General features: G+C 55.3%; 50 protein-coding genes, 4 tRNA genes and 1 pseudogene. 35 read left to right on the top strand and 20 right to left on the bottom strand.

From position 1 onward, the window contains the following. Positions 1–80: 80 nt before the first annotated feature. The 6 genes and pseudogenes from ACOTYB_RS19950 to rfaD all read right to left on the bottom strand — a co-directional run. Positions 81–602: pseudogene (locus tag ACOTYB_RS19950) on the bottom strand (O-antigen ligase family protein); the annotation flags it as partial. Next, on the bottom strand, positions 590–1,489 hold the full coding sequence (locus ACOTYB_RS19945; protein WP_023315171.1) for a glycosyltransferase family 2 protein: 900 nt from the start codon (positions 1,487–1,489) through the stop codon (positions 590–592). The gene ACOTYB_RS19945 and the pseudogene ACOTYB_RS19950, both read right to left, overlap by 13 nt. A 5-nt stretch (positions 1,490–1,494) precedes the next feature. Next, the gene (locus tag ACOTYB_RS19940) at positions 1,495–2,604 is read right to left on the bottom strand and encodes a glycosyltransferase family 9 protein (RefSeq protein ID WP_022650153.1); all 1,110 of its coding nucleotides are present in this window, start codon (positions 2,602–2,604) and stop codon (positions 1,495–1,497) included. Positions 2,605–2,607: 3 nt separating this feature from the next. Then, positions 2,608–3,591, bottom strand: coding sequence for a lipopolysaccharide heptosyltransferase RfaC (gene rfaC / locus ACOTYB_RS19935; RefSeq protein WP_022646632.1), 984 nt, complete (start codon positions 3,589–3,591; stop codon positions 2,608–2,610). A 3-nt stretch (positions 3,592–3,594) separates the two neighbouring features. Then, the gene (gene rfaF / locus ACOTYB_RS19930; protein WP_003860863.1) at positions 3,595–4,641 is read right to left on the bottom strand and encodes an ADP-heptose--LPS heptosyltransferase RfaF; all 1,047 of its coding nucleotides are present in this window, start codon (positions 4,639–4,641) and stop codon (positions 3,595–3,597) included. A 2-nt stretch (positions 4,642–4,643) separates the two neighbouring features. After that, entirely contained in the window at positions 4,644–5,576 is a 933-nt protein-coding gene (gene rfaD, locus ACOTYB_RS19925) for an ADP-glyceromanno-heptose 6-epimerase (RefSeq protein WP_003860858.1), read from the bottom strand. A 213-nt stretch (positions 5,577–5,789) separates the two neighbouring features. On the opposite strand from rfaD, the gene kbl reads away from it, so the two are divergent. Further along, positions 5,790–6,986, top strand: coding sequence for a glycine C-acetyltransferase (gene kbl, locus ACOTYB_RS19920; RefSeq protein ID WP_023315172.1), 1,197 nt, complete (start codon positions 5,790–5,792; stop codon positions 6,984–6,986). 9 nt (positions 6,987–6,995) lie between these two features. Then, a complete protein-coding gene (tdh, locus tag ACOTYB_RS19915) occupies positions 6,996–8,024 on the top strand; it encodes an L-threonine 3-dehydrogenase (protein WP_017383610.1) in 1,029 nt (342 codons plus the stop codon). 27 nt (positions 8,025–8,051) lie between these two features. Here tdh and ACOTYB_RS19910 read toward each other — a convergent pair whose 3' ends face one another. Together ACOTYB_RS19910 and ACOTYB_RS19905 are read right to left on the bottom strand one after the other, a co-directional pair. Further along, entirely contained in the window at positions 8,052–8,966 is a 915-nt protein-coding gene (locus ACOTYB_RS19910; protein ID WP_045350347.1) for a hypothetical protein, read from the bottom strand. A 15-nt stretch (positions 8,967–8,981) separates the two neighbouring features. After that, on the bottom strand, positions 8,982–10,187 hold the full coding sequence (locus tag ACOTYB_RS19905; protein WP_023315174.1) for a glycosyltransferase: 1,206 nt from the start codon (positions 10,185–10,187) through the stop codon (positions 8,982–8,984). A 205-nt stretch (positions 10,188–10,392) separates the two neighbouring features. Here ACOTYB_RS19905 and ACOTYB_RS19900 point away from each other — a divergent pair, with 205 nt between their 5' ends. Next, the gene (locus ACOTYB_RS19900) at positions 10,393–11,193 is read left to right on the top strand and encodes a glycosyltransferase family 2 protein (RefSeq protein WP_104469555.1); all 801 of its coding nucleotides are present in this window, start codon (positions 10,393–10,395) and stop codon (positions 11,191–11,193) included. An 11-nt stretch (positions 11,194–11,204) separates the two neighbouring features. On the opposite strand, the gene ACOTYB_RS19895 is transcribed toward ACOTYB_RS19900, so the two are convergent. Genes ACOTYB_RS19895 through gpmM form a run of 3 tightly spaced genes read right to left on the bottom strand, consistent with a single transcriptional unit; the run spans position 11,205 to position 14,978 of the window. Beyond that, positions 11,205–12,137 (bottom strand): divergent polysaccharide deacetylase family protein, encoded by a 933-nt coding sequence (locus ACOTYB_RS19895; protein WP_032634365.1) that lies wholly within the window; start codon positions 12,135–12,137, stop codon positions 11,205–11,207. Between the two features lie 3 nt (positions 12,138–12,140). Beyond that, positions 12,141–13,400, bottom strand: a complete 1,260-nt coding sequence (gene envC / locus ACOTYB_RS19890) for a murein hydrolase activator EnvC (protein WP_026094345.1) — start codon at positions 13,398–13,400, stop codon at positions 12,141–12,143. A 33-nt stretch (positions 13,401–13,433) separates the two neighbouring features. After that, positions 13,434–14,978, bottom strand: coding sequence for a 2,3-bisphosphoglycerate-independent phosphoglycerate mutase (gpmM, locus tag ACOTYB_RS19885; protein ID WP_022650159.1), 1,545 nt, complete (start codon positions 14,976–14,978; stop codon positions 13,434–13,436). Between the two features lie 248 nt (positions 14,979–15,226). On the opposite strand from gpmM, the gene ACOTYB_RS19880 reads away from it, so the two are divergent. From ACOTYB_RS19880 to cysE, 5 genes are all read left to right on the top strand, one after another. After that, positions 15,227–15,658 carry a rhodanese-like domain-containing protein gene (locus tag ACOTYB_RS19880; RefSeq protein WP_003860840.1) on the top strand — a complete coding sequence of 144 codons (432 nt, stop codon included), beginning with the start codon at positions 15,227–15,229 and terminating at the stop codon, positions 15,656–15,658. 11 nt (positions 15,659–15,669) lie between these two features. Continuing rightward, a complete protein-coding gene (grxC, locus tag ACOTYB_RS19875; protein ID WP_003860837.1) occupies positions 15,670–15,921 on the top strand; it encodes a glutaredoxin 3 in 252 nt (83 codons plus the stop codon). A 31-nt stretch (positions 15,922–15,952) separates the two neighbouring features. Continuing rightward, positions 15,953–16,420, top strand: coding sequence for a protein-export chaperone SecB (gene secB, locus ACOTYB_RS19870; RefSeq protein ID WP_003860835.1), 468 nt, complete (start codon positions 15,953–15,955; stop codon positions 16,418–16,420). Then, the gene (gpsA, locus tag ACOTYB_RS19865; protein WP_006812398.1) at positions 16,420–17,439 is read left to right on the top strand and encodes an NAD(P)H-dependent glycerol-3-phosphate dehydrogenase; all 1,020 of its coding nucleotides are present in this window, start codon (positions 16,420–16,422) and stop codon (positions 17,437–17,439) included. The genes secB and gpsA overlap by 1 nt, the downstream gene beginning before the upstream one ends. A 75-nt stretch (positions 17,440–17,514) precedes the next feature. Beyond that, a complete protein-coding gene (gene cysE / locus ACOTYB_RS19860) occupies positions 17,515–18,336 on the top strand; it encodes a serine O-acetyltransferase (RefSeq protein WP_022646641.1) in 822 nt (273 codons plus the stop codon). A gap of 54 nt (positions 18,337–18,390) precedes the next feature. On the opposite strand, the gene ppiC is transcribed toward cysE, so the two are convergent. Then, the gene (gene ppiC, locus ACOTYB_RS19855; RefSeq protein WP_006812396.1) at positions 18,391–18,672 is read right to left on the bottom strand and encodes a peptidylprolyl isomerase PpiC; all 282 of its coding nucleotides are present in this window, start codon (positions 18,670–18,672) and stop codon (positions 18,391–18,393) included. Positions 18,673–18,757: 85 nt separating this feature from the next. Here ppiC and rep point away from each other — a divergent pair, with 85 nt between their 5' ends. Beyond that, positions 18,758–20,782, top strand: coding sequence for a DNA helicase Rep (rep, locus tag ACOTYB_RS19850; protein WP_220153488.1), 2,025 nt, complete (start codon positions 18,758–18,760; stop codon positions 20,780–20,782). A 51-nt stretch (positions 20,783–20,833) separates the two neighbouring features. On the opposite strand, the gene gppA is transcribed toward rep, so the two are convergent. Then, positions 20,834–22,318: a guanosine-5'-triphosphate,3'-diphosphate diphosphatase gene (gene gppA / locus ACOTYB_RS19845; RefSeq protein WP_003860828.1), complete on the bottom strand. Its 1,485-nt coding sequence runs from the start codon at positions 22,316–22,318 to the stop codon at positions 20,834–20,836. Positions 22,319–22,324: 6 nt separating this feature from the next. Beyond that, on the bottom strand, positions 22,325–23,593 hold the full coding sequence (gene rhlB / locus ACOTYB_RS19840) for an ATP-dependent RNA helicase RhlB (RefSeq protein ID WP_003860827.1): 1,269 nt from the start codon (positions 23,591–23,593) through the stop codon (positions 22,325–22,327). 144 nt (positions 23,594–23,737) lie between these two features. Here rhlB and trxA point away from each other — a divergent pair, with 144 nt between their 5' ends. From trxA to ACOTYB_RS19755, 17 genes are all read left to right on the top strand, one after another. Further along, positions 23,738–24,067: a thioredoxin TrxA gene (gene trxA / locus ACOTYB_RS19835; protein ID WP_006812392.1), complete on the top strand. Its 330-nt coding sequence runs from the start codon at positions 23,738–23,740 to the stop codon at positions 24,065–24,067. A gap of 341 nt (positions 24,068–24,408) precedes the next feature. Then, positions 24,409–25,668, top strand: coding sequence for a transcription termination factor Rho (gene rho, locus ACOTYB_RS19830; protein WP_001054528.1), 1,260 nt, complete (start codon positions 24,409–24,411; stop codon positions 25,666–25,668). Between the two features lie 242 nt (positions 25,669–25,910). Further along, the gene (gene wecA / locus ACOTYB_RS19825; protein WP_001050933.1) at positions 25,911–27,014 is read left to right on the top strand and encodes a UDP-N-acetylglucosamine--undecaprenyl-phosphate N-acetylglucosaminephosphotransferase; all 1,104 of its coding nucleotides are present in this window, start codon (positions 25,911–25,913) and stop codon (positions 27,012–27,014) included. A gap of 13 nt (positions 27,015–27,027) precedes the next feature. Beyond that, positions 27,028–28,074 carry an ECA polysaccharide chain length modulation protein gene (wzzE, locus tag ACOTYB_RS19820; protein WP_017383601.1) on the top strand — a complete coding sequence of 349 codons (1,047 nt, stop codon included), beginning with the start codon at positions 27,028–27,030 and terminating at the stop codon, positions 28,072–28,074. A gap of 56 nt (positions 28,075–28,130) precedes the next feature. Then, positions 28,131–29,261 carry a non-hydrolyzing UDP-N-acetylglucosamine 2-epimerase gene (gene wecB / locus ACOTYB_RS19815; RefSeq protein WP_032608211.1) on the top strand — a complete coding sequence of 377 codons (1,131 nt, stop codon included), beginning with the start codon at positions 28,131–28,133 and terminating at the stop codon, positions 29,259–29,261. Then, positions 29,258–30,520, top strand: a complete 1,263-nt coding sequence (gene wecC, locus ACOTYB_RS19810; protein WP_048209856.1) for a UDP-N-acetyl-D-mannosamine dehydrogenase — start codon at positions 29,258–29,260, stop codon at positions 30,518–30,520. Before wecB ends, wecC begins: the two co-directional genes overlap by 4 nt. Continuing rightward, positions 30,517–31,194 (top strand): dTDP-4-amino-4,6-dideoxy-D-galactose acyltransferase, encoded by a 678-nt coding sequence (gene rffC, locus ACOTYB_RS19805; protein WP_022650165.1) that lies wholly within the window; start codon positions 30,517–30,519, stop codon positions 31,192–31,194. The genes wecC and rffC overlap by 4 nt, the downstream gene beginning before the upstream one ends. A gap of 4 nt (positions 31,195–31,198) precedes the next feature. Continuing rightward, on the top strand, positions 31,199–32,329 hold the full coding sequence (gene rffA / locus ACOTYB_RS19800; RefSeq protein WP_022650166.1) for a dTDP-4-amino-4,6-dideoxygalactose transaminase: 1,131 nt from the start codon (positions 31,199–31,201) through the stop codon (positions 32,327–32,329). Position 32,330: 1 nt separating this feature from the next. Next, positions 32,331–33,581 carry a lipid III flippase WzxE gene (gene wzxE, locus ACOTYB_RS19795; RefSeq protein ID WP_220153489.1) on the top strand — a complete coding sequence of 417 codons (1,251 nt, stop codon included), beginning with the start codon at positions 32,331–32,333 and terminating at the stop codon, positions 33,579–33,581. Further along, positions 33,578–34,657, top strand: a complete 1,080-nt coding sequence (locus ACOTYB_RS19790) for a TDP-N-acetylfucosamine:lipid II N-acetylfucosaminyltransferase (RefSeq protein ID WP_022650167.1) — start codon at positions 33,578–33,580, stop codon at positions 34,655–34,657. The genes wzxE and ACOTYB_RS19790 overlap by 4 nt, the downstream gene beginning before the upstream one ends. Continuing rightward, positions 34,654–36,006, top strand: coding sequence for an ECA oligosaccharide polymerase (gene wzyE, locus ACOTYB_RS19785; RefSeq protein ID WP_023323983.1), 1,353 nt, complete (start codon positions 34,654–34,656; stop codon positions 36,004–36,006). Before ACOTYB_RS19790 ends, wzyE begins: the two co-directional genes overlap by 4 nt. A gap of 12 nt (positions 36,007–36,018) precedes the next feature. Then, positions 36,019–36,759 (top strand): lipopolysaccharide N-acetylmannosaminouronosyltransferase, encoded by a 741-nt coding sequence (wecG, locus tag ACOTYB_RS19780; protein WP_022646653.1) that lies wholly within the window; start codon positions 36,019–36,021, stop codon positions 36,757–36,759. A gap of 198 nt (positions 36,760–36,957) precedes the next feature. Beyond that, entirely contained in the window at positions 36,958–38,343 is a 1,386-nt protein-coding gene (gene thrP, locus ACOTYB_RS19775) for a bifunctional threonine/serine APC transporter ThrP (RefSeq protein ID WP_220153490.1), read from the top strand. 102 nt (positions 38,344–38,445) lie between these two features. Next, positions 38,446–38,522: transfer RNA gene (locus ACOTYB_RS19770), tRNA-Arg, on the top strand. A gap of 67 nt (positions 38,523–38,589) precedes the next feature. Then, a tRNA-His gene (locus ACOTYB_RS19765) sits at positions 38,590–38,665 on the top strand. Positions 38,666–38,686: 21 nt separating this feature from the next. Next, a tRNA-Leu gene (locus ACOTYB_RS19760) sits at positions 38,687–38,773 on the top strand. A gap of 44 nt (positions 38,774–38,817) precedes the next feature. Continuing rightward, positions 38,818–38,894: transfer RNA gene (locus ACOTYB_RS19755), tRNA-Pro, on the top strand. Positions 38,895–39,397: 503 nt separating this feature from the next. On the opposite strand, the gene ACOTYB_RS19750 is transcribed toward ACOTYB_RS19755, so the two are convergent. The 5 genes from ACOTYB_RS19750 to hemC all read right to left on the bottom strand — a co-directional run bounded on the left by ACOTYB_RS19750 (position 39,398) and on the right by hemC (position 44,871). Beyond that, on the bottom strand, positions 39,398–40,609 hold the full coding sequence (locus ACOTYB_RS19750; protein ID WP_220153491.1) for an MFS transporter: 1,212 nt from the start codon (positions 40,607–40,609) through the stop codon (positions 39,398–39,400). A 167-nt stretch (positions 40,610–40,776) separates the two neighbouring features. Beyond that, positions 40,777–41,976 carry a protoheme IX biogenesis protein HemY gene (gene hemY, locus ACOTYB_RS19745; protein WP_026080629.1) on the bottom strand — a complete coding sequence of 400 codons (1,200 nt, stop codon included), beginning with the start codon at positions 41,974–41,976 and terminating at the stop codon, positions 40,777–40,779. A 2-nt stretch (positions 41,977–41,978) separates the two neighbouring features. After that, the gene (gene hemX, locus ACOTYB_RS19740) at positions 41,979–43,172 is read right to left on the bottom strand and encodes a uroporphyrinogen-III C-methyltransferase (RefSeq protein ID WP_006812379.1); all 1,194 of its coding nucleotides are present in this window, start codon (positions 43,170–43,172) and stop codon (positions 41,979–41,981) included. Between the two features lie 20 nt (positions 43,173–43,192). Next, positions 43,193–43,933, bottom strand: coding sequence for a uroporphyrinogen-III synthase (gene hemD, locus ACOTYB_RS19735; RefSeq protein WP_003860818.1), 741 nt, complete (start codon positions 43,931–43,933; stop codon positions 43,193–43,195). Beyond that, positions 43,930–44,871 (bottom strand): hydroxymethylbilane synthase, encoded by a 942-nt coding sequence (gene hemC, locus ACOTYB_RS19730; protein WP_032628002.1) that lies wholly within the window; start codon positions 44,869–44,871, stop codon positions 43,930–43,932. The genes hemD and hemC overlap by 4 nt, the downstream gene beginning before the upstream one ends. 350 nt (positions 44,872–45,221) lie before the next feature. On the opposite strand from hemC, the gene cyaA reads away from it, so the two are divergent. After that, the gene (gene cyaA, locus ACOTYB_RS19725; protein WP_023315185.1) at positions 45,222–47,765 is read left to right on the top strand and encodes a class I adenylate cyclase; all 2,544 of its coding nucleotides are present in this window, start codon (positions 45,222–45,224) and stop codon (positions 47,763–47,765) included. 91 nt (positions 47,766–47,856) lie between these two features. Here the strand turns inward: cyaA and cyaY are convergent, their stop codons facing one another. Beyond that, positions 47,857–48,177 (bottom strand): iron donor protein CyaY, encoded by a 321-nt coding sequence (gene cyaY, locus ACOTYB_RS19720; RefSeq protein WP_003860816.1) that lies wholly within the window; start codon positions 48,175–48,177, stop codon positions 47,857–47,859. A 135-nt stretch (positions 48,178–48,312) separates the two neighbouring features. Between cyaY and lptM the strand changes: the two genes are divergently transcribed. The 8 genes from lptM to corA all read left to right on the top strand — a co-directional run bounded on the left by lptM (position 48,313) and on the right by corA (position 55,244). Continuing rightward, a complete protein-coding gene (gene lptM, locus ACOTYB_RS19715) occupies positions 48,313–48,516 on the top strand; it encodes an LPS translocon maturation chaperone LptM (protein ID WP_003860815.1) in 204 nt (67 codons plus the stop codon). A 35-nt stretch (positions 48,517–48,551) separates the two neighbouring features. Next, a complete protein-coding gene (gene dapF, locus ACOTYB_RS19710) occupies positions 48,552–49,376 on the top strand; it encodes a diaminopimelate epimerase (protein ID WP_022646661.1) in 825 nt (274 codons plus the stop codon). Continuing rightward, positions 49,373–50,080 carry a DUF484 domain-containing protein gene (locus ACOTYB_RS19705; RefSeq protein WP_003860814.1) on the top strand — a complete coding sequence of 236 codons (708 nt, stop codon included), beginning with the start codon at positions 49,373–49,375 and terminating at the stop codon, positions 50,078–50,080. The genes dapF and ACOTYB_RS19705 overlap by 4 nt, the downstream gene beginning before the upstream one ends. Further along, positions 50,077–50,979 carry a tyrosine recombinase XerC gene (gene xerC, locus ACOTYB_RS19700; RefSeq protein WP_022650173.1) on the top strand — a complete coding sequence of 301 codons (903 nt, stop codon included), beginning with the start codon at positions 50,077–50,079 and terminating at the stop codon, positions 50,977–50,979. The genes ACOTYB_RS19705 and xerC overlap by 4 nt, the downstream gene beginning before the upstream one ends. Continuing rightward, entirely contained in the window at positions 50,979–51,695 is a 717-nt protein-coding gene (gene yigB, locus ACOTYB_RS19695; protein WP_015570005.1) for a 5-amino-6-(5-phospho-D-ribitylamino)uracil phosphatase YigB, read from the top strand. The genes xerC and yigB overlap by 1 nt, the downstream gene beginning before the upstream one ends. Before the next feature lie 79 nt (positions 51,696–51,774). After that, positions 51,775–53,937 carry a DNA helicase II gene (gene uvrD / locus ACOTYB_RS19690; protein WP_017383586.1) on the top strand — a complete coding sequence of 721 codons (2,163 nt, stop codon included), beginning with the start codon at positions 51,775–51,777 and terminating at the stop codon, positions 53,935–53,937. Between the two features lie 149 nt (positions 53,938–54,086). Next, a complete protein-coding gene (gene ysgD / locus ACOTYB_RS19685) occupies positions 54,087–54,143 on the top strand; it encodes a YsgD/CorL family protein (protein ID WP_212743980.1) in 57 nt (18 codons plus the stop codon). A gap of 150 nt (positions 54,144–54,293) precedes the next feature. Beyond that, positions 54,294–55,244 (top strand): magnesium/cobalt transporter CorA, encoded by a 951-nt coding sequence (gene corA, locus ACOTYB_RS19680; RefSeq protein WP_003860807.1) that lies wholly within the window; start codon positions 54,294–54,296, stop codon positions 55,242–55,244. The last annotated feature ends 43 nt before the right edge of the window (positions 55,245–55,287 follow it).

Below are 55,287 nucleotides of genomic sequence, written 5' to 3'. Positions count from 1 at the left end.
TAGCGATCAGATGTCACCGACAGAATATGAAAACCAGTATTATCAACGGCTCGGAAGTGTCTAAATTATCCGTGGCGATTCAGACTGTATACGAAAGCCAGTGACAGGACAGAATAAACATAGGCTGAAACGGTGGCACGGTTAATTGCCATCTCAACGCGAGTCATACCTTGTGAGGCCTGCCACAAGCCATACCCTGTGGCGAGCACAAACCCTAAGGCCGTTGCGAAGAAGAAAAATTTCCTGAAGGTGTCCTTATCGATATAAAACTTAAAGCGGTCAATATAGAAAATCAGGACACTCGCTAAAATTAATTTTTTGCTGGCACCGAGATAGTCGCTGTAAAGGTTGAGTCCCTCGTTATGATACTCATAGAGTAAATACCAGCCGAGGTTAAGTAATCCAATCAGCAGAATGGGCAGCGCTATAGTAAAAGGTCGCAGAGTGATTTTTTTATATTCGAAAGCCAGGCCAATAATACTGACGTAAATAGCAATATAGAAAAACTCTCTTTGCTTCCCTGAACTGACTAAAGCCAGTATCAAAGAGATGAGGCTCAAAGCGATCGTCAGTTGATAGAGCCGTGGTTTTATTTTTTCCATAATGCCTCAATAACCCTTTTTTTATAGCTAAAACGAACATCGGTGGAGAGGAAAAAAGACAATGTATACATGGCCTTTACGCGTTGTTTCACGAGCTGCAATTGTTGGTCTGTAAGACAGGACCGATGGTTGCTGTAAATATCAAACCAGTGGCAATTGACGAGATGCTTGTAGCTTGACGGAAATGTTCTTTCCATCTGTAACGTGCATTCGACAAGCGTTGAAATTTTGCTGGCGTCCAGAGTGCTCGACAAACTGTCGCGACGCTTGATGTAATAATAATGCCCCTGGCGTTGATAGACTATTTTGTTCGATTGCATCAGCATTCCAGGGAAGACAGCGAAATCCTCATAACATAACATCGGAGGAATAGGGTTACTCTCGTACAGGCTACGATGAATAAACTGGCCAATGAGATGTGCCTGAAAGTCTTTATGGCGTAAGAAACGAGCGACTGCTTCATTTCGTGGCAATGGCACAGGATTAAATCCCTGCCAGTCTGAAGTCATTTTCCGGGGATCGCGAATCTCAAGCAAACGTGTCAGTAACATGTCCGGACGTTGCGCTTTTAGAAAGGTCATTGCGTCCCCGAGGCTGCCCGGCTTTAAGCAATCGTCACTGTCGAGCATCGTAATATACTCTCCCGATGCCAGCGCGACAGCGCTGTTTCGTACCCGGCCTACGTTACGAAAGTTCACGGTGCGCGTGATGATCTGAGGAAATTTCGGCGACCACTCTTCAATTATTGCCTGCGTGGCATCCTCAGAACTGTCATTGAAAATAATGACTTCAGTGTCCTGACCGATTGCTGCCAGCAGGCTTGAAAGCGTGGCGTGCAGCGTAGCTTCAGCGTTATGCGCAGCAATAATGACGCTTAAAAAAGCCATAAAAATTAGTTTCCTTGAGCGTCGGTAGCGCTAGCCAGTGAGCGGGCTTTGGGTAATGTACGGACAAACTGCTGAAGATCGTGTAACGCGGAGTCAGTGACAGAGAATAGCGCTTCCCGTTCTTGCGGGAAGTAATAGCGCGTTTCAAACACATAAGAACAAATGTTGTCGTCATTCCCGATCAGCATCACATTGCCAAGCGGACGCTGTTCGTAATGACAACACGGTCCAAACAGCAGGACCACCGGCACGCCGACGGCGTCTGCGATATAGACATTCCCCGAGTCAGACGCGATATAGCAGTCCATCTTTGAAATGGCCCAGGGAAGCTCTTCTAGCGAAATTTTGCCAATAAGATTAATAAAATTAGGGATTTCACCGTAAAGGCGGGTGATATCATCCATCCACGACTGTTCGTTTGGCGCGCCGAAGACATAAAACTCGCAGGGTAAATCAGCGAGTTGATCAACAATCCGCTTCCAGATAACCGGAGGGACGGTTTTGGCTTTATTGCCTGCCGCAATACTGATGCCGATGCGGATAACGTCAGGTTTATCAAGAATAGCCGGCCAGGTCGTCGGCTTGAAGAGCGGCTTTGTGGCGTGCTTGGGAGAGTCTTGCCATGTGAGCGAGCGGTCGGCCAGTTTCAGGTAGTTCGTCACCGAAAGCGTTTTTTTGCCATGCTCAACGGTACCGTCGGCCGCGAGATAGAAAATCCCGTGATACCACCTGCGCGTGTAAATGCTTAAAAATTGTTTGTTTTTGGCATTGCAGACGGCGGCAAAAAAGAGGTTCACGCTGTTGGGCTGTAGCAGGTAGACGTTGTCGTAGCGGTTCATGATCCTGCACGCGAAGCACAGTTTACGCCACAGGTTGCGCTTATGCTGCTCAATAAAATAGATCTGCTCGATAGTCTCATCATGCTTCGCCAGCGCGCCAACGCTGCGACTGATCAACACATCGCTTTTTTGCAGCCAGGCCAGAAGAGGCGTCGCATTAATAAAGTCACCGATTTTGGCTGTTTGAATAACAAGGTTCTTGCCCGTGTCCTTTCGAAACAGCTTCCGGATGAGTTTCACCGGAAAGAGTAAAATCAGCAGAAATACATAACTCATGGGTTAAATATCCCTGTTGGAAAGCCGATGGCTGCCCTGTAAAAATGAAAAAATAGCATCTGCGCTAATATCCTTCGTTTGTTGCGTAGGGCTGACCATCTGATGCTGGTTTTTACCGTAACCCCCGATCAACCCCGGATCGGTCGGGCCGAAAATCGTGATATTAGGTCGATCCAGTGCGGCGGTTAAATGGCTTAACCCTGTATCCACAGAAACGACGGCGTTTGCGCCCGCCAGCTGTGCGGCAACTTGCGCCAGCGTGAGTTTGGGTAACACCTCGACATGGGAAAAACCGGCTGCCAGACGCTCCGCACGCTGACGCTCATGTTCAGCGCCCCACGGGAGTTTAATATGGATACCGCAAGGTTGCATTAGTTCAATCAGCCTTCGCCAGTGCGTTTCCGGCCAGTGCTTATCGTCGCGCGTTGTGGCATGCAGGAACACCAGATACGGCTCGGCATGCTCCTCCGTCTCGCGCAAAAAATGCTGTGCAATAGCGTAGTCACCCTGGGCTTCAGGTTTTGCATAGCCCAGGCTTTTCGCGAACAGCTCGCGGGTGCGCTCCACGGCGTGCTGTTGTTTCGCAATATGGTGTCGACGGTTATAGAACAGGCTCGCCAGCGGTTCGCGGGCGGTTTGCCAGTCCATGCCGTGCTTTACGCCGTGCGCCAGACGCGTGACCAGCGCGGCGCTTTTCACCAGCCCCTGGGCGTCGACGATCGCGTCGTAACGCCGGGCCTGCACCGCTTCGCGGAAGGCTTTGCGTTCGGCTTTAATCGGTGCGGAGAACCACGCTTTGCGCCAGCGGCGAATGGCCACCGGGATCACGCGATCAACCGCTTCATGCCAGGTGGGGATCTGCGCGAAGCCTTCTTCCACCACCCAGTCAAAACGGATGCCGGGAATGGCCCGCATGGCGTCCGTCAGCGACGGCAGCGTATGCAGAACATCACCCATTGAGGAGGTTTTAACGATCAATACCCGCATCCGTTATCCTTCTTCGCTCAACAGCAATGCGTTGAGTTCTTCAAGGACGCGCTGCGGCGTGATGTCGATCAGGCTCTGATGATAGCCTTCTGCGGCATCGCCTTTACGCACCTTGTGGTAGCCGGTGATTAAACGGATCACGCGCGCCTTGTGCGACAGCGGCGGCGTGAAGTCCGGGCTGCTTGGGCCATACAGCGCAACCAGGGGACGATCCAGCGCGGCGGCGACGTGCATTAAACCGGAGTCGTTCGTCACCACGGCTTTACAGGCGGCAATCAAAATAACCGCCTGCTCGAGCTGCGTTTCCCCGGCCAGGTTTCGGCACCAGGCCTGTTGCTCGGTACTGAGCGTGGCGAGAATTTCATTGCCCGCCTCATGATCTTTCGCCGAGCCAAACAGCACAATCTGATAGCCTTCATCGATAAGCTGTTTCGCCAGCTCTGCATAGTGATAGTGCGGCCAGCGTTTTGCCGGACCAAACTCCGCGCCAGGGCAGAACCCAATCATCGGGCGTTCGGACGAAATGCCAAATGCGTTGCAGGTGTGGGATTTCTCCCCATCGCTTACCTGGAGCTGCGGCCACAGCAGCGGCTGCGGCAGATCTTTCGCGCTGCGCATCACGCCTTTGTCGTAGGCCAGCGCCACGTAGCGCTCGACCATCAGCGGCCAGGCCTCTTTATCCAGCACACGGGCATCGTTCAGCAGGCCGTAGCGCATTTCACCGCGCCAGCCGGTACGATGCGGGATGCCCGCAAAGAAGGGCACAAGGGCAGATTTGAAGGAGTTAGGCAGCACGTAGGCGCGGTCATAGCGTTTCTCGCGCAGGCTGTGGCCGAGTTTGCGGCGTTCACCGATTTCCAGCGCCCCGTGGCCGAGCGGCATCGGGATCGCCTCGTTCACTTCCGGCATACGCGATAACAGCGGACGGCACCATGCGGGTGCCATCACGTCGATTATCGCCTGGGGATAACGCGCCTTGAGCGTGCGATAGAGACTTTGCGACATCATCATGTCGCCCACCCATGACGGGCCGATCACCAGAATTTTCATACTTATGCGTCGCGGTTCAGCCAGGCCATATATTCCGTTACGCCTTCGGCAACGGTCTTGAACGGCTTGTCGTAGCCTGCGGCGCGCAGGTTAGTCAGGTCCGCCTGAGTGAATGCCTGGTAGCGGCCTTTCAGCTTATCCGGGAATGGAATGTACTCGATGCTGCCTTTCTTATGGTACGCCAGCGTCGCGTCTGCCACCGCCTGGAAGGATTCCGCGCGGCCGGTGCCCAGGTTGAAAATGCCGGACACGCCATTTTCCAGGAACCACAGGTTCACTGCCGCCACGTCGCCCACGTAGACGAAGTCACGCTTGAAGCCGTCGCTGCCTTCGAACAGTTTCGGGCTTTCGCCGTTATTTAACTGGGTGTTCAGGTGGAACGCCACGCTCGCCATGCTGCCTTTGTGGCCTTCGCGCGGCCCGTAGACGTTGAAGTAGCGGAAGCCGACAATTTGCGAGTTCGCTTCAGGCAGGATCTGACGCACGTACTCATCAAACAGGAATTTGGAGTAACCGTAGACGTTCAGCGGCTGCTCATATTCGCGGGATTCGATGAAATCTGAAGTGCGCCCACCGTAGGTTGCCGCGGAAGAGGCGTACAGGAACGGAATTTCACGCTCCAGGCAGTAGTGCAGGAGCTCTTTGGAGTACTGATAGTTGTTATCCATCATGTACTTGCCGTCCCACTCGGTGGTGGAGGAGCACGCACCTTCGTGGAAGATGGCTTCGATCTCGCCGAACTCTTCACCCGCCATAATCTGGATAAGGAAGTCTTCTTTATCCATGTAGTCAGCGATGTTCAGATCCACCAGGTTCACGAACTTGGTGCCGTCTTTCAGGTTGTCCACCACCAGAATGTCGGTGATGCCTTTGTCATTGAGGGCCTTAACAATATTGCTGCCGATAAAGCCCGCGCCGCCAGTAACGATGATCATAACTGTAACCTTTGAAGTATGAGTCGGGGAATATCCCGAACGCTAATCTCTTTATCATATCATCACAATGCTCAGGCTTCAGCCATTCACCGATATGCAGCAGGGGTACGCGTGATTTATGCTGCAAAAACGAGAAGAGATACTGCGTCATCTCGTCATGAACTATTGGTTTGGGTAATATGTGCCAAAATTTGCCGAGTCTGGAGAATTGCAATGCGTGGTGATTTTTACAAACAGTTAAACAGCGACCTCGAGACCGCACGTGCGGAAGGGTTGTTCAAAGAAGAGCGTATTATCACGTCTGCCCAGCAGGCGGACATCACCGTTGCCGACGGCAGCCATGTGATCAACTTTTGCGCGAACAACTACTTAGGTCTTGCGAATCACCCTGAGCTGATTGCCGCGGCGAAAAACGGCATGGACACCCACGGTTTCGGTATGGCCTCCGTTCGCTTTATCTGCGGTACCCAGGACAGCCACAAGCAGCTTGAGCAAAAGCTGGCGAACTTCCTCGGAATGGAAGACGCGATTCTGTACTCCTCCTGCTTCGACGCCAACGGCGGTCTGTTTGAAACCCTGCTCGGCGCAGAAGATGCGATTATCTCCGACGCCCTGAACCACGCCTCCATCATCGACGGTGTTCGCCTGTGTAAAGCGAAGCGTTTCCGCTACGCCAACAACGACATGGTTGAGCTGGAAGCCCGCCTGAAAGAGGCCCGTGAAGCCGGTGCCCGCCACGTGCTGATCGCCACCGACGGCGTGTTCTCCATGGATGGCGTGATCGCCAACCTGAAGGGCGTGTGCGATCTGGCGGATAAATACGACGCGCTGGTGATGGTGGATGACTCTCACGCGGTTGGCTTTGTCGGCGAAAACGGTCGCGGCTCCCACGAATACTGTGACGTAATGGGCCGCGTGGACATCATCACCGGTACTCTGGGCAAAGCGCTCGGCGGCGCGTCTGGCGGTTATACCGCTGCGCGTAAAGAGGTGGTTGAGTGGCTGCGACAGCGCTCCCGCCCGTACCTGTTCTCCAACTCCCTGGCGCCGGCGATTGTGGCTGCCTCTATTAAAGTGCTGGAGATGGTGGAATCCGGCGCTGAACTGCGCGAGCGTCTGTGGGCTAACGCCCGCCTGTTCCGTGAAAAAATGAGCGCAGCAGGGTTCACCCTGGCCGGTGCTGACCACGCGATCATTCCGGTGATGCTGGGTGACGCGGTTGTCGCACAGCAATTTGCTCGTGAGCTTCAGAAAGAAGGGATTTACGTGACCGGGTTCTTCTTCCCGGTGGTACCAAAAGGTCAGGCGCGTATCCGCACCCAGATGTCTGCGGCGCACTCGCCTGAACAAATTGAACGTGCGGTGGAAGCCTTTACCCGCATCGGCAAACAGCTGGGCGTAATTGCCTGAGGACGTGTGATGAAAGCGTTATCCAAACTGAAAGCGGAAGAAGGGATTTGGATGACCGACGTACCGGAGCCGGAAGTCGGTCATAACGATCTGCTGATCAAAATTCGTAAAACCGCCATCTGCGGTACTGACGTTCACATCTACAACTGGGACCAGTGGTCGCAAAAAACTATTCCCGTGCCAATGGTAGTCGGCCACGAATATGTCGGCGAAGTAGTCGGCATCGGCCAGGAAGTGAAAGGCTTCAACATTGGCGACCGCGTCTCCGGTGAAGGCCACATTACCTGTGGTCACTGCCGCAACTGTCGCGGTGGGCGTACCCACCTGTGCCGCAACACCGTCGGCGTGGGCGTGAACCGTCCGGGCTGCTTCGCGGAATACCTGGTGATCCCGGCGTTTAACGCGTTCAAAATCCCGGACAATATCTCTGACGATCTGGCCTCCATCTTCGACCCGTTCGGCAACGCGGTACATACGGCGCTCTCCTTCGACCTGGTGGGGGAAGACGTGCTGGTCTCCGGCGCAGGCCCCATCGGTATTATGGCGGCAGCCGTGGCGAAGCATGTGGGTGCGCGCAACGTGGTGATCACCGACGTGAACGAATACCGCCTGTCGCTGGCGCGCAAAATGGGTGTCACCCGCGCGGTGGATGTCTCGAAAGAGAGCCTGACCGACGTGATGGAAGAGCTGGGCATGACCGAAGGCTTTGACGTGGGTCTGGAGATGTCCGGCGCGCCACCCGCGTTCCGCACCATGCTCGACACCATGAACCACGGTGGTCGTATCGCGATGCTGGGTATTCCGCCGTCAGATATGTCCATCGACTGGAACAAAGTCATCTTCAAGGGGCTATTCATTAAGGGCATCTATGGCCGCGAGATGTTTGAGACCTGGTACAAGATGGCCGCGCTGATCCAGTCTGGTCTGGATCTGTCCCCGATTATCACTCACCGTTTCTCCATCGATGAGTTCCAGCAGGGCTTTGACGCAATGCGTTCCGGCCAGTCAGGGAAAGTGATCCTGAGCTGGGATAAATAATGAAAAAGGGGCCAGCGGCCCCTTTTTTTACTGATTCTTTTTCTCTTCGTCCGTCAGGTAACGCACCTTGCGGGTGTAGTCCTGACCTTTGAACAGCAGTTTGTTATCCGGCGATTCCAGATACTTCTGCCATTCGGAAAGCGGGAAACCACCGTGCGCGCCAATCACCTCTTTCGGCACAACGGCTTCCTGACCGCCGATCTTCTTGGAGACCGGCCAGTTCATCCAGTCGCCCAGGTTAACCGTTTTTACATCCAGCATGTCCAGCAGCGCAGCGAGCGGCAGCTGATCGGTCGGCGGCTGCGTATCGTCCATCAGCTCCCAGGTATCCTGGAACAGCGTCAGCCACAGCGGGCAGATACGGCGCCAGGTCTTTTTGGTGGCCGCAAGAAACGCGCCGTTAACGTGATCGACCAGATACGGGCGCACCGTTTCTTTGTAATAGGCCGGCACTTTCTCCGCTGGCGCACCGTCCAGCTTGGCAATCATTTTGCCCTGACGGAAGCTGGAGTAGATGTGCATATCCGCCATGTTGATCTCTGGCATTTTAAGCAGGTTGAGATCGGAGTCGATCATCAGCACGCCTTCACCGCGCGCCTGCAACGGAGCATTAAGCTTCACCAGACGACTGAGGTAGATCTGCTTATAGCGGTAGTCTTCTTCACGTTTTGGAAGCGTGAGGGTCACAACGCGGGTTTTTAGCGGCAGCTCGCCGAAAGCGGATTCAGGCTGATCGCTGACGATAACAATCTCGCTGACGTCGGTGGCGTAACGCTCTGCAAAGGTCGCTGATAATAACGCCTCTTCGACGAAATCCGCGCCCGTACACGGGATCACAATGGAATCAACCGCAACGAGATCGCGCGTGACCGGAAGGGAAGCGTACGGAATGTTATGACGCCCGGTAATGTGGCGGTAGCGAGCATTCAGGAATTTAAACATGTTCTTCTCGTTTGGTTATTGCGCGCCAAGAACGGCCTCGACACCGTTAACATAGCTTTCAATGGCATACATGTTGCAGACATTCTGGTGTGCGGCAGCGGCGAGCCGGGCGCGCAGAGCAGGATCCTGCCAGATATTATCCAGATGTTGAGCAAGTTGCGACACGTCGCTCCACGGAAACAGCAGGCCGGTCGACTCATGATCGATCAATTCTGCCGTGCCGGTCACTTTTGAACCAATCACTGGGATGTTCAGCAGCATTGCCTCCAGCACGACGCGCGGCAGACCTTCGCTCTTCGAGGCCAGAATAAACGCGTCAAAGGTAGCAAGGTAGTCAAAAGGCGTGTTCTGGAAACCGGTAAAAATCACGTGTTCAGCAATCCCCAGCGCGTCAGCCTGTGCCGTCAGCGCGCCGCGCTCAGCCCCTTCACCAACCAGCACCATCTTCCATTTTGCCTGCGGGTGCCTCTGGTTGAACTGGGCCAGCGCCTCCAGCGTGTGATGATTGGCCTTGCGAGGGATTAACGAGCCAACGCTGCCGAACACAAACGTGTCATCATCAATGTTCAGGCGCTGGCGCATCGCGCGTCGGTCGGGCAAAGGCTGGTGGATGTCGATGGCATTGTTGACCGTGGTACACAGCGCTGGCCGGACGCCATGCTGAAGTAGCACACGTTCAACGCCGTGCGAGACGGCGATGATTTTTGTGGCATGGGTATTCACCAGCTTCACCAGCGGCGGGGTTAGCACCGGTTCAATCCGGCAGTGCTGGATTATCCGCGCATGCAGGTTTGCGCCCGCCAGATACCCTTCTTCGTTAGAGCCTGGCTGGTTGTTCATATACAGCGTATCGAATCCACCTTCCCTGAAAATGGTCTCGATCTTGCTGACGTTGGGGCGAATGCGCCACAGGGTATCGATATGCCGCGTAAATGCTTTGCGCGCTGAACGCGAGAAAAACAGCAGACCACGTCCCGCTTCTTTCAGTAGTTTTGCCCATGCCGGTTGCTTACGTTGAGGGATAACGAGTAGAGGTATCCCAATGCTATTGAGCACCTGGCCTATCGTTTCACCTTCAGCACGACTATAATCACTGTAAAAACAACAAGTAATGTCGAATTTTTCGCGGTTGATTCGCTTCAGAAGCTCAAGCATACTGTTGGTACCTCCCCCCCATTCTTTGCCCGTGTCCAGGAGGAGGATTTTACGTTTTTGCGGCATGTCTGAATCCGTATGCTACCCTTCATCTGACCGCATTATAAAGAATTTGTTGAAATAAAATAGATTTTTTGTATTTCTTTGTCTTTTTATAAGAAAACGTTTTAAACACGCTTATTTTAAAAGTGTGATTTAAGACTTTAATCGCCTCTTCTCAATTAGATACTATTAGCGAAAATATTTATGTTGTTATTGAGAGAGTGAGAAAATGTTTAAAATAACGGTCTGCTTATTAACGTTTAACTCCGAAAGAACGTTGCACGATGTTATTCCTCCTCTTTTAAAAATAGCGGATGAATTCGTTGTAGTTGATTCCGGAAGTACAGACGCAACGATATATATTTGCCAGAGTTATGGATTGTCGGCCATATTCAAAAAATATAGCTGGCACGGCGAGCAGATGAACCATGCCGTATCCCATGCGCACAACGACTGGGTGCTGTGCATGGACAGCGACGAAATACTCGATCAAGAAACCGTTGATGCTATTTTAAAATTAAAAATGGGCGATGAACCCGAACCGGATATGGCGTGGCGGATATGTCGTCACTGGTTTGTTCTGGGAGAAAATGTCCGAACGATTTATCCCGTCTCATCACCGGATTATCCGGTGCGTCTTTTTAACCGTACGCAGTCGCGATTTAATAACCGGCCAGTAGACGATCAGGTCGAAGGTTTTCTCCATTCTGAACGTATTCCTGGCTATGTCAGACATGATACATTTTATTCACTGCATGAACTTTTCAATAAATTAAACGGATATACCACTCGCCTGGTTCAATATCAGACGATACGTCCCTCTCTTAGTCGCGGAGCGATCAGCGCTATCGGCGCATTTTTCAAATGGTATCTGTTTAGTGGTGCCTGGCGTCAGGGCAAAGTGGGTGTGGTGACAGGGTTTTATGCCACGGCGTACAGTTTTTTGAAGTATTTCAAGGCCTGGTATCAGGATCGAGAAAAGAAAGAGTCCGTTGCAAAAGAGCAGTCGGACTCTTATCTGGCAGAATAGGCGTTAGCCGATCAGGCTTTTTTTCCCCAACCCTGCCACTGTTGCTGGACGTATTTAACCAGCGTACTGCTGCTGATGCTTTCGCCAATCACCGTGAAGAAGCGGGTTGCATAGACCGGTTCAGGCGGCTGTTTCAGCGTGCAGTTCTTCACGCCGCGGAATGGATTACGTGGCCGCGTTGCGGGTGGTTGCGCGCTACCCGGACGAGAAGTATCCACCTGAGGTTCATTGAGCAGATCGCTCGGACGCACCAGCGTGATATCGGCGGGTAAGCCCGGCAACATTTGCTGCAAAACGCGAACGGTAGATGGATGCGGATGCCCAATGGCAATCGCCGAACCGTTACGGCGCGCCAGCTGTACCGCGCGGTTGAACTGGACGCGGATATCCGCTTCGTTCTGGGAGTCATCCAGGAATACTTTGCGCTTGATGACTTTCACGCCCGTTCCCTGAGCGGCACGCATCGCCTGGCTGTTGCCGATGGTCATGCTGTCGAGGAAATAGAGGTTGTAACGCTCCAGCGCCTGCATCACTTTCAGCATACCGTACAGGCTGGAGGTCATCGCGCTGCCCATATGGTTATTCAGACCCACGGCATACGGCACTTTATTGTATGCATCGCGGATGATGCGATCGATCTCGTCGCTGCTCATGTCCGGGCGCAGGGTATCTTTTTCCAGCGGCTGCTTGCTGAGGGGGGCCATCGGCAGATGGATAAGGACCTGATGGCCGCCATTGTGCGCTTTGGTCGCCATTTCATGCGCGTGAGGCGCATTAGGCAGGACGGCGACAGAGATGGCTGACGGCATCGCCAGCACCTGATTTTCATAGTGTGGTCGATAACCGAAGTCATCAATCACAATCGCGAGTTTGCCTGCATAAACCGGTGCAGCCAGCGCCAGTGCGCTGACTACGGAAAAAACAATTCGACGAAATTGAAGCAAAACTTATCTTCCCAACCACGGCTGTGGATTGACCGCCTGACCCTGACGACGAATTTCGAAATAGAGTGACGGGCGGCCCTGACCGCCACTGCTGCCCACAAGGGCAATGGGTTGACCCGCGCGCACCTGAGTGCCAACGCTGACCAGCGCACTCTGGTTGTAGCCGTAAAGACTCATGTCGCCTTTACCGTGTTCAACCACCACCACGAGCCCATAACCCTGTAGCCAGTCGGCCAGGATCACGCGGCCATCGGCGATGGCTTTCACTTCGCTACCTTCAGACGCACCGATAACGATCCCCTTCCAACGTAGCTCACCCTGCAACTGTTCGCCATAGCGATGCAGGATCGTACCGCGAACGGGCCAGTAAGCCTGACCACGCGGGGAGCCGAGGCCGCCGGTACGGGACATCAGGGAACGTTCATTTTCAGTCGGTTTGTAGGTGGTGCCTTTGCGGGAGGCTTCCTGCTGCTTGTTACGCACCGCCTGCGCTTCGCGCGCTTCTTTTTCGGCGCGCGCTTTGGCCGCGGCTTCTGCCCGGGCAATGCTGTTACGCAGTCTCGATTCGTTGGCGCGCATTTCGCTCAGCTGGCTTTGTCCTGCCTGGATAGAGGACTCCAGCCCGGCGAGCGTCTTCTTACGCTCATTGCGCGCCTGCTCAAGCTTCTCCTGCTGCGCCTGCTGATCGTAGAGCAGCGTTTGCTGCTGGCTCTGCTTCTCTTCCAGCTCGGCTTTTTGCGTGGTGACTTCTTCGCGCGTCTGTTTCAGCTGCGCAATGGTCTCCTGACGCGCCTGGTTAAGATAGCCGAAATAGGCCTGTAAACGCTGACCTCGCTGGCTCTCTTCACCGCTGAGGATCAGCTGAAGACCTGTGTGTTCACCCTGACGGAAAGCAGCATCAAGCTGTGCAGCAAGGTTCCGCTCCTGGGCATCGCGCTGACGCTCCAGTTTCGCAATCGACGCGTTCATTTCATCGATTTGCTTATTGAGCTGGGCAAGGGTGTTTTGTGTTTCACGCAGCTTACGCGCGGCGGCGGAAATGGCCTCTTCCTGCTTTTTAAGCTGGGCGAGCAGGGTGGCGCGCTGCTGTTGCTGCTGACGTACCGCACGCTCTTTGGCGGCGATATCGGCCTGAATGGATTTAAGCTGATCGCGGTCATCCGCATGGGCGGATGCGGCGCACAGCAATACGCCAGCGCTGAGTGCGCTGGCGCAAAGCAGAGGTCTGACTGATAACCGAAGCGGCTTCACGACCCATGTGATTGAAAAAATCGCCTTTCCCCTCATGGGGAGCGATTATTCCACGATGAACAGCGGCTTGCCAGTCATCTCTTCAGGGATTTCCATACCCATCAGCGACAACATGGTTGGCGCGATGTCGGAAAGCTTGCCGCCTTCCACTGCTTTCACTGATTTATCACCCACATAAATCAGTGGAACAGGCAGGTTGGTATGGGCGGTATGTGCCTGACCGGTTGCCGGGTCACGCATCTGTTCTGCGTTACCGTGGTCAGCGGTAATCAGCAGTTGGCCGCCTACGGATTCAACCGCTTTCGCAACCTGCTCAACGCAGTGGTCCAGCGCTTCAACCGCTTTAACGGCTGCTTCCATCACGCCGGTGTGGCCCACCATATCGCCATTCGGATAGTTACAGATGATGGTGTCGTATTTACCGCTTTGGATCGCGGCCACCAGTTTTTCGGTCAGCTCCGCAGAGCTCATTTCTGGCTGGAGATCGTAAGTGGCGACTTTCGGTGAGTTAATCAGGATGCGGTCTTCGCCTTTAAACGGCTCTTCTACGCCGCCGTTAAAGAAGAATGTCACGTGCGCATACTTCTCAGTTTCGGAGATGCGCAGCTGCGTTTTGTCATTTTTCGCCATCCACTCGCCGAAGGTGTTTGCCAGGGAAGCGGGTGGATACGCGCATGGGGCTTTGATATCCGCTGCATACTCGGTCAACTGGATGAAATCGATCTTCGCCACTTTCTTACGGGCGAAACCGTCGAAATCGCTGTTGACGAAGGCGCGGGTGATTTCGCGCGCGCGATCGGCACGGAAGTTCATGAAGATCAGCGCATCGCCATCTTCCATGGCGGCATCGGCCTGGCCTTCAGCGCGGATCACGGTTGCCTTCACAAATTCGTCGTTTTCATCACGCGCGTAAGCCGCTTCCAGGCCTTCAACGGCGGTCGGGAACTGGAACTCGCCTTTTGCCAGGGTCAGCAGATCATAGGCTTGCTCAACGCGGTCCCAGCGGTTGTCGCGGTCCATGGCATAGTAACGACCAATGATGGACGCCACGCGGCCTTTGCCCAGTGCGGCAAATTTGTCTTCAAACGCTTCAAGAGAACCTTTTGCGCTGCGTGGCGGCGTATCGCGACCATCCAGGAAGGCGTGCAGATAGATTTTTTCCGCACCGCGCTCAGCGGCCAGTTCTACCATCGCCATGATGTGATCTTCGTGGCTGTGAACACCGCCCGCAGAGAGCAGACCCATAATGTGAACGGCCTTGCCTGCGGCAACGGCTTTATCAACCGCTCCGGTGAGCGTTGGGTTGGCAAAGAATGTACGTTCTTTGATTTCAACGTCCAGGCGCGTCAGGTCCTGATAAACGATACGGCCCGCACCCAGGTTAACGTGACCCACTTCTGAGTTGCCCATCTGACGATCCGGCAGACCCACTTCCAGGCCAGACGCATCAATCAGGGTGTGGGGACGTTTTGCCCATAGCGCATCCATAACCGGGGTTTTGGCGTTGAAAATGGCGTTATCCTGTTGATCTTCACGGTAGCCATAGCCATCGAGAATCACCAGTACCATAGGTTTTTTAGAAACCGACATTGCGACAACCTCATGCTCAAGAGACAAAAAATTTGCGTAATTTTACTACAGCTGAATCGATAAAATAGCCGCAGAAGATCAAAGAAAGCGCGGGGGCAAGGCTGTTCTCAGGCCATTTTGAGGCTTTTTTTACGTGGCATGCCGCAGAAAATAGATTAGCTTTATGTCGCTGGCTGTATTTGCCACAGCGCACAGGTATACTCCTGTCCTGGTTTTTTTAATCACTTAGTCGGGAGTTGTTACCCCCCATGCAAGAAATTATGCAATTCGTTAGCCGCCACCCGGTTCTGAGCATCGCGTGGATTGGCCTGCTGGTCGCTGTACTGTTCACCACATTTAAGGGACTGACGTCTAAAATTAAGGTGATCACCCGCGGTGAAGCGACACGTCTGATCAACAAAGAGGACGCCGTGGTTGTCGATCTGCGTCAGCGCGACGATTTCCGCAAGGGCCATATTGCAGGTGCTATCAACCTGCTGCCAGCGGAAATTAAAGCGAACAACATTGGTGAGCTGGAGAAGCATAAAGCCCAGCCGATTATTGTTGTTGACGGCACTGGCATGCAGGCGCAGGAATCTGCCAACGCACTGCATAAAGCAGGCTTTGAAAACGTAACGGTGCTGAAAGAAGGCATCTCCGGCTGGAGCGGGGAGAATCTTCCTTTAGTGCGCGGTAAATAAGGAGTTAAGTGATGGCCAATATTGAGATCTACACCAAAGCAACGTGCCCGTTCTGCCACCGAGCGAAAGCGCTGCTGTCCAGCAAAGGCGTAACGTTCAAGGAATTGCCGATCGATGGTGACGCGATTAAACGCGAAGAGATGATCCAACGCAGTGGTCGCACAACGGTTCCACAGATTTTTATTGATGCGCAGCACATTGGCGGCTGTGATGACTTGTATGCGCTCGACGCCCGTGGTGGACTCGATCCGCTGCTGAGCTAGAGACTTTAGGACAATTAAAAAGGGTTTTTCCATGTCAGAACAAAATAACACCGAGATGACTTTCCAGATCCAGCGCATCTATACCAAGGATGTCTCTTTCGAAGCGCCAAATGCGCCGCACGTTTTCCAGAAAGACTGGCAGCCAGAGGTTAAACTTGATCTGGATACCGCATCCACCCAGCTGGCGGATGATGTGTATGAAGTCGTACTGCGTGTCACCGTGACCGCCTCTCTGGGCGAAGAAACTGCGTTCCTGTGCGAAGTTCAGCAGGGCGGTATCTTCTCCATCGGCGGCATCGAAGGTAACCAGATGGCGCATTGCCTGGGTGCATACTGCCCGAACATCCTGTTCCCGTATGCGCGTGAATGCATCACCAGCCTGGTTTCTCGCGGTACTTTCCCGCAACTGAACCTCGCGCCAGTAAACTTTGATGCGCTGTTCATGAACTATCTACAGCAGCAGGCTGGCGAAGGTGCCGAACAACATCAGGATGCCTGATGAGCACTGTTAATGCGTCAATGACTGTGATCGGTGCCGGCTCTTACGGCACCGCTCTTGCCATCACGCTGGCAAGAAATGGTCACGACGTGGTCCTGTGGGGCCACGATCCAAAACATATCGCGACGTTGCAACACGACCGCTGCAACGTGGCGTTTCTCCCGGACGTTCCGTTCCCTGACTCTCTCTATCTGGAAAGCGACCTCGCGACCGCGCTGGCGGCCAGCCGCAATATTCTGATTGTGGTGCCAAGCCACGTGTTTGGCGAAGTCCTGCGTCAGATTAAGCCGCTGATGCGTGCGGATGCGCGTATTGTGTGGGCGACGAAGGGGCTGGAAGCGGAAACCGGACGTCTGTTGCAGGACGTTGCCCGCGAAGCGCTGGGAACAGCGATCCCGCTGGCGGTGATCTCGGGGCCGACCTTTGCCAAAGAGCTGGCTGCGGGCTTGCCGACGGCGATCTCGCTGGCGTCCACCGACCAGGCATTTTCAGACGATCTTCAGCAACTGCTGCACTGCGGCAAAAGCTTCCGCGTGTACAGCAACCCCGATTTTATCGGCGTGCAGCTGGGCGGCGCGGTGAAGAACGTCATTGCCATCGGGGCCGGGATGTCTGACGGCATCGGTTTCGGCGCGAATGCGCGTACGGCGCTGATCACCCGTGGTCTGACCGAAATGTCCCGCCTGGGCGAAGCGCTGGGTGCCGATCCGGCCACTTTTATGGGAATGGCTGGGCTGGGCGACCTGGTGCTGACCTGCACCGATAACCAGTCGCGTAACCGCCGCTTTGGCATGATGCTCGGACAGGGCAGCGATGTAAAAAGCGCGCAGGAGAAGATTGGTCAGGTGGTTGAAGGCTATCGCAATACCAAAGAAGTTCGCGAATTGGCGCACCGTTTCGGTGTCGAAATGCCAATAACCGAGGAAATTTATCAGGTATTGTATTGCGGAAAAAATGCGCGCGAGGCAGCATTGACCTTATTAGGTCGTGCGCGCAAGGACGAGCGCAGCAGCAATTAGCCGGGAAGTATCGTCACCTGAATGACCCAGCCAGCGCAGAACTGGCTGGTCATTAACTATCGTCTGGAGCAAGCAATGCCGTGTGAAGAACTGGATATCGTCTGGAATAATATTAAAGCCGAAGCCCGAGCTTTGGCCGACTGTGAGCCCATGCTGGCCAGTTTCTATCACGCGACGCTACTTAAGCACGAAAATCTCGGCAGCGCCCTGAGCTATATGCTCGCCAATAAACTGGCTTCCCCTATCATGCCTGCTATTGCCATTCGCGAGGTGGTGGAAGAGGCCTACGCCGCAGATCCGGAGATGATTGCTTCTGCCGCCTGCGACATTCAGGCCGTGCGTACGCGTGACCCGGCGGTGGATAAATACTCCACGCCGCTACTGTATCTCAAAGGATTCCACGCCTTACAGGCGTACCGCATCGGCCACTGGTTATGGAATGAGGGACGCCGCGCGCTGGCCATCTTCCTGCAAAACCAGGTTTCCGTGACCTTCCAGGTCGATATTCATCCGGCGGCGAAAATTGGCCGTGGGATCATGCTCGACCACGCCACCGGCATTGTTGTCGGTGAAACGGCGGTGATCGAAGATGACGTGTCGATCCTGCAATCCGTTACGCTGGGCGGTACCGGTAAAACCAGCGGCGATCGCCATCCGAAAATTCGTGAAGGGGTGATGATTGGCGCGGGTGCTAAAATCCTCGGCAATATTGAAGTCGGACGCGGCGCGAAGATTGGCGCGGGGTCGGTTGTGCTCCAGCCTGTACCGCCGCACACCACCGCCGCTGGCGTCCCGGCGCGCATCGTCGGTAAGCCAGACAGCGATAAGCCGTCGATGGATATGGATCAGCACTTCAACGGTATTCACCACACCTTCGAATACGGCGACGGCATCTGAACGCCGGAACAGCCAAATAAAAAAGCCCGGTGAGTCAATGCACCGGGCTTTTGATTAGTTGCGGTATAACACTTTGATAATGTGATAGCCGAACTGCGTATGCAGTGGGCCGGTTGGCTCCAGCACCGGGCAGGAGAAAACCACTTTATCAAACGCCGGGACCATCTGGCCCTGGCGGAACTCGCCTAAGTCACCACCGCGTTTACCTGACGGGCAAATCGAGTGTTTCTTCGCCAGTTTGCCGAAGTCGGCGCCGTTTTTAATCTGTTCGAGCAGATCCTGTGCCAGTTTCTCTTCTTTAACAAGGATATGCAGTGCTGCTGCTGTTTTTGCCATGATCGTGCCTTGAGTCGACTAGTTTACGATCGGTATACTACCACGCGTTTTTCCTCCTCTCCCGACTTTCATTGAGTGATCATTTATGCGTTTAAACCCCGGACAACAACAAGCTGTCGAATTCGTCACCGGACCCTGCCTGGTGCTGGCGGGAGCGGGATCCGGTAAAACACGCGTGATCACCAACAAAATCGCCCATTTAATTCGGGGTTGTGGATACCAGGCGCGCCATATCGCGGCGGTCACCTTTACCAACAAAGCGGCGCGTGAGATGAAAGAGCGCGTCGGCCAGACGCTGGGCCGTAAAGAGGCGCGCGGGCTGATGATCTCCACCTTCCACACGCTGGGTCTGGATATTATCAAGCGCGAATACGCGGCGCTGGGCATGAAGTCCAACTTTTCTCTCTTTGATGACACCGACCAGGTGGCGCTGCTTAAAGAGCTAACGGAAGAGCTGATCGAAGATGACAAAGTGCTGTTGCAACAGCTGATCTCGACGATCTCGAACTGGAAAAACGATCTGATGACGCCGGCCCAGGCAGCGGCAAGTGCCAAAGGCGAGCGCGACCGCATCTTTGCCCACTGCTACGGTCTTTACGACGCGCATATGAAAGCCTGTAACGTCCTGGATTTCGACGATCTGATCCTGCTGCCGACGCTGCTGCTTCAGCGGAATGAAGAGGTGCGCGAGCGCTGGCAGAACAAAATTCGTTACCTGCTGGTGGATGAATACCAGGATACCAACACCAGCCAGTACGAGCTGGTAAAGCTGCTGGTAGGACAGCGCGCGCGTTTTACCGTTGTAGGCGATGACGATCAGTCGATTTACTCCTGGCGTGGCGCACGTCCGCAAAACCTGGTGCTGCTGAGCAAAGACTTCCCGGCGTTGCAAGTGATTAAACTGGAGCAGAACTACCGTTCCTCCGGGCGTATCCTGAAGGCGGCGAACATCCTGATTGCCAATAACCCGCACGTCTTTGAGAAGCGCCTGTTCTCCGAACTGGGTTACGGCACCGAGCTGAAAGTCCTTAGCGCCAATAACGAAGAGCACGAAGCGGAGCGCGTAACCGGCGAGCTGATTGCCCATCACTTCGTCAACAAAACTGAATACAAGGATTACGCGATCCTCTATCGCGGTAACCACCAGTCGCGCGTCTTTGAAAAGATGCTGATGCAGAACCGCATCCCCTACAAAATCTCCGGCGGTACGTCGTTCTTTTCGCGTCCGGAAATCAAGGATCTGCTGGCCTATCTGCGCGTGCTGACCAACCCGGATGACGACAGCGCTTTCCTGCGCATTGTGAACACGCCGAAACGCGAGATTGGCTCTGCGACGCTGCAAAAGCTGGGTGAATGGGCGATGACCCGCAACAAAAGCCTGTTCACCGCCAGCTTCGATATGGGGCTGAGCCAGACCCTGACCGGGCGCGGCTATGAGGCCTTAACCCGCTTTACCCACTGGCTGGGTGAGGTGCAGCGTCTGGCTGAGCGCGAGCCTGTGGCGGCAGTACGCGATCTGATCCACGGCATTGATTACGAATCCTGGTTGTATGAAACCTCCGCCAGCCCGAAAGCGGCAGAGATGCGCATGAAAAACGTTAACCAGCTCTTCAGCTGGATGACCGAAATGCTTGAAGGATCTGAGATTGACGAGCCCATGACCCTGACGCAGGTGGTCACCCGCTTCACGCTGCGCGATATGATGGAGCGCGGGGAAAGCGAAGAAGAGGCCGATCAGGTTCAGCTGATGACGTTACATGCCTCGAAAGGGCTGGAGTTCCCTTATGTCTATCTGGTGGGGATGGAAGAGGGCCTATTGCCGCACCAGAGCAGCATTGATGAAGATAACGTCGATGAAGAGCGCCGTCTGGCCTACGTGGGGATCACCCGTGCGCAGAAAGAGCTGACGTTTACGCTGTGCAAAGAGCGCCGTCAGTATGGTGAGCTGGTGCGCCCGGAGCCGAGCCGTTTTCTGCTGGAGTTGCCTCAGGACGATCTTATCTGGGAGCAGGAGCGTAAAGTCATTACCGCTGAAGAGCGTATGCATAAAGGGCAGGCAAACGTGGCAAACATTCGCGCGATGCTGGCAAAAGCCAAAGAGAAGGGATAACTATTTGTAGGCCGGGTAAGGCGAAGCCGCCACCCGGCACGCTTCAAAGGGTCACTTCACATCAAGCGCCCAGTGCACATAGCTCTGCCACTGGTACTCCTGCTCAATCAGTTCCGCCCCAAGGGGATGATCCTCAAGCCAGTTTTCCGGCAGCGTCAGCGTCAGTTTCTCATCGTCTGCCGCCAGCGTAATGGCTGGCAGCAAATCATCTCGACGCCGACTGGCAAACAGGATCGCCAGCCGAAGCAGACGACACAGATGCTCCGCCACGCGCGGCGGCACAGCGTTCTGCTGGTGAAGGGAAGAGAGATCGACGGCGTTAGTCTGATTCAGCAGCAGGGTGGCCAGTAGCTTCTTCTGGGCGGGCGTATAACCCGGCAAATCGAGATTACGCACCAGCCAGGCCGCGTGCAGCGGTGCCTGCTTGTATTCCACGCTGAGACCAATTTCATGTAGCGCACAGGCGCTTAGCAACAGATCGCGGCTTAACGGTTCAATATCCCAGCTTTTTTTCACCTGATCGGCAAACTGTGACGCCAGTTGACTCACTCTCTGCGCCTGGTCGGTATCCACAATAAAGCGGCGTTGAACGTTACGCAGCGTACGGCTACGGATGTCCTGATCGACCGACTGGTGCAGCATTCCGTAGACCAGACCTTCACGCAGCGCACCGCCTGCCAGGGTCATACACTGGATATTAAGCTCGGTGAAAATGGCAATCAGTATGGCGAGCCCACTGGGGAAAACCAGCGCGCGTTCAAGCGTCAGCCCTTCTATTTCAAGCTCTTCCAGACGACCACACTGGATGGCGCGCTGTTTAAGCTGCTGGAGTTTGGCAAGCGTGATCCGCTCGTCCATCCCCTGTGCCATCATGATTTCCTGCAACGCCTGCACGGTTCCGGACGCGCCGACACACACTTTCCAGCCGTGATAGCGCAGTTCGTCCATGACCGGGCGCAGGACCGCACGCGCCGCGTTTTCCGCCTCGTCAAAATTCTCTTTGGCAAGGTTTCGATCAGTAAAGTAGCGTTCCAGCCAGGTCACACAGCCCATTGACAGGCTGAAGAGCGACGTCGCCTGCGCGCCTGTGCCCGTGACCAGTTCGGTACTGGCGCCACCGATATCGACCACCAGACGACGATCGTCGCCGCCGGTCGTATGCGCCACACCCTGATAAATCAGACGCGCTTCTTCTTCACCGCTGATGACCTGCACCGGACAGCCCAGAATTTCCTGTGCTCTGGCAATGAAATCGCCAGCGTTAACCGCAAGACGTAGGGTCGCCGTGGCAACAACGCGAATTTGACTGAGCGGGATATCCTGTAAACGTTCTGCAAACAGACGCAGACACTGCCAGCCACGTTCCATGGCTTCCGGGGAGAGATGATTATCGCTGCTCAGGCCCGCCGCGAGGCGGACCTTGCGCTTAATGCGCGTCAGCGTTTGTATGCTTCCCGCCACCTCGCGCACAACCAGCATATGAAAACTATTCGAACCGAGATCAATTGCCGCATAAAGCGAGGTGGAGCTGAGCATATTTTCTTAACCTGAACGACGACGATTACGCGGTGCACCGCCGGAACGACGCGGGCCATTGCCGGAGCGTGGACGTGTAAGGCGCTTAGGTGGCGGCAACTCGCTTAACAGCGCTTCCGGATTGTATTTGCTCTGTGGAATAGAGTGACCGATGTAGGTCTCAATGGCCGGAAGGTTCAGCGCATACTCTTCACACGCAAGGCTGATGGAGTGACCGCTTGCGCCTGCACGACCAGTACGACCGATACGGTGTACATAGTCTTCACAGTCATCTGGCAGGTCATAGTTAAAGACGTGTGTCACGGCTGGAATGTGCAGGCCACGGGCCGCCACGTCGGTCGCGACCAGAATATCAAGGTCGCCACGAGTAAATTCGTCGAGAATGCGCAGGCGTTTTTTCTGCGCCACGTCGCCGGTCAGCAGACCCACACGGTGACCATCTGCCGCCAGGTGTCCCCAGATATCTTCACAGCGGTGTTTGGTGTTCGCGAAGATAATCGCGCGATCCGGCCACTCTTCTTCGATCAGGGTTTGCAACAGGCGCATTTTCTCTTCATTAGAAGGATAAAAAAGCTCTTCTTTAATGCGGTGCCCGGTTTTCTGCTCCGGTTCTACTTCCACATATTCCGCATTGTTCATCTGCTCGAATGCGAGTTCACGTACGCGGTATGACAGGGTTGCGGAGAACAGCATGTTCAGACGCTGGTTTGCCGCAGGCATACGGCGGAACAGCCAGCGGATGTCTTTAATGAAGCCCAGATCGTACATGCGGTCTGCTTCATCCAGCACCACGACCTGGATTGCGCCGAGGTTGATATGGTTCTGTTTGGCGTAGTCGATAAGACGGCCAGTGGTCCCAATCAGGATATCGACGCCGCTTTCCAGTACTTTCAGCTGTTTATCGTAGCCGTCGCCGCCGTAGGCCAGGCCAAGTTTCAGGCCGGTGGCTTGCGCCAGGGGCTCAGCGTCTGCGTGGATCTGTACCGCCAGTTCTCGCGTCGGGGCCATAATTAGCGCGCGCGGCTGGTTAACTTTGCGGTCTGCAATCGCTGGGTGAGAAAGTAAATAATGAAACGTTGACGTTAAAAACGCCATCGTTTTGCCAGTACCGGTTTGCGCCTGCCCTGCAACATCGCGACCGGCCAGCGTCAGCGGCAGGGCGAGAGCCTGAATGGGCGTGCAGTTATGAAACCCTTTAGTTTCAAGGGCTTCGATCACCTTTGGGTGCAGGGCGAAGTCGGAAAACTTCTGTTCTGTTAAATGTGTTTTGCTCATAGTGTGGTAGAATATCAGCTTACTATTGCTTTACGAAAGCGTATCCGGTGAAATAAAGTCAACCTTTAGTTGGTTAATGCGACATCAACACGTCGTTGGTGGAGACAAAACCAACGTACCAGGCTTATTCCTGTGGAGTTATATATGAGCGATAAAATTATTCACCTGACTGACGACAGTTTTGACACGGACGTACTTAAAGCTGACGGGCTGATCCTCGTTGATTTCTGGGCTGAATGGTGTGGTCCTTGCAAAATGATCGCTCCGATTCTGGATGAAATCGCTGACGAATATCAGGGCAAACTGACCGTTGCCAAGCTGAACATCGACCAGAACCCGGGCACCGCGCCAAAATACGGTATCCGTGGCATCCCGACCCTGCTGCTGTTCAAGAACGGTGACGTGGCAGCGACCAAAGTGGGCGCACTGTCCAAAGGTCAACTGAAAGAGTTCCTGGACGCTAACCTGGCGTAAGGTTTCTCAGCTGAGCGTCCAGAGCGCCTAATTAACGGCGAGATCTGGACGCCCGGCTTTAGTCGTGCTAAGTTAGCTATGACTACGTTTTAAACATATCTTGTTGTTTGAATCTTGTTTTACCCGATACTTCCCGTTGTTAACATAAACAGTGCGTGAAGTTGCTAGATTCCGGGCTTGTCACTCAATCCGTCTTGTCGTTTCAGTTCTGCGTTCTTTCCCTGTGACCAGACAGCGAACAGACATGAGGTGATGGCCGCTAAACAGGCATGGATGACCCTGCCATACCATTCACAACATTAAGTTCGAGAATCACCCCGAGTTTAAGAACCCACACCATTATGAATCTTACCGAATTAAAGAATACGCCGGTTTCTGAGCTGATCACTCTCGGCGAAAATATGGGACTGGAAAACCAGGCTCGTATGCGCAAGCAGGACATCATTTTCGCCATCCTGAAGCAGCACGCTAAGAGTGGCGAAGATATCTTTGGCGACGGTGTGCTGGAGATACTGCAAGACGGATTTGGTTTCCTCCGCTCCGCAGACAGCTCCTACCTCGCCGGCCCTGACGACATCTACGTATCCCCTAGCCAAATCCGCCGTTTCAACCTCCGCACTGGTGACACCATTTCAGGTAAGATTCGTCCTCCAAAAGAGGGTGAACGCTACTTTGCGCTGTTGAAGGTTAACGAAGTTAACTACGACAAACCGGAAAACTCCCGCAATAAGATCCTGTTCGAGAACTTAACGCCGCTGCACGCGAACTCTCGCCTGCGCATGGAGCGTGGTAACGGGTCTACTGAAGACTTAACCGCGCGTGTGCTGGATCTGGCATCGCCAATTGGTCGTGGCCAGCGTGGTCTGATTGTAGCGCCGCCAAAAGCCGGTAAAACCATGCTGCTGCAAAACATCGCGCAGAGCATTGCTTACAACCACCCAGATTGTGTGCTGATGGTGCTGCTGATTGACGAACGTCCGGAAGAAGTGACCGAGATGCAGCGTCTGGTGAAAGGGGAAGTGGTTGCGTCTACCTTCGACGAGCCTGCTTCCCGCCACGTTCAGGTTGCGGAAATGGTTATCGAGAAGGCGAAACGCCTGGTTGAGCACAAGAAAGATGTGATCATCCTGCTCGACTCCATCACCCGTCTGGCGCGTGCCTACAACACCGTGGTGCCGGCTTCCGGTAAAGTACTGACCGGTGGTGTGGATGCCAACGCCCTGCATCGTCCGAAGCGTTTCTTCGGTGCGGCGCGTAACGTGGAAGAGGGCGGTAGCCTGACCATTATCGCGACGGCGCTGATCGATACCGGCTCCAAAATGGACGAAGTTATCTACGAAGAGTTCAAAGGTACAGGCAACATGGAACTGCACCTTTCTCGTAAAATCGCAGAAAAACGCGTCTTCCCGGCGATCGACTACAACCGTTCCGGTACCCGTAAAGAAGAGCTGCTTACCACTCAGGAAGAGCTTCAGAAAATGTGGATCCTGCGCAAAATCATCCATCCAATGGGCGAAATCGACGCAATGGAATTCCTCATCAACAAACTGGCGATGACCAAAACGAACGACGATTTCTTCGACATGATGAAACGCTCGTAACGCAAATAATCCCAGTAAACGCCACGTTTTTACGTGGCGTTTTTTATTTATGGACTATACGCTATTACCACACACTCCCAATTTTGACCTGTCGGTGCGACAATAAGAATGTTTGCACAGTCAAAGAAATAATTGATTGAAAAACATACAAAGGGAGTTGTGAGAAGCCATCTTTAATCCTTCTGAGGCAGAGGCTTCATGGTTATACTTCCGGGACTAACATTTGTTGAGAGCAATCCATTGTGAATCTACTCACTGCAGTAACTGAGCTGATCAGTATTTTTTTATTCACAACCTGTTTTTTGTTCATTGCGCGCAAGGTAGCAAAAAGAATTGGGTTAGTGGACAAACCGAACTTCCGTAAACGTCATCAGGGGCTTATTCCGCTGGTGGGCGGCATTTCGGTATACGCAGGCATCTGTTTCACATTCGGGATCGCGGATTATTATATCCCCCATGCCGCACTCTATCTGGCATGTGCCGGTGTGCTGGTACTGGTCGGCGCCCTTGATGATCGTTTTGATATCAGCGTGAAGTTCCGCGCGACGGTACAGGCGGCCATTGGCATCATTATGATGGTGGTAGGCGGCCTCTATCTCAGAAGCCTGGGCTACGTGTTTGGTCCCTGGGAGCTGGTGCTTGGGCCATTCGGCTTCTTCCTGACGCTGTTTGCCGTGTGGGCGGCTATCAACGCCTTTAACATGGTTGACGGTATAGACGGTCTGCTTGGTGGGCTGTCCTCTGTTTCGTTTGGCGCGATCGGCATCATCTTATGGTTTGACGGCCAGTACAGCCTGTCAATGTGGTGCTTTGCTATGATTGCCGCCATCCTGCCATACATCTGCCTGAACCTGGGTGTGTTAGGGCGTCGCTATAAAGTCTTTATGGGCGATGCGGGCAGTACCCTGATTGGCTTTACGGTTATCTGGGTCCTGCTGGAAACCACGCAGGGTAAAACGCACCCTATCAGCCCGGTAACGGCTCTCTGGATTATCGCCATCCCGCTGATGGACATGGTCGCTATTATGTACCGCCGTCTGCGTAAAGGGATGAGCCCGTTTTCTCCCGATCGGCAGCATATTCACCACCTGATTATGCGCGCCGGCTTCACGTCTCGTCAGGCATTTGTGTTGATTACGCTTGCGGCTGCTATTCTGGCTGCGATTGGCGTTGCCGCGGAATACGCACATTTCATTCCTGAATGGGTAATGTTGGTATTATTCTTGCTAGCATTTTTCATGTACGGTTACTGCATCAAGCGTGCATGGAAAGTCGCGCGTTTTATTAAACGTTTAAAACGCAGGATGCGTCGGAACAGTGGCAAAAACACAACATTAACTAAGTAAAACCGGGACTATGATGACTCAACCGTTGGCGGGAGCGAAATCAGTGGGCACTGAGAACGAGCTGGATATTCGTGGTTTGTTTCGCGTGTTATGGCAGGGCAAACTGTGGATTGTAGGGATTGCCCTGGGGTTCGCGCTGTTAGCGCTTGCTTACACCTTCTTTGCAAAACAAGAGTGGAGCGCCACGGCGATCACAGACCGACCAACGGTGAATATGCTTGGAGGTTACTACTCCCAGCAGCAATTCCTGCGTAATCTTGATATCAAGGCCAATCTGGCGACCCCGGATCAGGCCTCGGTGATGGATGAATCCTACAAAGAGTTTGTGATGCAGCTGGCGTCGTGGGATACACGTCGCGATTTCTGGTCCCAGACGGACTACTACAAGCAGCGCATGGTCGGTAACAGCAAAGCGGATGCCGCGCTGCTGGATGATCTGATTAATAACATTCAGTTTATGCCTGGCGATGTGCTTCGTAACGTTAGCGACAGCGTGAAGCTGATTGCGGAAACGGCGCCGGACGCCAATAACCTGTTGCGTCAGTACGTTGCTTTTGCCAGCCAGCGCGCGGCCAGTCATTTGAATGACGAGCTGAAAGGTGCCTGGGCTGCGCGCACTATCCAGATGAAAGCGCAGGTCAAACGCCAGGAAGAGGTCGCTAAGGCCATCTTCGCCCGTCGCGTGCATAATCTTGAGCAGGCGCTGAAGATTGCGGAACAGCACAATATTTCCCGTAGCGAAACGGATGTTCCGGCGGACGAACTCCCGGATTCAGAAATGTTCCTTCTTGGTCGCCCAATGCTTCAGGCTCGTCTGGAAAATATCCAGGCCGTAGGCCCTGACTTTGACCTTGATTACGACCAAAACCGCGCCATGCTCAATACGCTCAACGTCGGTCCAACGCTGGACCCGCGTTTTCAGACCTATCGTTATTTAAGAACGCCTGAAGAGCCTGTAAAACGCGATAGTCCGCGTCGCGCATTCCTGATGATCATGTGGGGGATTGTGGGCGCACTGACTGGCGCTGGCGTAGCGTTATTGCGTCGCCGCACAAACTAAGAACGCCGTCTACGATGAAGGCTGTGGCCTTCATCGTCTAATCGAAGAGAATCGATGTGAAAGTACTAACCGTATTTGGCACCAGGCCGGAGGCCATCAAGATGGCGCCTCTGGTTCATGCGCTGGCCAGAGATCCTGATATTGAAGCGAAAGTGTGCGTGACTGCCCAGCACCGTGAGATGCTCGATCAGGTCTTAACCCTCTTTTCTATCGTCCCGGATTACGATCTCAATATAATGAAACCGGGACAGGGACTGACGGAAATAACCTGCCGTATTCTGCAAGAATTAAAGCCTATTCTGGAGTCGTTCAGGCCGGATGTAGTGCTGGTGCACGGCGACACCACCACTACCGTGGCAACCAGCCTGGCCGCGTTCTATCAGCGTATCCCCGTTGGTCATATTGAAGCGGGTCTGCGTACCGGCAATCTCTATTCCCCGTGGCCGGAAGAGGCCAACCGTACGCTCACCGGTCACCTGGCGATGTACCATTTTGCGCCAACCGAGAACTCACGCCAAAACCTGCTGCGCGAAAATATCAGCGACAGCAAGATCTTCGTCACCGGCAATACGGTCATTGATGCGCTGATTTGGGTGCGTGACCGCGTGCTGGCTAACAGCGAGCTTCAGGCAGAACTTGCTGCGCGCTATCCGTTCCTGAACAACGGCAAGAAAACGATTCTGGTGACGGGCCACCGCCGCGAAAGCTTTGGCCGTGGCTTTGAGCAAATCTGCCACGCGCTGGCTGAAATCGCCGCGCAGAACGAGGATGTGCAGATTGTCTATCCGGTGCACCTCAACCCGAACGTCAGCGAACCGGTCAACCGTATCCTGGGTCACGTGGAAAACGTGCTCCTGATCGAGCCGCAGGACTATCTGCCATTTGTCTGGCTGATGAACCACGCCTGGCTGATCCTGACCGATTCTGGCGGCATTCAGGAAGAGGCGCCTTCACTCGGTAAGCCGGTACTGGTGATGCGTGAAACCACCGAACGCCCGGAAGCGGTCACTGCTGGTACCGTGCGTCTGGTGGGAACGGATCCGCGTCGTATTGTCGAAGAGGTCACGCGCTTACTGCATGACGATGAAGAGTATCAGGCGATGAGCCGGGCCCACAATCCGTACGGTGACGGGCAGGCTTGTGGTCGTATTTTGCACGCACTTAAACACAATCGGGTAACGCTATGAGTTTTACTACCATCTCTGTTGTTGGTCTTGGCTATATCGGGCTGCCTACTGCGGCGGCCTTTGCCTCTCGTCAAAAGCAGGTCGTTGGCGTAGATATCAACGCGCACGCGGTGGAAACCATCAACCGTGGCGAAATTCATATCGTGGAGCCCGATCTCGATCGCGTGGTGAAAAAGGCGGTGGACGGTGGCTTCCTGCGCGCCAGCACCACGCCGGTAGAAGCCGATGCGTACCTGATTGCGGTTCCAACGCCCTTTAAAGGCGATCATGAGCCTGACATGGTTTACGTCGAGGCGGCGGCAAAATCCATTGCGCCTGTGCTGAAGAAAGGGGCGCTGGTTATCCTTGAGTCCACTTCACCTGTTGGGGCAACCGAGCAGATGGCACAGTGGCTGGCCGAGGCGCGTCCCGATCTTAGCTTCCCCCAGCAGGTGGGCGACCAGGCCGATATCAATATCGCCTACTGCCCTGAGCGCGTACTGCCAGGCCAGGTGATGGTGGAACTGATTAAAAATGACCGCGTGATTGGCGGCATGACGCCAGTCTGCTCCGCGCGCGCCAGCGAGCTGTATAAAATTTTCCTTGAAGGCGAATGTGTGGTGACCAACTCCCGCACCGCCGAGATGTGCAAACTGACCGAAAACAGTTTCCGCGACGTTAACATCGCGTTTGCGAATGAACTGTCGTTGATTTGCGCCGATCAGGGGATTAACGTCTGGGAACTTATTCGCCTTGCCAACCGTCACCCCCGCGTGAACATCCTTCAGCCGGGGCCGGGCGTGGGTGGGCACTGCATCGCGGTCGATCCGTGGTTTATCGTGGCGCAAAATCCGGAACAGGCACGCCTGATTCGCACCGCGCGCGAAGTAAACGACCATAAACCGCACTGGGTTATCAACCAGGTCAAAGCCACGGTCGCGGATTGCCTGGCCGACAGCGGCAAACGCGCCAGTGAGCTGAAAATTGCCTGCTTTGGTCTGGCATTCAAACCGAATATTGACGATCTGCGCGAAAGCCCGGCGATGGAAATTGCCGAAATGATCGCTGCCTGGCACAGCGGTGAAACGCTGGTGGTTGAGCCGAATATTCATGCGTTGCCGGCAAAACTTGCCGGTCACTGCACCCTTACCGCCCTGGATGACGCGCTGGCGACGGCGGATGTGCTGGTGCTGCTGGTGGATCACAATGCGTTTAAAGCGGTTTCCGGTGATGCCGTATGTCAGCAGTATGTTGTTGATACCAAAGGCGTGTGGCGTTGAGTATCCTCAACGGCGTGCTGGAGTCTCTTGAGTGGGAAAGCGCATTTTTTGCGCGTCCCTCAGCGATAGTGCGTCTGCGCGACAATGCCCCTGCGTTGCAGGATGCAGACTTCAGCGCCTGGCAGCGCGTACAGGCTAAGATCCCGGCGGACCGCGCCGATCTGCTGGACGCCCTCCAGCAGCACGGATTCCGGCTGGTCGAGGGCGAGGTTGATCTCTCTGTTACCGTGGCTCGCTACGCCTCACCGGGCGCGGAAATTGCAACGGAGCAGGATATCCCCACGCTGCGCAAGATGGCGGCGCTGGCCTTCGCTCAGAGCCGTTTCCGGGCGCCCTGGTATGCGCCCGATGACAGCGGTCGCTTTTATGCTCAGTGGATAGAGAATGCGGTCAAAGGCACGTTTGACCACGTCTGTCTGGTGTTCCGTACTGACGGGGGACAGATTCAGGGTTTTGTTTCGCTTCGCAGGCTCACCGAGCACGAGGCGCGCATCGGATTGTTAGCCGGGCGCGGCATGGGCGAGAAACTCATGCAGGCGGCGCTGCACTGGGCGGAGCAACAACAGGTATCGACGCTGCGGGTCGCAACCCAGATGGGCAACACCGCTGCGCTTAAACGTTATATTGCGAGTGGTGCCAGCATCGACGCCACCGCCTACTGGTTATACAGGTGACAAGATGATTCCATTTAACGCGCCTCCCGTTGTGGGCACTGAACTTGATTACATGCAGTCGGCTATGGGCAGCGGCAAGCTCTGTGGCGACGGCGGTTTTACCCGCCGCTGCCAGCAGTGGATGGAGCAACGTTTTCACAGTGCCAAGGTGCTGCTGACGCCGTCCTGTACCGCATCGCTCGAGATGGCGGCGCTGCTGCTGGATATCCAGCCTGGCGATGAAGTGATCATGCCGAGCTACACCTTCGTCTCCACGGCGAACGCGTTTGTCCTGCGCGGGGCGAAAATCGTGTTTGTGGATATCCGTCCGGATACCATGAACATCGACGAAACGCTGATTGAAGCGGCGATCACTGACAAAACGCGGGCGATTGTGCCGGTGCATTACGCGGGCGTGGCCTGTGAGATGGACACCATCATGGCCATCGCCAAAAAGCACAACCTGTTTGTGGTGGAAGACGCCGCGCAGGGCGTGATGTCCACCTACAAAGGTCGCGCGCTGGGCACCATTGGTCATATCGGCTGCTTTAGCTTCCACGAAACCAAAAACTACACCGCAGGCGGCGAAGGCGGCGCGACGTTGATTAACGATCGTGCCCTGGTGGAGCGTGCGGAAGTGATCCGTGAAAAAGGGACCAACCGCAGCCAGTTCTTCCGCGGTCAGGTAGATAAGTACACCTGGCGCGATATCGGCTCAAGCTACCTGATGGCGGACTTGCAGGCCGCGTATCTCTGGGCGCAGCTGGAAGCGGCAGAGCGCATCAATCTGCAACGCCTCTCCCTGTGGCAAACCTACTACGACGCGCTGGAGCCGCTGGCAAAAGCCGGACGTATTGAACTGCCGACTGTTCCGGCAGACTGCATCCACAACGCTCACATGTTCTACATCAAGCTGCGCGATAACGACGATCGCAGCAAGCTGATTGCCTGGCTGAAAGAGGCGGAAATTATGGCGGTATTCCACTATATTCCGCTGCACTCCAGCCCGGCTGGCGAAGCCTTCGGGATGTTTGCCGGTGAAGACCGTTACACCACCAAAGAGAGCGAACGTCTGCTCCGCCTGCCCCTGTTCTACAACCTCGCGCCGGTGAACCAGCGTACGGTGATCAATTCGCTTCTGAGTTATTTCGCCTGATATGTCTCTGGCAAAAGCGTCGGTGTGGACGGCAGCGTCCACGCTAGTAAAAATTGGCGCCGGGTTACTGGTCGTCAAGCTGCTGGCCGTCTCATTTGGTCCGTCAGGCGTTGGGCTGGCAGGGAACTTGCGCCAGCTGGTCACGGTGCTTGGCGTGCTGGCGGGAGCTGGGATATTCAATGGCGTCACCAAATACGTCGCGCAGCATCATGACGATGCCGAAAAGCTCCGCACGGTGGTGGGCACCTCCTCGGCTATGGTGCTGGGCTTCTCTACGTTGCTGGCCGTCGTCTTTTTGCTGGCGGCGGCACCCATCAGCCAGGGGCTGTTCGGACACACGCATTATCAGGGGCTGGTGCGCCTGGTGGCGCTGGTTCAGATGGGGATCGCCTGGGCGAACCTGCTGCTGGCGCTGATGAAAGGCTTCCGTGATGCCGCCGGGAATGCGCTGGCGCTGATCCTCGGCAGCATCATCGGCGTTATCGCCTACTACTTTTGCTATCGGCTGGGCGGCTATGAAGGCGCGCTGCTGGGGCTGGCGCTGGTGCCTGCGCTCGTTGTCATTCCGGCAGCGTTTATGCTGATGCGCAGAGGCAATGTCCCGCTGAATTACCTGAAACCGCAGTGGGACAAGATGCTGGCGGGGCAGCTCGGTAAGTTTACCCTGATGGCGCTCATCACTTCGGTAACGCTTCCCGTTGCCTACGTGATGATGCGAAACCTGCTGGCAGCGCATTACAGCTGGGATGAAGTGGGGATCTGGCAGGGCGTGAGCAGCATTTCAGATGCTTACCTCCAATTTATTACGGCTTCCTTTAGCGTCTATTTACTGCCAACCTTATCGCGCCTGACTTCCAGGCAGGATATTACCCGCGAGATTTTTCGCTCCCTGCGTTTTGTATTGCCGGCGGTTGCGATCGCCAGCTTTACCGTCTGGTTACTGCGTGATTTCGCCATCTGGCTGCTGTTTTCGGCGAAGTTTACCGCCATGCGCGATCTGTTTGCCTGGCAACTGGTCGGCGATGTGCTGAAAGTGGGGGCATACGTTTTCGGCTATCTGGTGATTGCGAAGGCTTCGCTGCGGTTGTATATCCTGGCAGAGATCGGCCAGTTTGCGCTGCTGACGGCATTTTCTCACTGGCTGATCCCCACCCACGGTGCGCTGGGGGCGGCTCAGGCCTATATGGCAACTTATATCGTTTATTTCGCTGCCTGTTGCGGCGTATTTTTACTTTGGCGTAAACGCGCATGACTGCACTGATACACATACTGGGATCGGATATCCCGCATCACAACCAGACCGTTCTACGTTTCTTCAATGATGAACTGGCATCCGGCACGCCCGATGCGCGCGAGTTTATGGTCGTTGGACGCGATAACGGTCTGAGCGCGGCGTGTCCGGCATTGCACATCACCTTCTGGCCAGACAAAGCGGCGCTGACCAAAGCCGTTGTCGCGAAAGCTAAAGCGGACCGAAGCCAGCGTTTCTTCTTCCACGGACAGTTCAATACTGGCCTGTGGCTGGCGCTGTTAAGCGGCGGGATAAAACCTTCCCAGTTCAGCTGGCATATCTGGGGAGCGGATCTCTACGAAGTCTCACGTGGCTGGAAATTCCGTCTTTTCTATCCGCTGCGTCGTCTGGCCCAGGCGCGCGTGGGCTGCGTTTTTGCTACCCGTGGCGATCTCAACTATTTTGCTAAACAGCACCCGAAGGTTCGCGGGGAGCTGCTCTATTTTCCGACCCGTATGGATCCGGCGCTGAACACCCTGGCGAATGACGCGATTCGTGAGGGCAAACTGACCATCCTGGTAGGAAATTCCGGCGATCGCAGTAACGAGCATGTCGCGGCGCTGCGGGCGGTACATCAGCAGTTTGGCGATACGGTGAACGTAGTGGTGCCGATGGGCTATCCCGCCAATAACGACGCCTACATCAATGACGTTCGCCAGCAGGGGCTTGCGCTGTTTAGCGCGGAAAATCTGCACATTCTCAACGATAAGCTGGAATTTGATGACTATCTCGCGCTCCTGCGAAAATGCGATCTGGGCTATTTCATCTTTGCCCGTCAGCAGGGGATTGGTACGCTGTGTCTGCTGATTCAGGCGGGCGTACCGTGCGTGCTCAACCGCGAAAACCCGTTCTGGCAGGACATGGCCGAACAGCATATTCCGGTGCTGTTTACCTCTGACACGCTTAATGTCGAGGTAGTACGGGAAGCGCAGCGTCAGCTCACGCTGGTGGATAAAAATAGCATCGACTTTTTCAGCCCGAACTACCTCACGCCGTGGCACCACGCGCTGCGTATTGCTTCAGGAGACAACGCATGAGCCAGTTGCAATTTAGCGGCTTGCTGGTGGTCTGGCTGCTGAGCACGCTGTTTATCGCCACGCTCACCTGGTTTGAGTTCCGGCGCGTACGTTTTAACTTCAACGTTTTCTTCTCGCTGCTGTTTTTGCTGACCTTTTTCTTTGGCTTCCCGCTGACCAGCATCCTCGTGTTCCGCTTTGATGTTGGCGTCGCTCCGCCGGAAATCTTGTTGCAGGCACTGCTCTCTGCGACCTGCTTCTACGCGGTGTATTACGTCACCTATAAAACGCGCCTGCGCGCGGCGAAAGACACCGCACCCCGTCGTCCGCTGTTTACCATGAACCGGGTAGAAACCCATCTGACGTGGGTTATGCTGATGACCATCGCCCTCGTCAGCGTGGCGATCTTCTTCATGCATAACGGCTTTTTACTGTTTAAGTTACAGTCCTATAGCCAGATTTTCTCCGCCGAAGTCTCCGGCGTCGCGCTCAAGCGTTTCTTCTATTTCTTCATTCCGGCGATGCTGGTGGTCTTTTTCCTGCGTCAGGACAGCAAAGCCTGGCTGTTCTTCCTGGTCAGCACCGTCGCATTTGGCATTCTGACCTACATGATCGTCGGCGGCACCCGCGCCAACATCATTATCGCCTTCGCGATTTTCCTGTTTATCGGCATTATTCGCGGCTGGATCTCGCTGTGGATGCTGGCGGCGGCAGGCGTCTTTGGCATTGTGGGGATGTTCTGGCTGGCGCTGAAGCGCTACGGACTGAACGTGGCGGGCGACGAAGCGTTTTATACCTTCCTGTATCTGACGCGCGACACCTTCTCGCCGTGGGAAAACCTGGCATTGCTGCTGCAAAACTACGACAAAATCGAATTCCAGGGGCTGGCGCCGATTGTTCGCGATTTCTATGTCTTTATACCGACGTGGCTGTGGCCTGACCGTCCCGGTATTGTCCTGAACACGGCGAACTACTTTACCTGGGAAGTGCTGAACAACCATTCGGGTCTGGCGATTTCCCCAACCCTGATTGGCTCGCTGGTAGTGATGGGCGGAACGTGGTTTATCCTGCCGGGCGCGATCGCGGTCGGGCTGATAATAAAATGGTTCGACTGGCTATATACGCTGGGTAATGAAGAGACCAACCGCTACAAAGCCGCTGTTTTGCACAGTTTCTGTTTCGGTGCCATTTTCAATATGATCGTTCTGGCGCGCGAGGGGCTGGATTCATTCGTCTCACGCGTGGTGTTCTTTATGGTCGTTTTCGGTCTATGTCTGCTGCTGGCAAAACTGCTGTACTGGTTGTTTGACAGTGCAGGGCTTGTGCACAGACGTGAGCCACAGGGCAGCACAACGCTGTCGCAAGTCTGAGTAGGGATTATCATGACGGATACAACTTCAGCCCCGCGTTATGCGCTGCGCGGGCTACAGCTGATTGGCTGGCGAGACATGCAGCACGCGCTGGATTTTCTGTTCGCGGACGGGCAGATGAAATCGGGCACGCTGGTGGCCATCAACGCAGAAAAAATGCTGGCGGTTGAAGATAATGCGGAAGTGAAAAGCCTGATTGAAGCCGCGGAGTTTAAATACGCAGACGGTATTAGCGTGGTGCGTTCAATTCGTAAAAAGTTTCCAGACGCTAATGTGTCTCGCGTGGCGGGAGCTGACCTTTGGGAGCGGCTTATGGAACGCGCAGGCGCTGAAGGCACACCGGTATTTTTGATCGGCGGCAAGCCAGAGGTGCTGGCGCAGACCGAACAAAAGCTGCGTAACCAGTGGAATGTTAACATCGTGGGCAGTCAGGATGGCTATTTCAGGCCGGAAGATCGCCAGGCGTTATATGAGCGCGTACGCGACAGCGGGGCGAAAATTGTCACTGTCGCCATGGGGTCGCCGCGGCAGGAAATTCTGATGCGCGATTGCCGTCTGGTCAGCCCGGATGCGCTCTATATGGGCGTCGGCGGCACCTACGACGTCTTTACCGGCCACGTTAAGCGTGCGCCCAAAGTCTGGCAAAACCTGGGGCTGGAGTGGCTCTACCGCCTGCTTTCTCAACCGACACGAATCAAACGACAGATTCGTCTTCTGCGCTACCTCGCCTGGCACTACACCGGGAAAATGTAATCAATATGCAGCGCGATCTGCTGTTCGCGCTGCAACGCCCCCTGCAAAGCTGCTGAATTTCTGTGCAATGCATTCATTTTTTTAATGCATTGTTTGCCATTTGCCAGAATTTAAGAAACCATTCGCTCCGTATTTCAGTACCCCTCAAAAACAATACCCGGCAATAAGTCGGGAAACAGCAAACACAACCGAGGAATTATGGCAGAGAAAAAACCGGAGCTTCAGCGTGGGCTGGAAGCTCGACATATTGAATTGATCGCGCTGGGCGGGACTATCGGCGTTGGCCTGTTTATGGGCTCGGCAAGCACGCTGAAATGGGCGGGGCCTTCCGTCCTGCTGGCGTATATTATTGCCGGACTGTTCGTCTTCTTCATCATGCGCTCAATGGGCGAAATGCTGTTCCTGGAGCCGGTAACGGGCTCTTTCGCCGTTTACGCCCACCGGTATATGAGCCCGTTCTTTGGTTATCTCACGGCCTGGTCGTACTGGTTTATGTGGATGGCCGTCGGGATTTCGGAGATCACCGCCATCGGGGTCTACGTGCAGTTCTGGTTCCCGGAGATGGCCCAGTGGATACCTGCGCTTATTGCCGTAGAGCTAGTGGCGCTGGCGAACCTTGCCGCCGTTCGTCTTTACGGTGAAATCGAGTTCTGGTTTGCGATGATCAAAGTTACCACCATCATCGTGATGATTGTTGTGGGTCTGGGTGTCATCTTCTTTGGCTTCGGTAACGGCGGGCACGCTATCGGTTTCGGTAACCTGACCGGGCACGGCGGCTTTTTTGCGGGTGGCTGGAAGGGCTTTCTGACGGCGCTCTGTATCGTTGTCGCCTCCTATCAGGGCGTTGAGCTGATCGGCATTACCGCCGGTGAGGCGAAAAACCCGCAGGTGACACTGCGTAGCGCGGTAGGCAAGGTGCTGTGGCGTATCCTGATTTTCTATGTGGGCGCGATCTTCGTTATCGTGACCATTTTCCCATGGAACGAGATCGGCACCACCGGCAGCCCGTTTGTCTTAACTTTCGCTAAGATTGGCATCACGGCGGCAGCCGCCATTATCAACTTTGTGGTACTGACGGCGGCGCTTTCCGGCTGTAACAGCGGAATGTACAGCTGTGGGCGTATGCTTTACGCGCTCTCGCAAAACAAACAGCTGCCGGCTGTGATGGGCAAAGTCTCCCGCGTAGGTGTACCGGTGGCGGGCGTAGCGGTGTCGATTGTGATTTTGCTGATTGGCTCTTGCCTGAACTACATCATCCCAAATCCGCAGCGCGTGTTTGTTTACGTCTATAGCGCCAGCGTGCTGCCGGGGATGGTACCGTGGTTTGTCATTTTGATTAGCCAGTTGCGTTTCCGGCAGGCGCACAAAAAAGCGATCGCCAGCCATCCGTTCCGCTCCATTCTGTTCCCGTATGCGAACTATTTGACGATGGCGTTCCTGATTTGCGTATTAATTGGAATGTACTTTAATGAAGATACCCGCATGTCGCTGTTTGTCGGGATGATCTTCCTGGCTGCCGTCACAGCTGCATATAAACTTTTTGGCCTGGGTCGCCGTGGCTCCGCCCATAAAGTGGAGGAATAAGCGGCAAAATGTGCAAACCATAACCAAACGCGCATTTTTTTCAAAAAAGCACTAGACAGCGGGGACGGAGGTACGTAATATCCAGCCCCGCAACGGCGCTAAGCGCCCGTAGCTCAGCTGGATAGAGCGCTGCCCTCCGGAGGCAGAGGTCTCAGGTTCGAATCCTGTCGGGCGCGCCATTTTAGTCCCGGCGCTAGAGCTGCGGTGGTCTGAGAAGTAGTCAGAACCGCGTGAAAGAATACAGTGGTGGCTATAGCTCAGTTGGTAGAGCCCTGGATTGTGATTCCAGTTGTCGTGGGTTCGAATCCCATTAGCCACCCCATTATTGAAAGAGTTGTGAATTGCGAAGGTGGCGGAATTGGTAGACGCGCTAGCTTCAGGTGTTAGTGTTCTTACGGACGTGGGGGTTCAAGTCCCCCCCCTCGCACCACGACTTTTAATGAGTTGAACTAAAAATTCAAAAAAGCAGTACATCGGCGAGTAGCGCAGCTTGGTAGCGCAACTGGTTTGGGACCAGTGGGTCGGAGGTTCGAATCCTCTCTCGCCGACCAATTTTGAACCCCGCTTCGGCGGGGTTTTTGTTTTCTGCGTTTTTTATCCTGTAGTCATTTCCCGACAACACCCCACATCCTTGTCGCGATTCAGCGACATATAAACCATTAATATTTAAGTATTTATTATTTTACCTCTTAACCTGTCTCCTTGTGGCGACAGATCACCGACTTTAGCGCGATGTTGTATGGCTTCAAGCGGTTCTTAACAGCATAATTTCCTTTTATCTTAAAATGTTGCGCGATGTAAAAGTTCTGCGTGTAAACCTGGCACATTACATGCAATAATATGCGTGTAGATGCTCATTCCATCTCTTATGTTCGCCTTAAGGCCTCATAAACTCAGGAATGACGCAGAGCCGTTTACGGTGCTTATCGTCCACTGACAGATGTCGCTTCGGCCTCATCAGACACCATGGACACAACGTTGAGTGAAGCACCAAATATGTTGTCTTACAGACCTGTTTTAACGCCTGCTTTTATAGCAGGCGTTTTTTTATGCCTTATTCACGATAATGGGCCAGGACCAGCGCCACCAACAGCAGTGCGATAGCAGAGACAGCATATAGCGTCTGAGCCGCTCCCAATATCGTCGCCGTCATTGCGGCGAGGCCCGTAAAAAGGGAAGCGCTCAACGTTTGCCAGCGCCAGGCCTTACCGCTGGCAGCGGATATCTGTATAGCCTGAAAATTACTCAGTACCCCAAACGTACCCGCCGCAAAAACGATATTCGACGCCAGATGCGCGATAAAGATCATCCCCAGCGCAAGCACGACCCATGCGGATAAAAACGGAAGCAACCCATAGGCTGCCAGAAAAAGAGCAAGACAGCTAAGTAGCAAAGGCGTTCTTGCTGCAAAGCGCGTCAGACTCTCTTTTCTGAGCAGCAAGGGGCCACAAAGCTGTCCCAGACTTCTGGCAAAAAGCAAGGGCAGCGCAAGCCCAGCGGCATTCTCGGGGTTGATCTGCTGCGCCAGTGCTGGCAGCAACGCCATTGCAGGCGAGCCTACGGCAGCAAGGACAGGCAAAATCAGCAAACTGCGTTTTTGTCGAAGGGTCAGAGTTTGCCAGCGCAATGCCACAGGTTGAGGGTCCCCGACAGGCAACGATGCTGGACGCGCTACATACTGGCGTTCTGCGAGAAATAGCATGACCAGCGATCCCATAAAACTGGCGGCGTCGATGACCAGTAAGGCGAAGACCGGGATGCGCTGGAACAACACCACACCCAGCCCGGTTCCTAACAAAACCTGGGAGGCAAAAATCACATTTTCCAGACACGTTGCCGCAGGCAGTTCTGCCTCATGCAGTCCGCGTTTAAACAGAAGCGTTAACGCAGGCCAGCTCATCCCGCTCAGCAACGCTTCTGTGGATTGCACCGCAAGCAGCGCCGGTATGCTGTGGTAATGTGCGCCTGAAAGGGGAAAGAGCAGGGCGAGCAAGCCCAGCCATTCGGTCAGCATCAACAGGTCGAGAGGTGAAAACCGCTGGCACAGCTTTTCACCAATCAGGCTGCCGATAAAACCGGGCACCGTAGCAAAAAGGAAGGCGAGGGTTAACAGCGCTGACGGGGCTGACCACTGTAACAATAATCCGAAAACAACAACCTGAGTTAAGCCATTACCCAGGGAGCTGAAGATAAAGGCGCAGGCCAGCAGGCGGAGCCAGCGATGGCACCGCAGCGCTTCGAAAAGCGCATATAAAAGCGAGTTCATGACGATATCCTTTCAGAAACGGTTTATTCCACGCGGGTAAGCGCGTGTGCAAAAAAAAGTTAAGGAAAAGACATCGTTACATTGGCGGGTTCGTTTGCAGGTGAGTGTTAAAAGAATGTAGCAGGAGAAATGAGATAAAAAAAGGAGGCCATCTGGCCTCCTGTTAATTACTGCTGCGTTCCGTTATTTTGCAACGTCAATAACAGCCCATCACGGCGCATAGCTGCGGCCTCTTCCGGCTTGTGCTGCTTGTCCAGCGAATCAGCAAGCCAGGCGTAATCAAATGCGTCCGGGCGTTGCTTCAGCGCGGCGCGGAAGGCGAGACTCGCCTCCTGCCACTCGCCGTGTTTCATCAGAGACTGGCCCAGCGTACTCCACAGCAGCGGACGATCGCCCACGGTTTTGATCTGCTGGCGCAGTGCTTTTTCAATTTGTTCCGGATTGTTGGTTTTCAGACGCGGGATGACCATCACCAGGCGGTCATCATACTGTCGCTTGAGACCGTCGAGGAGGATCTCCTGCGCGGTGTCATGGTCGTCACACTCAATCAGATGTTCTGCCATCGCAACCTGAAGAGGAACCTGCTGGCGCGTTTTGCGGCTCTGGTTTTTCCACCAGGTTTTCAGGCCGTCGCTGCCGAGATCGGCGCGCGCCTGATCCATCAGGCCAATCCAGGCCAGACGCTGAAGTTCATCACGATGTTCATCATCGCCCACGTCGGCTTTCGCCATGGAAGGGATAATGTCCAGCAGCGAGCCCCATGCACCGGTCCGAATATATGCCTGCTCAGCAAGACGCAGCACTTCCGGATGACGAGGGGTAATTTCCAGCAGACGGTCAACGCCGTGACGTGCGGCATGGTTTTCATTGCGCGCCAGTTGCAGACGAACGCGGGTGATCTCAACCGGAATCGGATCCTTAGTAGAGAGCTCAGACGCGCGTTCAAGATGCTGATTGGCGCGGGCCTCATCGCCTCGCTGTTGCGCCGCCTCAGCGGCCAGCAGATAGTTAACAACCGGCTGTTCTGCATGGTCGGCATTTTTCGACATTAGCTTTTCAACCTGCTGATAGTCGCCTTCGGCCAGCTTCAGCAATGCCTGCTCGGTCTGCTTACGGGCGCGACGGCGCTTACGGCCAACGAACCAGCCGCGCGTATGTACGCCGGTACGGAAAATACGACGCAGGAGCCACTCCACTGCCAGCAGAACGACCACACCCAGGATCAGGATAATCACCAGCCCTGTTACGCTGGTTTCGATGTTGTAGTTATCGGTCTGGATCAATACGTAACCCTGGTGACCCGCAAGCATCGGCCCCAGTACAATCCCGGCGATCAGCAGGATGAAGAGTAAGAAGACTTTTAGCATCATTACTCTCCTTGCGGCGCGCTTTCAGGCGCTGGCGCGGCGGCAGGTGCTTCAGCCGGACGCTCTGCCGGAACGCCCGGCTGGGCCAGCAAGTTACGCACGCGCGTCTGCATGATCTTCTCCAGAATCGGCTGGCTTTCCAGCTTGTCCGGTACGTTCATGGTGATGTTTTGCTGGCTCAGCTTGTCGATATCCTCAAGGAACGCGGTCGTGGTTGCATCATTGGTATCGTAGTAAGCACGTACCCAGGTTGAAACGTTATCCAGCGCCTGTTTGTAGGTCTCTTCCTGGTGACGCGGCACGGCCTGCGCCGCGACCAACAGGCGGGAACGAATGTTTTCGCGTAGATAGACGTCCTGGTTCGGTGCCAGCAGCGGCACGGCAGTTTCATCGCGGCGGCGAATGGTTATAAAGCTGTCCATAAAGTTCTGCCAGCTCTTTTGCAGGTTGATACGCCATTCGCTCAGGGAACTGGACAGCTCGGTACCGTCGGAATCCATCGGAGAGTCATCGTCGTTGTTATCGGCCAGCTGAAGGTTATCAATCTGGTTCGAGAGCTGATTCACCTTAAGGATGATACCGTCGTAGTCGACCTGAGAAACCGCGGACAGGCTGGCGATATCTTCCGTAATAGCGCGGCGTGCGTTGATGAGGCTCGGATCGTTCATATCAGCCAGGCTTGCGTCGGCGCTTTTCAGCAGCGCGGCGGCGGTGGTGACATCCTGATCGCTCCAGAGCTTGCGCCCGGCCAGTTTCACCAGAAAATCGGCCTGTGAAAGTAGCCATGTTTTGGCATCGGTTCCCGAAATTGTGGCGACTTTTTCCTGCACTTCGCTCAGCTGTTTGGTCAACTCTTCACGTTTGCTGTTCGCGTCGGCGAGGGCGGCAGCCTGCTGTTTGATCACACCTTCCAGCTCAGCTTTTTGCGTCTCCTGCGCTTTCTGTAGGGCAGTGATTTGGTTAACCAGCGCGTCGCTGGTGGCCGTCTGGTTGGTGCCTTGTTTCTTCACCAGTCCGTAGAGACCCACGCCTGCGGCCAGCGCAATCGCGATGGCAATCACGCTCAGCGTGAGGCTGGTTTTATTGCTGCCGTTTTTCTTCTCAACGGTTGTGTCTGTCGTCTCTGGCTGTGACGTGGTGTCCACAGTCTCCCTGGTCTCTTCAACCACGGCGGAGGATTTTTCGTGTTCCGTCATTATGGCTTCCCATTTGAGAGTTATTGTAATGCGCGCAGCAGCGCATCGTTGTCGGCGTTTTCAGCGATCCGAATATCCTGCCAGCCCAGTTCCCGGGCGTGGTTCGCCAGACGCTCACTGACGACCAGAAGCCGACAGCGGAGTAACCAGTTTTCGCGATACCAAAGCGGAATCAGCGACCAAAGCTGTTGTAACATTTCACCGCTGGTGACCACCAGCGTATTAATACCGCGGGCGTGCCAGCGCATTGCTTCTTCCGCGCCATCATAGTGTTTTGCACAGCGCTGATAGCACTCCACAAACGTCACGTCTGCGCCGCGTTCGCGCAGCGTCTCGCCCAGCAGTTCGCGGCCACCGTTGCCGCGCAAAATAAGCGCGCGCTTTCCGGCAATGTTTTGTAATTCAGGTAATTGTAGCAAGACTTCGCTGATTTCCCGATCTAACGGGTAACGAACATCGATTCCGCTCGCGGTATGTAAGGCCAGCGCCGTAGTGCGCCCGATGGCGAAATAGCGGGGGGCGTGAGGCCAGCGAACGCCCTGTTGTTGCAGCTGCGCATGGGCAAACTCCACTGCATGCTGCGACAGCGCAAAGAGCAGATCGCCTTCCTGCAAGAGACGCATCTGGTCAGCGAGCTCAGGCAGCTCGCGACCGGGGGAGAATTCAATCAGCGGAAAACTCCAGGCCACCTGCCCCAGTGCGCGCAGACGGCTCACTAACTGCTCTCCTGCGGGAGAAGGGCGGGTGACAAGTATGCTCATGCAGGGGGCTCTCCGTTATAGACCTCGGCCAGAATTTCACGTGCGCCGTTATTTAGCAGCTCTTCCGCCAGCGATACGCCAAGCGCCTCGGCATCTTGCGGTTTGCCGCGACGTTCACCGCGAACCATATGCGAGCCGTCCGGCGCGCCAACCAGCGCACGCAGCCACAGTTCACCGTCAGTTAATTCAGCATAGCTGCCAATTGGCACCTGACAGCCTCCTTCGAGGCGTGTATTCATCGCGCGCTCGGCTTTTACGCGAACGGCGGTATCGTCATGATTCAGCGGCGCCAGCAGTGCCTGAGTGCGCACATCATCCAGACGACACTCAATGCCGACGGCGCCCTGGCCGACGGCGGGCAGCGACAGCTCCGGCGGCAACGCCACGCGAATACGTTCTTCCAGCCCCAGGCGTTTCAGGCCCGCAACCGCAAGAATAATGGCATCGTAGTCGCCGTTATCCAGCTTGCCAAGGCGTGTGCCGACGTTCCCACGCAGCGAGCGAATCACCAGATCCGGGCGACGTTCAGCCAGCTGACACTGGCGGCGTAAACTTGACGTGCCGACCACGCTGCCTGCCGGCAACGCATCAAGCGAGTCATAGCGATTAGAGACAAACGCATCGCGCGGATCCTCGCGCTCGCAGATGGTCACCAGCCCCAGCCCTTCCGGGAACTCAACGGGCACATCCTTCATCGAATGCACGGCGATATCGGCGCGGTTCTCAAGCAATGCCAGCTCCAGCTCTTTGACAAACAGACCTTTTCCGCCCACTTTGGCCAGCGGCGTATCCAGTATGACATCGCCACGCGTAACCATTGGCACCAGCTCAACGCGTAATCCGGTGTGGCAGGCCTCCAGGCGCTGCTTAACATAATGTGCCTGCCAGAGTGCAAGAGGACTTTGGCGTGTGGCAATTCTCAAAACATTGTCTAACATGCTTGTTACCGTCATTATCAATCGCTAACCATCCTAACATTGTTGACACTCGGATGGCAGTTTTACGGTTGATGAAGAGTGAGAGGGACAGGGCGGCGTATTCGTCAGCCATCGCCGTATTCAGGAATTTACACGTACAGAACGGTGCTACACTTGTATGTAGCGCATCTTTCTTTACGGTCAACCGGCAAGGTGTTAAATTGATCACGTTTTAGACCATTTTTTCGTCTGTACCACCAGAAAAGCAAAAGGCGAAAAAAGGGTAACGGTTATTTTTTGAAATACTGCGGGTCCGCTGCTTTTTCTGTTCTGACTGGCATGCGACACCCGGAAACATCAGGCGATACGTCTTGTACCTCTATATTGAGACTCTGAAACAGAGACTGGATGCCATCAATCAATTGCGCGTGGATCGCGCGCTTGCTGCCATGGGCCCTGCTTTCCAGCAGGTATACAGTCTTCTGCCGACATTGTTGCACTATCACCATCCGCTAATGCCGGGTTACCTCGATGGTAACGTTCCCCAGGGCATTTGCCTCTTCACGCCTGATGAAACCCAACAGCATTACCTGACTGAACTTGAACTCTACCGTGGTATGCCGCCGCAGGATTCGCCGAAAGGCGAGCTGCCGATTACCGGGGTTTACTCCATGGGCAGCACATCATCGGTTGGGCAAAGCTGCTCTTCTGACCTGGATATCTGGGTCTGCCATCAGTCCTGGCTCGACAATGAAGAGCGCCAGCTGTTGCAGCGTAAATGCAGCCTGCTGGAGAGCTGGGCGGCGTCGCTCGGCGTGGAAGTGAGCTTCTTCCTGATTGATGAAAACCGTTTCCGCCATAACGAAAGCGGCAGTCTGGGTGGTGAAGACTGCGGCTCGACTCAGCACATCCTGTTGCTGGATGAGTTTTACCGTACTGCCGTTCGCCTGGCCGGGAAACGTATTCTGTGGAATATGGTGCCGTGCGATGAAGAAGAGAATTATGACGACTACGTCATGTCGCTTTACTCGCAGGGCGTTCTGACGCCAAACGAGTGGCTGGATCTGGGCGGCCTGAGCTCCCTGTCCGCCGAAGAGTACTTTGGCGCAAGCCTCTGGCAGCTTTATAAGAGCATTGATTCACCGTACAAAGCGGTGCTGAAAACCCTGCTGCTGGAAGCTTACTCCTGGGAATACCCCACGCCGCGCCTGCTGGCGAAAGATATTAAACAGCGTCTGCACGACGGGGAGATCGTCTCCTACGGGCTTGATGCCTACTGCATGATGCTGGAACGCGTCACCGAATACCTGACAGCCATTGAGGACGCCACGCGTCTTGACCTGGTGCGTCGATGTTTCTATCTCAAAGTTTGTGAAAAACTGAGCCGCGAACGCGCCTGCGTGGGCTGGCGTCGTGAAGTCGTCAGCCAGTTAGTCAAAGAGTGGGGATGGGACGAAGCGCGTCTCGCCATGCTGGACAACCGCGCCAACTGGAAAATCGATCAGGTGCGCGAGGCGCACAACGAACTGCTTGATGCGATGATGCAGAGCTACCGCAACCTGATCCGCTTTGCCCGCCGTAACAACCTTAGCGTTTCTGCCAGCCCACAGGATATCGGGGTGCTGACCCGTAAACTGTACGCCGCGTTTGAAGCGTTGCCGGGCAAGGTTACGCTGGTTAACCCACAGATTTCGCCTGACCTGTCTGAACCGAATCTGACCTTTATCTACGTACCGCCGGGCCGCGCGAACCGCACCGGGTGGTATCTGTACAACCGTGCGCCAAGCATGGATTCGATCATCAGCCATCAGCCGCTGGAGTATAACCGCTACCTGAACAAGCTGGTGGCCTGGGCCTGGTTTAACGGCCTTCTCACCTCACGCACCCGGTTGTTTATCAAAGGCAACGAGGTGGTCGATTTAGCCAAGTTGCAGGAGATGGTGGCGGATGTCTCGCACCACTTCCCGCTGCGTCTGCCTGCGCCGACGCCAAAAGCGCTCTACAGCCCGTGTGAGATTCGCCATCTGGCGATCATCGTCAACCTGGAATACGACCCGACGGCGGCCTTCCGCAATCAGGTCGTTCACTTTGACTTCCGCAAGCTGGACGTCTTTAGCTTCGGCGAGCAGCAAAACTGCCTGGTGGGTAGCGTGGATCTACTGTACCGCAACTCGTGGAACGAAGTGCGTACCTTACACTTTAACGGCGAGCAGGCGATGATCGAGGCGCTGAAAACGATCCTCGGCAAGATGCACCAGGACGCCGCACCCCCGGACAGCGTGGAGGTGTTCTGCTACAGCCAGCACCTGCGCGGCCTGATTCGTACCCGCGTGCAGCAGCTGGTGTCTGAGTGCATCGAACTGCGTCTCTCCAGCACCCGTCAGGAAACCGGGCGCTTTAAAGCGCTGCGCGTCTCCGGCCAGACCTGGGGCCTGTTCTTTGAGCGCCTGAACGTGTCGGTGCAGAAGCTGGAGAACGCCATTGAATTCTACGGCGCGATTTCACACAACAAACTGCATGGCCTGTCGGTTCAGGTGGAAACCAATCACGTTAAGCTGCCGCAGGTGGTGGATGGCTTTGCGAGTGAAGGGATTATTCAGTTCTTCTTCGAAGAGTCGGGCGATAATGCCGGGTTTAACATCTACATTCTGGATGAAACCAACCGTGCCGAGGTGTATCACCACTGTGAAGGCAGCAAAGAGGAGCTGGTGCGCGACGTCAGCCGCTTCTATTCGTCTTCGCACGATCGCTTTACCTACGGCTCAAGCTTTATCAACTTCAACCTGCCGCAGTTCTACCAGATTGTGAATGTGGATGGGCGAGCGCAGGTGATCCCGTTCCGTACGCAGGCGATTACCACTGCGGCGCCCGCTAACCAGGAAACTGCGCCGCTGTTGCAGCAGTATTTTTCCTGAGGCTTTTCGCCGGGTGGCGCTATCGCTTACCCGGCCTACGGTCCGAGCCGTTGTAGGCCCGGTAAGGCGTAGCCGCCACCGGGCAACAAAACTACCTGAAACTCACGTCCTCACCCGCCTGCGCGGTCGCCGCCTGCTCCAGCAGATCCCAGAACGTTTCGCCGCTGCGGTCGCAGACCCACTCGTCACCTTTCAGATCAAAGTGATATCCGCCCTGTTTCGCCGCCAGCCACACCTGGTGAAGCGGCTCCTGACGGTTAATAATAATCTTGCTGCCGTTTTCGAAGCTTAAGGTCAGGATCCCGCCGTTGATTTCACAATCGATATCGCTGTCGCCGTCCCAGTCGTCGATACGCTCTTCGATGGTCATCCACAGGGTATCGGCAAGGCGATGAAATTCACTGTCGTTCATGGTTTTATTCCTGTTTTTCGTGATGGCGGCAGTATAACGCTAAATAATTCCCGTTGCAGGAAAGCGGCAAACTCTTGCTTTTGTGTCTTCTCCTGCGATGATAGAAACAGATTTGAACTTACGGGCAACCTCTACATGAAAAACGTCTTCCGAACGCTTGTCGTTCTTGTCACTCTGTTTAGCCTGACCGGCTGTGGACTGAAGGGACCACTGTACTTCCCGCCAGAGGATAAAAACGCACCACCGCCGACAAAACCGGTGCAAAGTGGTATCGAGTCATCTACGCCGGATACCAACGATCGCGGCAATAACGGCGGCCCGACTCAGGTCAATCTCTGACAATTACGTTCTGTACCCGCGCAATGGAGCAAATGATGCAGTTCTCTAAAATGCATGGCCTTGGCAACGACTTTATGGTCGTCGACGCGGTAACGCAGAATGTCTTTTTCTCCCCGGAACTGATCCGTCGTCTGGCGGATCGACACGTGGGCGTGGGGTTTGACCAGCTGCTGGTGGTGGAGCCGCCTTACGATCCTGACCTGGACTTTCACTATCGCATTTTTAACGCCGACGGCAGCGAAGTTTCCCAGTGCGGCAACGGCGCGCGCTGTTTTGCCCGCTTTGTTCGGCTGAAAGGGCTGACCAACAAGCGCGATATCCGCGTCAGCACCGCCAATGGCCGGATGGTGCTCAGCGTCACCGACGACGAACTGGTGCGCGTGAACATGGGAGAGCCGAACTTTGAACCCTCTGCCGTGCCGTTTCGCGCCAACAAAGCGGAAAAGACCTATATCATGCGTGCCGCCGAGCAGACAGTATTGTGCGGCGTCGTCTCAATGGGTAACCCGCACTGCGTGATTCAGGTGGATGATGTGCAAACCGCGGCGGTTGAAACGCTCGGCCCGGTGCTGGAAAGCCACGAGCGCTTCCCGGAGCGGGCGAACATCGGTTTCATGCAAGTGGTGAAGCGTGAACATATTCGCCTGCGGGTTTACGAGCGCGGCGCGGGCGAAACCCAGGCCTGCGGAAGCGGTGCCTGTGCGGCGGTGGCCGTCGGTATCTCACAGGGGTTACTGGCAGAAGAGGTTCGCGTGGAATTACCAGGCGGTCGGCTTGATATCGCCTGGAAAGGAGCGGGTCATCCACTGTACATGACTGGCCCGGCGACACATGTTTATGACGGGTTTATCCATCTATGAAGCAACCAGGGGAAGAACTGCGGGAACCTGTAACAGAGCTGGACGACAGCACTGTTGTGGATTATCTGCTGCACAATCCTGAGTTTTTTATCCGCAATGCACGCGTCGTCGAACGGATGCGCGTGCCGCATCCGGTTCGCGAGACCGTGTCGCTGGTTGAATGGCACATGGCGCGCTCGCGCAACCACATCAATCAGCTCGAAGAGAACATGACGCTGCTGATGGAGCAGGCCAGCAATAACGAAAGCCTGTTCTACCGTCTTCTGCACCTTCAGGCGCGTCTGGCTTCCGCACACAGTCTCGAAGAGTTCCTCAACCGCTTCCACCGCTGGGCGCGCGAGCTGGGGCTGGCAGGCGCGACGATCCGTCTCTTCCCTGACCGCTGGCGCATTGGCGCGCCGTCCGGGTTTACCCATCTGGCACTGAGCCGTCAGGCGTTTGAGCCGCTGCGCATTCAGCGTCTGGGCCATGAGCACCATTATCTGGGGCCGCTCAACGGGCCAGAACTGCTGGTGGTGCTGCCGGAAGCCAAAGCTATCGGCTCGGTGGCGATGTCGCTGATGGGGCGCGATGGTGACCTGGGCGTGATGTTATTTACCAGCCGCGACGCGCATCACTATGAACAGGGGCAGGGTACGCAACTGTTGCAGGAGATCGCCCTGATGTTGCCTGAGTTGCTGGAGCGCTGGATTGAGCGCGTATGACGGACGGACTGCTCGCCACTGACGTCACCCGCTTTCTGCGCTATCTGGGCGTAGAACGCCAGCTCAGCCCTATTACGCTGCTCAACTATCAGCGTCAGCTTGATGCCATCATGCAGATTGCCGATGAAATCGGCCTGAAAAGCTGGCAACAATGTGACGCCGCCACGGTACGCGGGTTCGTCGTGCGTAGCCGTAAAAAAAACTTAAGCCCGGCGAGCCTGGCGCTCCGGCTCTCTGCCCTGCGCAGTTTCTTCGACTGGCTGGTCAGTCAGGGCGGTCTGAAAGCCAACCCGGCGAAAGGGATCGCCACGCCGAAAGCCCCGCGTCATCTGCCGAAAAATATCGACGTCGACGACGTAAACCGCCTGCTGGATATCGATCTTAACGATCCGCTGGCCGTTCGCGACCGCGCAATGCTGGAGGTGATGTACGGCGCGGGCCTGCGTCTCTCTGAGCTGGTGAACCTCGACTTGAAGCACCTCGATCTGGAATCCGGCGAGGTGTGGGTGATGGGCAAGGGCAGCAAAGAGCGCCGCCTGCCGATCGGCCGCAATGCGGTCTCCTGGATTGAGCACTGGCTGGACCTTCGCGGGCTGTTTGGCGCCGACGAAGATGCGCTGTTCCTGTCGAAACTCGGCAAGCGGATCTCGGCGCGTAACGTGCAGAAGCGCTTTGCGGAGTGGGGCATTAAGCAGGGGCTGAACAGCCACGTTCACCCCCACAAGCTGCGCCACTCCTTTGCGACGCACATGCTGGAATCAAGCGGCGACCTGCGCGGCGTACAGGAGCTGCTTGGTCACGCGAATCTGTCGACCACCCAAATCTATACCCACTTAGACTTCCAACACCTTGCCTCGGTGTATGACGCGGCGCATCCACGCGCCAAACGGGGGAAATAATGCGTTTTTACCGCCCACTCGGTCAGATCTCAGCCCTGACGTTTGATCTTGATGACACCCTTTACGACAATCGTCCGGTGATCCTGCGTACCGAGCAGGAGTCGCTGGCGTTTGTGCAGAACTACCATCCTGCGCTGAAAGCGATGCAGAACAAAGATTTCCAGAAGCTGCGTCAGTCCCTGCGGGAAACCGAGCCGGAAATTTATCATGACGTGACCGAATGGCGCCGCCGTGCGGTTGAGCAGGCGATGCTCAATGCCGGCCTGAGCGCGCAGGACGCGGCCACGGGTGCCGAAGCGGCCATGGAAAACTTCGCCAAATGGCGCAGTCGGATCGACGTGCCGCAGGAGACCCACGACACGCTGGCGAAGCTCGCCGAAAAGTGGCCGCTGGTGGCCATCACCAACGGCAACGCTCAGCCTGAACTGTTTGGTCTGGGGAACTATTTTCAGTTCGTTCTGCGCGCGGGCCCGCACGGACGCTCGAAGCCGTTCAACGATATGTATCATCTGGCAGCGGAAAAACTGGATTTGCCGCTCGGTGAGATCCTGCACGTGGGCGACGACCTGACCACGGACGTCGCCGGGGCGATCCGCTGCGGCATGCAGGCCTGCTGGATCAAGCCGGAAAATGCCGATCTGATGACTACCCCGGATAGCCGTCTTCTGCCGCACGTGGAAATTTCACGGTTGGCATCCCTCACGACGCTGATATAATCATCAATTGTTCTGTATAAATTAACAGGGTTTTGGCGAGTGGAAACATTTGCCTGCCCGCCATGACGTGACGGTGCCAATGGACGTTTCTTACCTGCTCGACAGCCTTAATGATAAACAGCGTGACGCGGTTGCCGCCTCGCGTACAAACCTGCTGGTACTGGCTGGAGCGGGCAGTGGTAAGACGCGCGTGCTGGTTCACCGTATCGCCTGGCTACAGAGCGTGGAGAACTGCTCGCCGTACTCGATTATGGCCGTGACGTTCACCAACAAGGCGGCGGCGGAGATGCGCCACCGTATCGCACAGCTGATGGGCACCAGCCAGGGCGGCATGTGGGTTGGCACCTTCCACGGCCTGGCGCACCGTCTGCTGCGCGCGCACCATATGGACGCTAACCTGCCGCAGGATTTCCAGATCCTCGACAGCGAAGATCAGCTGCGCCTGCTGAAACGCCTGATCAAGGCGATGAATCTCGACGAGAAGCAGTGGCCGCCGCGTCAGGCGATGTGGTACATCAACGGTCAAAAAGACGAAGGGCTGCGTCCGCATCATATTCAGAGCTTCGGTAACCCGGTCGAGCAGACCTGGCAGAACGTCTACAAGGCCTATCAGGAAGCGTGCGATCGCGCCGGTCTGGTGGATTTCGCCGAGCTGCTGCTGCGCGCCCACGAGCTGTGGCTGAACAAACCGCATATCCTGCAACACTACCGTGAACGCTTTACCAACATCCTGGTGGACGAATTCCAGGATACCAACAACATCCAGTACGCCTGGATCCGCCTGCTGGCCGGGGATACCGGCAAGGTGATGATCGTAGGCGATGACGACCAGTCTATCTACGGCTGGCGCGGCGCGCAGGTGGAGAACATCCAGCGCTTCCTCAACGATTTCCCCGGCGCGCAAACCATCCGTCTGGAGCAGAACTACCGTTCTACCAGCAACATTCTGAGCGCGGCCAATGCCCTGATTGAGAACAACAACGGGCGCCTGGGTAAAAAGCTGTGGACCGATGGCGTCGACGGCGAACCGATTTCGATTTACTGCGCCTTCAACGAGCTCGACGAAGCCCGCTTCGTGGTGAACCGCATTAAAACCTGGCAGGAGAACGGCGGCGCGCTGGAGCAGTGTGCCATTCTCTATCGCAGCAACGCCCAGTCGCGCGTGCTGGAAGAGGCGCTATTGCAGGTGAGCATGCCGTACCGCATTTATGGCGGTATGCGCTTCTTCGAACGTCAGGAGATCAAAGATGCGCTCTCGTATTTGCGTCTGATTGCCAACCGTAACGACGATGCGGCGTTTGAGCGCGTGGTGAACACGCCGACGCGCGGCATCGGCGATCGTACGCTGGACGTGGTGCGTCAGGCCTCGCGCGATCGTCAGCTCACGTTGTGGCAGGCGTGCCGCGAGCTGTTACAGGAAAAAGCCCTTGCCGGGCGCGCCGCCAGCGCATTGCAGCGCTTCCTGGAGTTAATCGACGCGCTGGCGCAGGAAACGGCCGACATGCCGCTGCACGTCCAGACCGACCGGGTGATTAAAGATTCCGGCTTGCGCACCATGTACGAGCAGGAAAAAGGCGAGAAGGGCCAGACCCGTATTGAGAACTTAGAGGAACTGGTGACGGCAACGCGCCAGTTCAGCTACAACGAAGAAGACGAAGACCTGATGCCGTTGCAGGCATTCCTCTCTCACGCCGCGCTGGAGGCGGGTGAAGGGCAGGCCGATACCTGGCAGGATGCGGTTCAGCTGATGACCCTGCACTCCGCGAAAGGTCTGGAGTTCCCGCAGGTGTTCATCGTCGGGATGGAAGAGGGGATGTTCCCGAGCCAGATGTCGCTGGATGAAGGCGGGCGTCTGGAAGAGGAGCGTCGTCTGGCCTACGTGGGCGTGACCCGTGCGATGCAGAAACTGACTCTGACCTACGCGGAAACCCGCCGCCTGTACGGGAAAGAGGTGTATCACCGTCCGTCGCGCTTTATCGGCGAACTGCCGGAAGAGTGTGTGGAAGAGGTGCGCCTGCGCGCCAGCATCAGCCGTCCGGTCAGCCATCAGCGTATGGGCTCGCCGATCTCTGAAACCGACACCGGTTACAAGCTGGGCCAGCGCGTGCGCCACTCGAAGTTTGGCGAAGGCACCATCGTCAACCTGGAAGGCAGCGGCGAGCACAGCCGTTTGCAGGTAGCGTTCCAGGGGCAGGGGATCAAATGGCTGGTGGCAGCCTATGCCAAGCTGGAAAGTGTGTAACTTTCAGAAAAATATCACTATTTTGTAATAATCTGCTAGCCTTATACGTTGAAGGTCAATTAATGCCCTTCAGCGTTCCGTTGCGTGTTGACGCCACAGTTATTGCTGGCGTAACATGCGCGCACGATTACGCTAAGAGGACATTCGCCTTGGACACACCCAGTAGATACTGGCTCAATTCCCTGTCATCCAGGAACAACTCCTAAGGCTATCTCCTCTTGCTGATGGCCTTAGTGGTTGTCAGCGACTGCATCATTCCCGTCGCGCTGAGTCAGGCTGTTTAATGGTCTGAAACCCAATTTGTTTCTGTGTGCCCACCGAACTGTCCGATATTTTTTGCATTGGGAGTCCCGGTCATGTTGAGCGCATTTCAACTCGAAAATAACCGACTGACTCGGCTTGAAGCCGAAGAGTCACAGCCCCTCATTGATGCCGTATGGGTGGATCTGGTCGAGCCGGACGACGATGAGCGCCTTCGCGTACAATCTGAACTGGGGCAAAGCCTGGCGACACGCCCGGAACTGGAAGACATCGAAGCATCCGCCCGTTTTTTTGAAGACGAAGACGGCCTGCACATTCACTCCTTCTTCTTTTTCGAGGATGCCGAAGACCACGCGGGGAACTCCACCGTGGCGTTTACCATCCGCGATGGCCGCCTGTTCACCCTGCGCGAGCGCGAACTGCCTGCGTTTCGTCTCTACCGTATGCGTGCCCGCAGCCAGGCGATGATGGACGGCAACGCTTATGAGCTGCTGCTGGATCTGTTCGAAACCAAAATCGAACAGCTGGCGGATGAAATCGAAAACATCTACAGCGACCTGGAAAAGCTGAGCCGCGTGATCATGGAAGGCCATCAGGGTGATGAGTACGACGAAGCGTTGTCCACGCTGGCAGAGCTGGAAGATATCGGCTGGAAGGTGCGTTTGTGTCTGATGGATACCCAGCGCGCGCTGAACTTCCTGGTGCGCAAGGCGCGTCTGCCGGGCGGTCAGCTGGAGCAGGCGCGTGAGATCTTACGCGATATCGAATCCCTGCTGCCGCACAACGAATCCCTGTTCCAGAAGGTCAACTTCCTGATGCAGGCGGCGATGGGCTTTATCAACATCGAGCAGAACCGCATCATCAAGATCTTCTCGGTGGTGTCCGTGGTGTTCCTGCCGCCGACGCTGGTGGCGTCCAGCTACGGGATGAACTTCGAGTTTATGCCGGAGCTGAAGTGGAGCTTTGGCTACCCGGGGGCGATTATCTTTATGATCCTCGCCGGGCTGGCGCCGTATCTGTACTTTAAGCGGAAGAACTGGCTGTAAAAATCTGGCGGGTGGCGCTGCGCTTACCCGCCCTACGATCGAA

The sequence above is a fragment of the Enterobacter cloacae complex sp. IR5450 genome, assembly GCF_049238665.1.
Lineage (GTDB): Bacteria > Pseudomonadota > Gammaproteobacteria > Enterobacterales > Enterobacteriaceae > Enterobacter > Enterobacter hormaechei_C.
The sequence above is the reverse complement of the archived record's forward strand: the minus strand, read 5'-3'. Positions and strand labels throughout refer to the sequence as shown.

Bases quoted from the DNA above. Each gene is read 5' to 3' on its own strand.
- gpmM (WP_022650159.1), bottom strand. From the start codon at position 14,978: ATGTCGGTTTCTAAAAAACCTATGGTACTGGTGATTCTCGATGGCTAT.
- hemD (WP_003860818.1), bottom strand. From the start codon at position 43,933: ATGAGCATACTTGTCACCCGCCCTTCTCCCGCAGGAGAGCAGTTAGTG.
- hemC (WP_032628002.1), bottom strand. From the start codon at position 44,871: ATGTTAGACAATGTTTTGAGAATTGCCACACGCCAAAGTCCTCTTGCA.
- rfaD (WP_003860858.1), bottom strand. From the start codon at position 5,576: ATGATCATCGTTACTGGCGGCGCGGGCTTTATCGGCAGCAATATTGTT.
- ACOTYB_RS19945 (WP_023315171.1), bottom strand. From the start codon at position 1,489: ATGGCTTTTTTAAGCGTCATTATTGCTGCGCATAACGCTGAAGCTACG.
- ACOTYB_RS19905 (WP_023315174.1), bottom strand. From the start codon at position 10,187: ATGCCGCAAAAACGTAAAATCCTCCTCCTGGACACGGGCAAAGAATGG.
- trxA (WP_006812392.1), top strand. From the start codon at position 23,738: ATGAGCGATAAAATTATTCACCTGACTGACGACAGTTTTGACACGGAC.
- rfaC (WP_022646632.1), bottom strand. From the start codon at position 3,591: ATGCGGGTATTGATCGTTAAAACCTCCTCAATGGGTGATGTTCTGCAT.
- gppA (WP_003860828.1), bottom strand. From the start codon at position 22,318: ATGCTCAGCTCCACCTCGCTTTATGCGGCAATTGATCTCGGTTCGAAT.
- cyaY (WP_003860816.1), bottom strand. From the start codon at position 48,177: ATGAACGACAGTGAATTTCATCGCCTTGCCGATACCCTGTGGATGACC.
- ACOTYB_RS19900 (WP_104469555.1), top strand. From the start codon at position 10,393: ATGTTTAAAATAACGGTCTGCTTATTAACGTTTAACTCCGAAAGAACG.
- rep (WP_220153488.1), top strand. From the start codon at position 18,758: ATGCGTTTAAACCCCGGACAACAACAAGCTGTCGAATTCGTCACCGGA.
- wzyE (WP_023323983.1), top strand. From the start codon at position 34,654: ATGAGCCAGTTGCAATTTAGCGGCTTGCTGGTGGTCTGGCTGCTGAGC.
- corA (WP_003860807.1), top strand. From the start codon at position 54,294: ATGTTGAGCGCATTTCAACTCGAAAATAACCGACTGACTCGGCTTGAA.
- grxC (WP_003860837.1), top strand. From the start codon at position 15,670: ATGGCCAATATTGAGATCTACACCAAAGCAACGTGCCCGTTCTGCCAC.
- ACOTYB_RS19940 (WP_022650153.1), bottom strand. From the start codon at position 2,604: ATGAGTTATGTATTTCTGCTGATTTTACTCTTTCCGGTGAAACTCATC.
- secB (WP_003860835.1), top strand. From the start codon at position 15,953: ATGTCAGAACAAAATAACACCGAGATGACTTTCCAGATCCAGCGCATC.
- rfaF (WP_003860863.1), bottom strand. From the start codon at position 4,641: ATGAAAATTCTGGTGATCGGCCCGTCATGGGTGGGCGACATGATGATG.
- ACOTYB_RS19790 (WP_022650167.1), top strand. From the start codon at position 33,578: ATGACTGCACTGATACACATACTGGGATCGGATATCCCGCATCACAAC.
- wecG (WP_022646653.1), top strand. From the start codon at position 36,019: ATGACGGATACAACTTCAGCCCCGCGTTATGCGCTGCGCGGGCTACAG.
- lptM (WP_003860815.1), top strand. From the start codon at position 48,313: ATGAAAAACGTCTTCCGAACGCTTGTCGTTCTTGTCACTCTGTTTAGC.
- dapF (WP_022646661.1), top strand. From the start codon at position 48,552: ATGCAGTTCTCTAAAATGCATGGCCTTGGCAACGACTTTATGGTCGTC.
- rffA (WP_022650166.1), top strand. From the start codon at position 31,199: ATGATTCCATTTAACGCGCCTCCCGTTGTGGGCACTGAACTTGATTAC.
- ACOTYB_RS19750 (WP_220153491.1), bottom strand. From the start codon at position 40,609: ATGAACTCGCTTTTATATGCGCTTTTCGAAGCGCTGCGGTGCCATCGC.
- cysE (WP_022646641.1), top strand. From the start codon at position 17,515: ATGCCGTGTGAAGAACTGGATATCGTCTGGAATAATATTAAAGCCGAA.
- gpsA (WP_006812398.1), top strand. From the start codon at position 16,420: ATGAGCACTGTTAATGCGTCAATGACTGTGATCGGTGCCGGCTCTTAC.
- kbl (WP_023315172.1), top strand. From the start codon at position 5,790: ATGCGTGGTGATTTTTACAAACAGTTAAACAGCGACCTCGAGACCGCA.
- yigB (WP_015570005.1), top strand. From the start codon at position 50,979: ATGCGTTTTTACCGCCCACTCGGTCAGATCTCAGCCCTGACGTTTGAT.
- ppiC (WP_006812396.1), bottom strand. From the start codon at position 18,672: ATGGCAAAAACAGCAGCAGCACTGCATATCCTTGTTAAAGAAGAGAAA.
- wecC (WP_048209856.1), top strand. From the start codon at position 29,258: ATGAGTTTTACTACCATCTCTGTTGTTGGTCTTGGCTATATCGGGCTG.
- rho (WP_001054528.1), top strand. From the start codon at position 24,409: ATGAATCTTACCGAATTAAAGAATACGCCGGTTTCTGAGCTGATCACT.
- hemY (WP_026080629.1), bottom strand. From the start codon at position 41,976: ATGCTAAAAGTCTTCTTACTCTTCATCCTGCTGATCGCCGGGATTGTA.
- ACOTYB_RS19880 (WP_003860840.1), top strand. From the start codon at position 15,227: ATGCAAGAAATTATGCAATTCGTTAGCCGCCACCCGGTTCTGAGCATC.
- tdh (WP_017383610.1), top strand. From the start codon at position 6,996: ATGAAAGCGTTATCCAAACTGAAAGCGGAAGAAGGGATTTGGATGACC.
- uvrD (WP_017383586.1), top strand. From the start codon at position 51,775: ATGGACGTTTCTTACCTGCTCGACAGCCTTAATGATAAACAGCGTGAC.
- xerC (WP_022650173.1), top strand. From the start codon at position 50,077: ATGACGGACGGACTGCTCGCCACTGACGTCACCCGCTTTCTGCGCTAT.
- thrP (WP_220153490.1), top strand. From the start codon at position 36,958: ATGGCAGAGAAAAAACCGGAGCTTCAGCGTGGGCTGGAAGCTCGACAT.
- wzzE (WP_017383601.1), top strand. From the start codon at position 27,028: ATGACTCAACCGTTGGCGGGAGCGAAATCAGTGGGCACTGAGAACGAG.
- ACOTYB_RS19910 (WP_045350347.1), bottom strand. From the start codon at position 8,966: ATGTTTAAATTCCTGAATGCTCGCTACCGCCACATTACCGGGCGTCAT.
- hemX (WP_006812379.1), bottom strand. From the start codon at position 43,172: ATGACGGAACACGAAAAATCCTCCGCCGTGGTTGAAGAGACCAGGGAG.
- rhlB (WP_003860827.1), bottom strand. From the start codon at position 23,593: ATGAGCAAAACACATTTAACAGAACAGAAGTTTTCCGACTTCGCCCTG.
- ACOTYB_RS19705 (WP_003860814.1), top strand. From the start codon at position 49,373: ATGAAGCAACCAGGGGAAGAACTGCGGGAACCTGTAACAGAGCTGGAC.
- wzxE (WP_220153489.1), top strand. From the start codon at position 32,331: ATGTCTCTGGCAAAAGCGTCGGTGTGGACGGCAGCGTCCACGCTAGTA.